Genomic DNA, 57,671 nt, shown 5'->3' on the forward strand with positions numbered 1-57,671 from the left:
AGCTGTTTTTGGTGGAGGGGGATTCGGCAGGGGGCAGTGCCAAGCAAGCTCGCGACCGCCATTTTCAAGCGATTTTACCGCTGCGTGGCAAGATTTTAAACACTTGGGAGGTGTCGTCTGATACGGTACTGTCCAGCCAAGAAATTCATGATATTGCTATTGCCATTGGCGTTGATCCGGCGTCCGATGATTTATCTGAGCTGCGCTATGACAAAATCTGTATTTTAGCCGATGCCGACTCTGATGGGCTGCATATTGCCACCTTAATTTGCGCGCTGTTTGTAAAACATTTTCCGGCGCTGGTTGAAGCAGGTCATTTATTTGTCGCCATGCCGCCCTTATACCGCGTTGACGTTGGTCAAAGCGTTCATTATGCGCTTGATGAGGACGAGCTTTCGCAAGTACTTGCAAAAGTTCCCAAAAATAAAAAGGCGCAAATTACCCGATTCAAAGGTCTTGGGGAAATGAGCGCCGACCAACTTCGCGAAACCACGATGAACCGCGACACGCGGCGCTTAGTCCAGCTTGATATGGACGATATGGCAGCAACAAGCAGCATGATGGATATGCTGCTTGCTAAAAAACGTGCCAGTGACCGCAAATCGTGGCTTGAGCATAAAGGCAATTTGGCAGAAATCATTTAGCTTTTCAATTGATTATCATGAAATAAGCCGATTTTAGAAACTGCCTTATCAAGCCCAAAAAGCCTCAGCTTAAAAGCTATCATCGCTAATTTCAAAGCCGCCATCAACCGGCAAGCTCACACCGGTTATGGCGGCAGCATCCTCACTGGCTAAAAAGGCAATCGCCGCGGCAAGTTCTTTGGGCGTTGCTGGAATATCAAGCGGTGAGATGGTCGTCAGCGGCTGATGCTCTGAACGAAGCACGAGGGCATTGGAATACACCAAATTGACGCGAACCCCGTGGTTAGCAAACGCCAGCGCCAGCTTTTGGGTTAAGGTTTGGATGCTGATTTTGGCATCTTGATACGCGGCAGATTGATTATTAAAGCTTGATAACACGTTAACAATTGAGCCACGGCTGCGAGCCAGTTCAGGCAGTAGCTCCTGACAAAGTACCTCAAAGCTTTGCCGATCGGTTTGGATCGCGTGATGCCAATCGGTATCGGTAGGTCTTGCTGGCGCTGCTGTTTCTAGCTGATCTTCTATGGCAAAACCGACTTTATTGATTAAGATGTCAATCTTGCCAAAACGCTGTTTAACTTCATGAATCATGGCTTGAATTTGGTCAGAATTTTTAATGTCGCAGGTGATGGTCAAATAGTTGTCGCCATGAATCCAAGTATTATCTTGCGGTAAGGTTTTCGCAGTCTGTGAGAGCACTTTAGATAAGTGACCGACAAGCACCACCTGAGCGCCTTCTAAGGCAAAGCGAACGGCGGTAGCTTGACCAATGGCAGATTCAGCACCGATGATAACCACGGTGGATTGTTTAAAGCGTTTCATGGTTTCTTCCTTAGAATTATTATTATTTAAAAAAATTTAACCGTACCTAGAAAGTTCTAGCAAAAAGATCAATGGTGATAACTTTGGCTTTCTTAAAATCATACCAAGGTCACTGGCAGAAAGCGATAATAATAAGGACGTATTGTTGCGATCAGTTTTAGGTCATCTGTAAAATTTTGTTAGTAATTCATGCTATAGTGAGGCAAATTTTTTATACTTTTAGCTTGTTATGATTGATCAGAAATTAGTTTTAGACCCATTTCTTTGTTATCAGCAGCAACGATATGAAATTACAGATGCTGCGATGTCATTGCCGGTTAGCCTTTGGCAATCTGAATACCAGATATTGTCCCAACGCTTGATTCAGTGGCGGCTTGAGTTGACGCTCTCAAGGTTGGCATCTCAAGATAAGCTTAAGGAAATGATTGAAAAAGAGTGTTGCTCGGCGTTAAAAGTGATGCAAGGGCACTTTAAACGTGAGCTGCGAAAACGCGGGGTAAATGATGCTAATTATTTTGTTTTGATTGTCAAAATAAAGTTGCAGTCAGGCGACGCAGTTAAGACTCCTGATTTTGGGGCGGATTATTTTTTAGAGTCTTTGATCGTTGATACCGATGATGACGCGCAACTCTTACAAGTCTTTTCAGCCGCATCTTGGCAGACGATTGCAGAAACGCTAATTTCGCCTACGGACATTTTAAATTTTTTAGCGTATCACCATCAGCAGCTGAGTGATGATATTGACCGAGGCGCGGCAAGCTTTACGACGGAGGTTGAGCTGTTACAGCAGTTTTTAAACCATGAAACGCTGTTGGCGCCTGCCATTGCCATTGATAATGCGCTGATTCAAGCGGGTGCTCAAGAGGTGCCAACCGCCACTTTGGTTGCCATGCGCTTGGCTCAGCGAGAAAATGTCCAACGTTGGTCAGAGTATTGGCAAAAGCTTTGGCAATCAGCACGGCTTTGGTCACAGTTGGTTACTCAGCTGATGAGCAGTGCTAAGTTTACAAGTGAAGCTATCAAAAAATGGCAAGGCGTCCTGCTGAGTGAGTCTTTGTTTTCGCGACATGAATTGATAACCGCCTTGCTTGCCCATCAAAGCCGATCGGTTGAGCTTAAAGCCAGTGGTTATGTGATTCATCAACACTCATTTTCAAACTTGGGTCGGCATTATGTGCTTATTTTTTATGGTACAAATCCTCAAAGCTTAAATTCAAAAGCCGTGATTAGCAATAATTTATCATCGATTGCTTTAGATGTGGCGTCACGGTTGCCGCTCAGTGAGCTGCAAGAAGTGGTGGTGGTTGGCTTTGAGTTTCTCAAAAAGCACGAGGACACTTGGATTGATATGGATGTGTTTATCCAACCGGTTCAAGGTATGACGCCAAAAGAGCGTCAGCTGACACGGCAGTTGCAAAAATTGCAGCAGAACGCCTCAACCAAACCTGCGCCTAAATTTGACATAAAACAAGCAAGCTTAAAAGTAAATATGACCATGAGCAATCGAAATCGAAAGTTTTAACTTAAACCCAATAAAAAAGACAGCGCTTGCTGTCTTTTTTTGATAATTGCTAGTAATCTGTGATAACGCTGAACCCTTTATATTCATTGGCTTTACTGATAATATGGAACGTGTGATAACGACAGATAATTGCTGAAAATGGCTACCAAATGGCTACCAAAGTGGCTACCAAAGTGGCTACCACGAAAAGGGCTTAAAAATGGCGAAAAAAGACATAAGCACCGATACCCAAATCAAAAAAGCCATTAAGGACGTTATTAAAAATAATCAGGCGCTCAGTTACCCGATAGCAGGTTATAGAGGCTTAGAGTTACGCGTAAGACCTCATAAAGATGCCGCCGCCGCTACCGCCGACTTTAGACACCGTTACACCCACCCCATCACAGGCAAACGCCCTTACATGACGCTAGGACAATATCCAGCGCTCAGCCTTGCCGATGCGCGCCAATGCCACAACGACAATATGCAGCTATTGGCTAAGGGCGTTGACCCGCTAGAGCATAGAGAAAAAGAGCGGCAAAAAGAGATTGCAGAGCGCCAAAACACCCTAAACCACTTCATCAATGAATGGCGCGATATTCAAGCCAGCAAAAATATCGCTAGCGCAAGCCTCAACAACAACGAAAAGGCGCTAAGACCGATTATCAAAAAATTAGGTCATATGAAAGTGACCGAAATCACTCCCAGCATCATCATTAAGTTTATTAACGACATTCAAAAAAAGAACACTTATACAGGGCTAAGGGTAAAGACCGTATTAAAAAGCGTCTTACAGGTCGCCAAAGCCCATATGGTGATTGAATATAATCCAGCAAGTGACTTACAAGGCACACTTAAAAATCACAAGGTAGAACACCGCCCAGCGCTCAGCAATGACATAGCCGCCTTTGCCAAACTGCTAAATGACATTGACCAACTAGACGATGCAAGCCAGCTTTATAACAAAAGCATCTTACAGCTACTGGCGCTTACCTTTGTCCGCATTGGTGATGCTTGCGCGATGAAGTGGGCTGATATTGACCTGACCGCTTGCCAGTGGCATTTAGAGCCGCAAAAGAGCAAAGGACGTGGCGACATGATGGCAAGCATCATCATACCGCTTGCGCCGCAATCCATAGCGATATTGAAGCGCTTGCAGCCGCTAACAGGTCATACCGATTATGTGTTTTTCAATAGCAGACGCCGCGCCGCGCCCTACCATCACCAACAACAAGTTAACAAGGTGCTAAACAGTAGCCTGATGAATGGCGGGCAGGGCTATAAAGACATTCACACGCCGCACGGTTTCCGCGCCAGTGCAAAAACGATGCTGATGGAACGATTAGGCTATGATGAACTTATCACCGAACTGGCACTAGGTCACGCGATGCTCAATAAGTACGGCAAAGCCTATAATCGCATGACGGCAATAGATGATAGAACCCGCATGATGACTGACTGGGCAAACTATCTTGATGATATTAAGACGGGCAAGTTTGATAACGTCATTCATGCCAGCTTTAAACCCGTGAAAAAACAAAAACAAGGCTAAAGCGTACTGACAAAACCGACAAAACCTATTTTTACCAGTTTTGATAGCGTCAAGCGCTGTCAATCCAAATGCGATATTAAATAGCTGTTTTTAGTATCAATAAATGATACTATAATAAAGCATAAGCTAAGGATAAGATATGCAGCGTAAGCATTTGAAAACACTTGATAGTATATTTAAGAAGCCCATTTCAGCGAATATAAAATGGGCAGATATTGAAGCCCTATTTATCGCATTAGGAGCAGAAGTTAGCGAAAGGGCAGGCTCAAGAGTGGCGGTAGTGTTAGATGGTGAAGTTCAGGTTTATCACCGACCCCACCCCCAGCCGACAACGGATAAGGGCGCGGTTGCCAGTGTTCGCAAATGGTTAGATAGCTTAGGGTATAGTCCCTTTGATAACGCCCGCGCTACTGCCCCTACAACGGATAATAAGGAGTAATCATGCAAAATATGATGATGATTAATGACCATAAAGCCATCATTCAATACGACCCTGAAATAGACCTATTCCGTGGTGAGTTTGTTGGCTTAAATGGCGGCGCTGATTTTTATGGTGACAGCATCACCGCTTTAGAGTATGAGGGCAAGCAGTCACTACAAGCCTTTTTGGACGTTTGCCAAGAGCAAGGCATTACGCCTTATAAGTCCTTTTCAGGTAAGTTTGTCACCCGTATGCCAAGTGAGTTGCATGAGCAAGTCAGCACGATTGCCACCAGCCACGGCATGAGCCTTAACCAGTGGATAACCAACACGCTTGCTAATGCTGTCAAAAGCGAAGGTATGGCGTAACAACTTTGCGAGGCTAGGACTAATTACCCGAACGGCGGTCATTCACACCCTTAAACCGTCAGCGCCTCGCACCTATTTTATTAAGGGCGGAGGGTGTGAACGTGGGATTTTTTGACGACTGGCAAGAGCAAGACAATAGCGATTATATTTTAGCTACAGACTATGTAGAGCAATTAGCCATACAGCATGACAGCAGTATTAAAGCCACAGCTAATTATTTATTAAAAGAAGTAGGGTTTAATACGCCGTTATATTTCAAGCACCCCAAAGGCTACTTTGAAAAAGATAAGACAGGTTATGATGAGGAGTATGATTTTGATGAATCACCATACACTTTTATCGCTCATATTCTTGAGAATATTAGTGATTACAAACACTCAAGCTTTAAAACTGACGCGAGCCATATAGCGTTAAGATATGCTGATAGATATTTTCTTAAAAAAGATTTGCCTACCATTCAAATAAGTGATACTGGTACAAATAAGACTGACCCGCTTATAGAGGCAAACGCTAAATTACGCCAAGAATTAGAGGAGGAAAGAGCCAAGACAGCAGCGTTAAAGGAAGCTCAAGCCAATGGCAGCTTTTTTATGGGCACGCCAACTGTTAGCCAAACCGAACCTAGAAGCGATAAAGAAGTTATTGAGCTGCTAAGGCAAGAAATAGCAGACCTTGAAAGCCAACTTGCACAAGCCAAAGCTGAATTGGCAGACACGCCAATAAATTCAGCTATAAATGAGGGGCAAGGCGATACACTGTTAATATTAGGGGCTGTTATGGACTGCATAAAAGATGTGGCAAAACCAAACTACACCCAACAATCCTTAATAACAGCAATCACAGACAAATATAAAAACACACCAAGCTTAAGTGCTAGCACTTTATCAAAGAAATTTCCTATAGCTAAAAAGCATCTAAATCAAAGATTTACATCTTGAATCCTTTCTATAGAAATTTTGCTTTTTTCTATAGAAACGACTTAATCCTCATATAAATATAGCATTCACTTACCCCTTAACAGACGTTATCAAGGAGTAAGTGAAAATGTCTAACATTCTTAGCAGTAATCAACCCGCCGCGATTGAGCCGCCCGCGCCACTTAATCCGCAAGGCTATTCCCGAATCAAGCCTACCGCCGAACTTATCGGACTGCATCACCAAACCTTGCGCCGTTGGTGGCAAGCTGACAAATTCCCAAAGCCAATAAACGTAAACGGCATTCCCATGTTTCGGAACGCCGATATTTTGGCTTTTCTTGAAAATCAGCAAGTAAGTGAGGTGTGACATGACGGTTAACGCCAACGCCCCAGTTATCAATGAACCCTCATCAAAAACCCAAGTTGATACCGTAAGAGCGCATCTAATGACAGGCGCAACCATCACCACATGGGACGCTTACCGCTTGTATCAAATCACGTGCCTAGCCCAACGCATTCATGACTTGCGAACCGCAGGACTTGTTATCCAAAGCGAAATGGTCACCCATGACGGCAAGCGCTTTGCCGTCTATTGGCTTGATGAAGCGACCTTGCTAGAAGCTCAACTATCTAATGACGAGGTGACCCCATGAGCCAATCAAACGACACACTAGCGCCAAGCTTTGTAGCAGCAGACCGCTATCAACTTTTGGAAGCGGATAGTTTTATTCAAGACTTTTCAAACGATTGTGAAAGCCTAGCTTTTGCACTGGGAACGATTGACGCCAACGACCCCGCAACCAAAGGCATTATTGTAGCGGTAAGGGCGGCATTATTTTCTTACAGCGAACAGGCAAGCGAATTAAGCGCGGGCTTGATGGCTGACCTTATTTTATTGCCTGAATTGGAGGTAGCAGACCATGACTAATATCAGCGTATCAAAAGACCATTTAGAAGCGATTAACGAGCAGCTTATCGTCTTAGGACTTGATGCAGGTCATTTAGCACTGGCATTGCAATCAGCGCATTTAGATTGCGCCGTATCAGCGGGCGTGATTCATGCAGTAAGAATGGCACTGGGCGGGCAAGCGGCATTGCTTGAGGACTTAACCGACCAATTAGACGGCATACTGTCAGCACCGCAAGGAGTCGCAAGCCATGACTGATAACCATAACAAGGCGGCAGGGTGTGAACTTTTTAACACCCTTGCAAACCCGCCAAAAGCGATTGCAACCAATAGCGCAAGCGGTTATGATGACCCCACTACTAAATATTCAGCGGCAAAGCCAAGCCGTCACCCTTTGGCTATTTTTATGCCTAAAATCTGCCTGACCACTAATCAGCAGCTTTATAACGGTATAAATAAAAACACGTCTGTCAAACAGGCAAGCCTTATCTATAGCGCTGATAATAGCGCTGTACGTTATGGCGGGTTGATAGAGCCTAATACAATACCCCTTGCGGGAAATAAGCTCAGCCGTCTGAATACGGTAGTTGAAGCCCGCTTACCCTTATCGGTAAGCGAAATTAAACTAACTAAATATTCAGGAGGGCATAACCATGCCTAAGTCAATCAACACCCCATCAAACGCCCAAAACGCTGCTACCAACGCGCCTACCCCATTCAAAGCGGGTATTTCTGTGCTTGCGCCGTCATTAAGCCCAAAGCCTTTTATGCTGCTAAATGACCCTCACGGCTTGCGCGACCTTTTAGCAATCAGCTTTGAGGGCAGTTACTTTTACTTTGATAAAGACGGCTATTTTGTGCGTTCCGATTCCACAGAAACAGACGACTTTCAGCCCGCGCTATTCCACGACACGCCCGCCAACCGTCAAGCGATTGCAACGCTATTGGCTGTCGATGTTACGACACCCGCCCCTTTGGTGATTGATACCACAGATGATAATGATGATGAAGTGATTATTCTATCGTCACATCAGCTATCGAATATGGCTTGCGACACTCAAGGCGCTATCAATGTTATAGCCGATTTAGGGCGGTTATTAGCGCTTATTTACTATAAAAAAATAGACAGCGCTACCGCTATATCAATGGCGCGACTAGCGTATGAAGCAGCTAATACATGGGAGGACATACTACGCACTCAATTAGAAATGATTAACGAACCCCTAGCAATGACGGGTTACGGCAAGGAGGGCGAATAATGAAAACTTATTCAAAGCCAAGCCGTAAGTATGCCAAGCGCCGCCGTCACTTTAAGCAGTACCGTGAGCAGCGCTTGCCACAGCATAACCCGCCGCAATCAGGCAGCCAAAGCAATCAGCACTTATCAGCTAAGGGGGAATAGATGACCACGACACAAACCACAGCCAAGAAAAAAGCCCATGATGGCGGCATGAGCTTTTCGGAATTAATTAATGATTTAAGACCACCTACACCGCAAGAGCTGGCAAGTGAACCAACATTAGCAGCGCTTTATGATTTTGCTAAGGGCAGCAATCAATCACAAAATCAGTTATTTATGATTGATACAAACCTTACCACAGTTCACGGCAATGTCATAGAAAAAGATATAGAGCTTCAAGGCTTAATAGCCGCGCTGATGCAGAACAACAGAGGCGAAGCGGTCAACCTTGCTTACCCCAACCCCAACAGTAGAGGCAGCTTTTCACTATTGAATAGTAATGTAGGCGCTTATGTTTTTGGCTCATTAACAGACGGTTGCGAGCCAATAGCCGCTAATGGTTTTCTTGATGGTGAGGTGTTAGCGCGTCATCTGCCACCTGACAAGCCGATTATTATTAGCCCTAATGAAGCAGCTTATTATTCAATGGTGAAGCACTTTAGCAAAAAGTTTGCCGTAATTGCGCTTGCTGATAGCGCCAATACCGATGAAGTTTGTAGTACGCTTGACGGCTTTAACGTCAAAGTTATCACTACTGCAATGGGCGTTATCAATGATTTAGAGCTGGGCGACTTGAGTTATAACCACATCGTCAACGACCCTAAAACTAGCGTAAAGCGACTGACAAAAGCCGCAACGACGGATTGGAAACCGCTAGGAGATATTAGCGACCCTGAAAGCAAAGCGACCCGTTATCCTATCGAAGCTTGGGGCGCAAAAGGCAGCGTATTAAGAGAAGCTGTAGAAGCCATTGCATACCATGCTCAAGCGCCTGATGCGATTGCGGGGCAATGTATGCTTGGCAACCTTGCAACCATACTACAGCAATACATAAACGCGCCCTATGCGCTAAATCGGCGGTTTATGCCAGTGTCGTTATTCTTACTGACAGAAGCAGACAGTGGCGGCGGCAAAAGCCGAACCGTTGGTTTAAGCCATAAGATGCTGACTGAGTTTCAAAAGCAAAAACGCAAAGAGGATAAGCAGCTAGAAAGTGAGTGGAAAGCACAAAAAGCAATCACCCCTAGAAAGGAATTAGAAAGATGGCTGCTTGATAATCCGCCGCCTAAGAAAACGATTATCTTTGCAAAGAACGGAACAATTCAAGGCTTCTTGGACAATATGCTGCTTGGCAATACTGCCAATGTCGCTTGGGCAACGGCTGAGGCGGCTATGTTTTTGGGCGGTCACAGCTTAACCAGTGAAACCGCAAGCAGTAACATTGCTCAAATTTGCGATATTTGGAGTGGCGGGGAATTTGATAGGCTGCTATCACCGCGATATGACACGATTAACGAAACAGGAATTAGCGGCATTCGCTTTAGCTTAGATTTGCAAGGTCAGCCCGCGATTATTGAACCTGCTTTAAATAACGAGCTGATGAACGGTCAAGGACTATTGCCGCGCTTCTTGTTTGCTTTCCCTGACAATATGAACGGTAAAATCGTTTATAACACCCCTGAACGCATGGACGCTGACCCCGATAGCGACCCGCGATTGATTGACTACTGGCGACGCTGTCAGGCACTACTAGAACCATGTCAGCCAAGATTGAATGATGATGGCAGCGTCAAACGCTTTGATATGCCTTTTGCAAATAGAGCGGCAAGGCAAGCACTTGCAGACTATCAAACGAGATGCGAAGCGCAATTAATCAAAGGTGGCAGGCTTGAAAAATATGCAAGCTATGCAAAAAGGCTGCATGAGAACGCAAGCCGAATAGCGGCAATCATGGCTTATTTTGATGGTAGAACCTCAATATCTGCTGATGATATTCACCGCGCCACCACGCTTACGGACTACTCAATGACTGAGCGCATACGCTACACAGATAAGCCGCAATCAGGCGATAACAACACGCAAAAGCTGCTTAACTGGCTTATCAAGCATTGCCGCAAAGAGTCCGTAACTCACATTGCTTACGCAACGGCTCAAAGCAAAGCTACCCCTAAGACACTACGAGCCAAGCATACTTTTGATTTGCTCATTGAAGTTTTAGAAAATGAGCATTACATCAAAGTCATTCAAGATGGCAGAGCAAGGCATATTGAATTAAGACCTGAACTTTTAGGGGGCTAGGTAGGGGAAAACGGGGAAAATGGGAAAACGTAGGCTACAGCCCTTGATATATAAGGCTTTAGCCTATTTCCCCTTTTTTATAGTGAGGGGAAAACGGGGAAAGTTAAGGGGAAAATTAGAGGTTTTCTATTAACCTGTTGATTTAGCTGTATTTTATTTATAGCTGCATTTTATAACTCTAGGAAAATCGAGGGAAAAAGACCAGTTTCAGCGGTTACTTTCCCTTTTTGGCTTCTTACTTTCCCTTTCACTTTCACTTTCCCCACTTTCCCGAAGCCTTTTAAAATAGGAAAACAGTTAAAGCTTTAATTAACAAGGCTTACAGCGGTTACTTTCCCGTTTTCCCCACTTTCCCGTAGTAGCGCTGTGAAAAACTCATTTTTTAGTCAACTTTTCCATTAACACTACAGTATATAACCGTATTGTTATATGATTGCCCAATATCAGCAGCTTATTATTTGTAGGAGCGTCAACCATGACCACGTTTACAAGCTTAGATGACTACATGGCAACCTTGCCCGCCGATAGCCAACAGCGCATTAACGATAAAGCCAAAGCGTTGAGCCAATCTATTGAACTTGCCAAATTGCGCCGCGCTCAATCATTAAAACAGACCGAACTTGCCGCCTTGATGGGCGTATCACAAGCCAATATCTCAAAGGTGGAAAGCGGTAAAGACATTCAGCTATCAACCTTGCAACAATACGTTCACGCTTTAGGCGGCGAAATTAGCATCACGGCTAAAATGCCAAGCGGTGAAGTTGTTTTGATATAACAAGCAATGAATTAAGAAATTAAGGCGTTCTAAATGAGCGCCTTTTTTTGTGGTTGAGGTTTAGAAAAGTTTAGTTTGAAAAAAGAATAACAGGATAAGCGTAACTTAGGATTGTTATTTATTATCCGAAAGTTTACATTGGTTGCTATCTTTCATTAACTAACATTGGATAACGCGCCATGACTAAAATCACTATCAGCCGTTTTGATGTGGCGGAATATCTAACCGATGACGCCTTGATTAACGCTTATTTGAATGAGCTACTTAGCGAGGGCACGCCGCAGGAATTTATTCACGCCCTAAACGATGTAGCGCGGGCGCGTGGCATGAATGACTTGGCACAAAAAACAGGAATCCGTCGCGAAAGTCTTTATAAGACCTTGCAGTCCGAAAAGCCGCGCTTTGATACCATGCTCAAGATTATTGACGCTATGGGGCTGCAAGTGACCTTGACCCCAAAGCCAAACCACGCCTAGTAGCGTTATCAATAAAGCTGCATTGATTGCGGCTTTTTATTTGCTCAAACACAAACCAACGGCTAGAAAACGGCTAGGGCGGGCGTGACCAATGCGCTTTTATGTTCTGCAATCTAATGCCCAACTTTGGGGAGTGAACAAGTTAACGCCCATAGACTTACAATCCCCATTGGGGGGAGTTGAAACCCCCGCCCAATTTTGAGCAAGCCACACCATGCAAACTTAATGCACAGTTTTTGCAAAGGCTTTGCGTCTGCTATGTTGTCGATGGAAGCAAAACGGCATAAACGCGATAAATTGGAATCAAAACAACCCTCTTTTGAATTTTGCTTCCTTGCTGCTATTTATAACTGACAAGGCTTACAGCGGAATCGTGATGGAATCATGGAATCAACAGCTATTAAAAATGCTTAATCCTTGATTCCTAATTTTATGGAAGCAAAACGGCATAAACACAGGAAACAAGGAAGCAAAAACGGCGCATTATGAATTTTGCTTCCTTTAAGCTATCTATAGCTGGCAAGGCTTACGGCGGAAGCAAGACGGAATCATGGAAGCAAGAATATTGGAAGCAAGCCGCCTTTTTGTTCTCAGTCCTCACCCTTGTTCGCGCTGATAGCATTGGCTGGCAAGGCTTGAGCAAAAAGAACAAAAAACACCATACCGGCGTTTTTGTTCGCGTTTTTGTTTGTTCGCGCCAGTTGTTCGCGCTTGTTATGCACACTTTTGCATCAAAAACGCACGTCTTTTTAGGCGTAATCATGAGCGTGTGCAATTTAGCACTTTGCTTAAGCGTTCGTCGTGATGATGAACCCAGTGGGCTTATCCAATTTTGGATTGGTAAGAATGAATAGCAGCTTTTTATCTTGAGCCTCAATAGCTAAATTTTTGATTAAATGGCTACCAAAACGGCTACCAAATCGTAGGTATTTTAAATAAGTATCTTATAAATCAATAACTTAAACTCAATAAAAAAGACAGCGCTTGCTGTCTTTTTTATTGTAAATGCTAAGAAATTACTGATTATCATCATCCAATAAATGATTTAAATCATCGCTGACATCGCGAGGATTAGTCACGTTAGGCGTCGCTGTTGATTCCGTGATATCCACATGGCGGTTGCCAAGGCTGCGCGTATCCACATTGTCCGTATGGATACTGCTTGCGTCAACACTTGCGGCTGTTGGCGATGCTGATGGCGCCGTTGGTGTATTTTCACGAACAGAATCCGCCACTTTATCTAACGTGGTTGTTTTGGTGTAGCGTGTGGTATGAACTTTTAGACCCGTACGCTCCTCATCCATTTTATCCTGCATTTTGCGTAAAAATCTTGCGGCAGCTTCTTGACCACCAAGACCAAAGGACAAGGCAAAGGCAACTGCCACCGCGCCCAAAGTTAAGCCAAAGGCTAAGTTTACGATGGAGTCGGCAATTCCCATCGCTCGAAGTCCCATCGCAAGAACCAGTCCCATGATAAGAACGCGAACGATATTGGCTAAAAATTGTGAGCCTTTTTCTGAGCGCTCAACCACGCCGGCAATAACATTGGCAAGCCAAAAGCCAATAAATAAAATGATTGCCCCTAAAATGATGTTCGCGCCAAAGGCAATAAACATCCCAATCAAGGCAGAAATTGGTTCAAAGCCTAACAAATCCGCCGCTGCAATCGCGGCAAACAGCATGGCAAAGAACATGATGGCATGACCCACCAAATCAGCAACAGTTTGCGTTCCCATCATTTCTTGCAAGCCAACTTTAGCCGGAAGCTGATTTAATTGGGTATTGTTAATGAGACCTTTAATGATGTCAGCCACCATGCGAACCACGTAAAACGTCACAATTAAAATTGCGGCTGCCATAAAAATATTTGGCAACGCCTCCATGATTTTGTTCAGCATGTTGGTTGCAGGTCGGGCAATCACTTCGATTTTAAGGGCGTTTAATGCCGCAATAATCGTTGGGATAATGACCACCAAAAATGCCAGTGATCCTGCAATATTTGGAAGGCTGTTTTGCTCGCTAAGACCGGCTTTTGATGCCAAAGCTTGAACATCAAAGGTTGATACCAAGTTGGTCACGATACCACGAACCACTTTTGCGATGATATAACCCACCACAAAAACCACGCCGGCAATTAAGATGTTAGGAATAAAGCTGAAAATCTTATCAATCATGTTGGTAAGCGGCGCAAACAAGCCATTAAGCTGCAACTGACCTAAAACCATTGTAAGCACAACCAACAAAATAAACCAATATACCATATCAGCAATGGTGCTGCTCATGGGTTTAACGCCGGCTTGAGCACTTAGCTTTTCATCCATCGTGGTTTTAGATAACGCCGCATTAATCGCCGTTCTAACGACGGTAGCCACCACCCAACCGACGATACCAACCGCAATTGCGCCGATTAAATTAGGAATAAAGGCTAAAACTTGGTTGACCATATTGGCAAATGGCGTTGAAATGGCATTAAGATTGAGCTGATTGAGCGCCCCTGAAATGGCAATGATAAAAATAAACCAAAAAATAACTTTGGAAATAATACCTTCTAAATCATAAGCTTTTCCGGTTGAGGAGTTCATGCGCTCGTTTAAATGAACCTTGGCAAGCACATTTTTGACCAGTGCGGCAATACCAAGCGCGATCAGCCAGCCGATAATAAAAATTAAAATAGCGCCGATAACCGAGCCGATAGGACCGCCCAGATAACCATTGAACGGGACATAGATGGGATCCATGATAGCCTCCTTAATAACGGTTGCCCTTCTTCTTTGTTTTAGATAGCTGTGAAAAGCAAAAATAACCTTGGTTAAAATGTTGTTTTAATTAGAATAATTTAAAAATAGCAGTAGCGATGTGTGGATATAACGACAGCATGACAGCTAAGACGGTGATGATGCTTTAAAAGCTGTCTGAGCCCAAATCAGATTACGCTTAGTAACGCTACTATAGAAAACTAACTGAATATTACGAATCTCTACTGCTATTTAAGCTTAGCCAATGACTGTTAAGATTTAAAGATAAAAAGCTTAACTGACGACTATAATTATGTGATAACTTGTTATTTAACTCGGCATAATTAACAAAGGTCATACATAAGCCGGAGAATTTTAGCGAAAATCTAGCCCATAATTATAAGATTTGCTATGATGAAGATTCACGAACCGAAATTGGAAAAGTTCCTGATTACGGTTGGTCACCTTTCAACGAAACCAGCCTTATAACTGTGATGGCTCATCAACGGGTCAAATGATTTTGAGAAGTTTTAATTCGACCTCAAACTCAAAAAGTTCTTAGGCCACAAGCTTTGATTTTCCACTGAGAGTAATGTATGAAAAAAATCACGACGTTAACGGTAACGGCGCTGGCAAGTGCTATGATTTTAGTTTCAGGTTGCAGCACCAACAATGATGCCAAGCAATCTGCTGCCAAAAGCGTGGCGGTCACTGAGCAAAGCCCTGCCAATGAAAAAGTGGGCTATAGCTTGGGCTATATGATGGCAGAAGGCAATAAAGATACGGTACAAGACTTAAATTTGGACACCTTTGAAAAAGGCTTTCGTGACGGCTATGAAGGTAAAGAGTCCGCTTTGACCCAAGAGCAAATGCAAGAAGTGCTCATGGCGTATCAAAAAGAGCAAGAAGAAAAGATGATTAAAGAGATGCAGTCAAAAGCGGCAGAAAACACCACCAAAGGCAAAGAGTTTTTAGCGCAAAATGGCAAAAAAGAGGGCGTAAAAACCACCGCTTCAGGGCTACAATATAAAGTGCTTAAAGAAGGCACCGGAAAATCTCCAAAAGCCACCGATGTGGTTGAAGTCAATTACGAAGGCAAGCTGATTGATGGCACGGTCTTTGACAGCTCCTACGAGCGCGGCGAGCCAATTGAGTTCCCACTCAATCAAGTCATTGCTGGCTGGACGGAAGGGCTTCAGTTGATGAAAGAAGGCGGCAAATATGAGTTCTTTATCCCATCAAGCTTAGCCTATGGCGAAGCGGGAAATGCCGGAATTGAGCCAAACAGCACCTTGATTTTTACCGTTGAATTGTTAAAAGTAAACCCTGCTAAATAAGGAAAGCTTTTTATATAAAAAAACATCAAACAAAAAAGCCCTCAAATTGAAGGCTTTTTTTATGGTCAATTAACCAGTCAAAATTAAAGTAATTTTTCAAAAACTTTTGAGTTGCGACCGTTGTGGTATTGTTTTAAGCGCGCCTCGGGTAAGGCGGCGGCGTCAACTTCAACAAAGCCTTGCTCAACAAACCAATGCGCGGTTCGGGTGGTCAAAACAAACAGCTTTTGCAAACCGTGACTTCGGGCTTGCTGCTCTAAAAACGCCAGTAAATCCGCACCGCGACTGCCTTTTCGGTAGTCCGGATGAACGGCCACGCAAGCAACTTCGGCTGAGCTGTCATCTAACTGATGTAAGGCCGCGCAGCCTAAAATCATGCCGTCGCGCTCAATAACGCTATAGTTATCAATCTCTTGCTCTAAGCGCTCACGCGACCTTGGGACTAAAATGCCTTCGGCTTCAAGTGGGGCTAACAGCTCCGTTAAGCCGACCACATCGTCGATTTCGGCGTGGCGGATTTCTTCATAAGGGTCGTGGCTAATCAGCGTTCCTGAGCCGTCACGGGTGAATAATTCTTCAAGCAGCGCGCCGTCTTTGGCATACGATATGATGTGCGTTCTGTGGACGCCTTCGCGGCAAGCTTTACCGGCACAATATAAAAAGTAATTGATTTCGCAGTTTAAATCGCGGTCACGTAAAAAGCGGTCAACCTCATTGGGAATCATTTCACGAAGCAGGCGACCGTGGTCATTGATGCCAGTTTCTTCGCCCAAGAAAATAAGCTTGTCCGCGCTTAAAGCAACGGCGGCACTAAGCGCCACATCTTCGCCCAATAAGTTAAACACCTCGCCGGTCGCTGAGTATCCCATCGAGCCTAAAATCACGATTTGATTGTGAAGTAGGTTGTTTTTAATCGCATCAACATCGATGGCGCGAACTTCGCCAGTCATTTGGTAATCAACGCCATCACGAACGCCAAACGGTCTTGCGGTGACAAAGTTGCCAGAAACGGCGTCAATTCTAGAGCCAAACATCGGCGAGTTGGCAAGTCCCATCGACAACTGAGCTTCAATTTGCAATCGAATTGAACCAACCGCTTGCAAAATTGCAGGCATGGCTTCGCGCGGGGTCACGCGAATGTCGTGATGCAATGGCGAGGTAATTCCGGTACCGGTTAGGTTTTTTTCGATTTGCGGGCGCGCGCCATGAACCAAAACCAGCTTGATGCCAAGGCTATGCAGCAAGGCAAAATCGTGAATCAGGTTGCTAAAATTGGGATGATTGACCGCTTCGCCGCCAAACATAATGACAAATGTTTTGCCGCGATGGGTGTTGATATAAGGGGCTGAATTGCGAAACCAGTGGACGTAGTCAGGGTTGATTTGGGGCATGGGGTTTGTCGTCATCATAAAAACGGTTAATCACTCAAAAAGCGGTCAAAAAACTTGCCGCCGCGGCATAAAAAAATGTTGAAAGGTTTTAATTTACCATAGCAAAAAACAGCAAATTGGGCTATCTTTTATTTTAACAAGATTAAGGCAAGCGTTAATCAGCCAACTATACATAACCGCAACAAGGCGTTAGTATGATGCTAATTAGGTTTTGTTATGCTAAGGTTGATGGTAACCGCGAATGATGCTTGCTCATTTACCTCGTTGCTAAAAATGCTGTCAGTTGCACGATTGACCCGCTCGAATTAGGAATCCTCGTTATTATGAAAAACCGCAATCCGTTGTCTCAGCCGTTCACTAAAGGCGGCGCTCATCGCCTATTTTTTGTTATCGCAGGAACGCTCATTAGCGCCATGGCGGTCACCCAAGCTTCTGCGATGCTACCGACCCCTGAGCCTGCCCTTGATAATCCGGCAGCGGTGCAGGCGGCCAGCAACTCAAACGCCCAAGCCGTTGCTACCAAAGTTACCGCATCACTGCTTAGCACAGACGCCAATGGTCAAGAAACGTTGGTTCCGGTGACGGCAAATACGCGCCTGCAATCCGGAAATATCATTGAATATCAAGGTTACTTTACCAACACCAACCCTGACCGCGTCCGCAAAATGACCGTGACCATGAGCATTCCTGAGCAAGTGGAATTGGTGGGCAGCGTAGCCCCCGATTTTGCTTTTGCCAGTGCCGATAGCGCAACCTTTGCCCGAATGCCACTTCGCGGTCAAGTCAACGGTCAAGCTCAAGAAATCCCGCTGCAATATTACCAAGCGCTGCGTTGGGATTTAGAAGGGGTGGGCTTAAATGATACCGTGATGGTCAAATACCGCGCCCGCGTCAAATAAACCAAGCGCAAAAGAAAAATGTTTGGGTGAAAAAAGCGCTTATGATTAAAGCGCTTTTTTTTGATTTATGATTTTTTATCGTTGTTGAGTGGGTTGACTGGCTTTAGTTTTAGCCGTAACTATTTTTTGAATGTCAGGGAGTTTTGCAAGCGCCGCTTTTTCGCCTTCGCTAATTAAGGCGGCGCGCTCGCGGGTATCAACAAAGCTTGCATGACCAACCTCAGGGATAATCAGCACGTCCGCGCGCAAGGCTTCACGGCTATGGGCAGGTTTTGCAGTCGCGTTTTGCGAATTATTAACGGCGGCTTTATTGACCGGCAATTGGTTATAAAGCCCTGCGGCAATGCTTTGTTCAAACAAGCCCCAAAAACTGGCTAACGATTTAATATCAATCGTTTGACCGTTTTTTAATTTTGCCAATTGCGCGGTAGTTTCCGCCGGCGGTTTTGCCGCGGTCACATCCACCGCGATAACGATATCTGCGCCCAACTCGCGAGCGGTATCGACCGGAACGAGGCTTGAAACGCCGCCATCAATGTATTTTTTACCGACTTTTTCAGGAATTCTTGGCGCGATAAAAATGTTCGGGATGCTGCACGACGCTTGAACCGCAAGCCCTGCATTGCCAAAATCTAAAACCGTTTTTGCCAAGGTATCGCGCTCGGTGGCAATCGCCGCAAATTTTATTGGAAAGTCTTCTATCGGGCGGTTATTGACTTGTTTATTGATAAAGTTTTTTAATTTGACCCCCTCAACAAAGCCTTGATTGGAAAAGGTGAAGTCCATCAGCGCGCTATCAGGCGTGGCAAGGGTGACTTTTTTTAAAGTATCCGCGCTCATGCCGCTGGCGTAAAGGCTACCAACGAGGCTACCAACGCTCGTGCCAACGATGATGTCGGGCTTAATGCCGTTGTCCTCAAGCGCTTTGATGACACCCACGTGAGCAATGCCTTTTGCCGCGCCGCCACCTAACACTAAGGCGACTTTTGGCGCGGTTGGCATTGCGGTGGCAGGCGTTTGGTTGGTTGGCGCACTTTGGCAAGCACTGGTAAAAAGAACGCTAACTACCATAATAACGATAGCAATCAAGCGCGAAATCAGGGGCGAGAGCGCAAAATCAGGCGTGGTTTGGGAAGAGTACAACATAAAAAACTCACTAAATTGTGATAAAAATCAAGCAGTCAGCGCAAAAATAAGTCAAGCGCGTTATGATAGTCGCATGATTACCAAATTGTCCATCATAATCAAGGGCGTTGTCGGCTATAATAAAACGTCCTTGCTCAGATAAGCGGTTGATTCTAGGGCGTTAAATGATTATTTTTTAGAGCATTATTTTAATAAAATTAAGGTGAAGCAATGCCCGTGGCAACTTTTTCAACGTCTCGATTGCAAGCGCCTCAAGCCTTTGATTTGCCGGTGACGGCGCTGGCGGGCGTGGGCGCTAAGGTTGCTGAGCAGCTTGAGCAATTGAACATCACCCGCGTGTTTGATTTGCTGCTGCATTTACCGCGCGATTATGAAGACCGCAGCCGGCAGGTGATGATTGAGGACACCACGCATGGTCAATCGGCGCTGATTGTGGCGCGTATCGTTCACGTTGAGCAAAAAAGCGGCGGTTTGACCGTCATTGTCGATGATGGCACAGGGTCACTTGGACTGCGCTTTTTTAAGGCATATCCAAGTCTTATTCAAACCATGGTTTTGGGGGCGCGATTGCAGCTGTTTGGCGAGATTAAAATCAGCCGTTATGGCAGGCAACTGCATCACCCTGAATACCAAACGATGCGCGACAATGAGCCGCTGGTCAATTCAGGACTTCAGCCGATTTATCCAACCGTCAAAGGGCTTCATCAAAATAAACTGCGAACGCTGATTAAATTGGCGCTGCAAACGGTTCGCCAAGAAGCCGTGCCTTTAACCCTATTTACCAAAGCTGATTTTGACGTGGTTGCCGATTTGCCGTTAACCAAGCCGCAAGATGGGGCAATGATTACTGATACGCCGGTCAGCCTAATGATGCCGCAAGATTTATTTTTACGCCAACATGGCGCGGACAAACGCTCCCCAAATGAGCGCGCCCGCGACCAAGCTGCGCAAAGCCCGTTTAACTTGACCATTTTTGAAGCGCTGGTGCTACTGCATACGCCGCCGCTTTATACCAATATTAATCAGCAATTTGACTTATTAAATCAACTGCTTGAGCGCTCGCATGCCGCTTGTCAGCGCTTGATTATTGAAGAATTTACCGCCCATCAATTAAGCTTGCTGTATCGCCGCGAGCAGTTGCACCAGTTTAAAGCGCCAAAATGCAGCAAAAAAAGCGCGCTTTATAAGCAGTTATTAGACGGCTTACCGTTTGCCTTGACCGGCGCTCAGTCGCGAGTAATCGGCGATATCAGCCGCGATATGGCAACGTCAATCCCGATGTTAAGGCTGGTTCAAGGCGATGTTGGCGCCGGAAAAACGTTGGTGGCAGCGGCGGCGGCTTGTTTTGCCTTAGATAGCGGTTGGCAGGTTGCGGTCATGGCGCCAACGGAGATTTTAGCTGAGCAGCACCTGCTTAATTTTAAACAGTGGTTTGAGCCGCTGGGAATTGGCGTTGGTTGGCTTGCCGGCAAGCAAACGGCTCGCAAGCGTAAAGAAGCGCTTGCTGCCATCGTTGAAAATGACGTTCAAATCGTGATTGGCACCCATGCGCTGTTTCAAGAGCAAGTTCAATTTGCCAAATTAGGATTAGTCATTATCGATGAGCAGCACCGCTTTGGCGTTGAGCAGCGCATGGCGCTTGCCAATAAAGGCGTCGCGGGAAGCACGCCGCACCAACTGATTATGACCGCAACGCCGATTCCGCGAACGCTTGCGATGAGCGTTTATGGCGATATGGACACCTCCATCATTGACGAGCTGCCACCGGGTCGAACGCCCATTACCACGGTGATGGTCGACCGCAACCGCCGCGATGAGGTGATTGAGCGAATTGCAGTAAACTGCGCGGCAGGTCGGCAGGCGTATTGGGTTTGCCCGCTTGTTGAGGAATCAACCGCCCTTGATGCGCAAGCGGCTGAGGCGACCTTTGCTGATTTAAACGAGCGCTTGAACATCAATATCGGTCTGGTTCATGGCAAAATGAAACCGGCAGAAAAGCAAGCGGTGATGCAAGAGTTTAAATCAGGAGCGCTTGATTTGTTGGTGGCAACCACGGTGATTGAGGTTGGCGTTGACGTTCCAAATGCCTCTTTGATGGTTATTGAAAATGCCGAGCGCTTAGGATTGTCACAATTGCACCAACTTCGCGGCCGCGTGGGTCGCGGCGCGGAAAAAAGCTTTTGCGTGCTACTTTACCAGTCGCCCTTGTCGGAAACCGGAATTGAGCGCTTAAACGTACTTCGCGACAGCACCGACGGCTTTGTCATTGCCGAAAAAGACTTAGCACTTCGCGGTCCTGGTGAGCTGCTTGGCAAACGACAAACCGGAAACGTGGATTATTATCTTGCCGATTTGGCGCGTGATGACTGCTTGCTTGCCATTGCCCAAAAATTAGCCGCGCATTTAATTCAAGATAAATCGCGAAAAGCGGACGTGAGCCGATTGATTGCGCGCTGGCTGCCCAAAGCCCATCAATATACCAATGCTTAAACTTAAAACTTCGCCTTAACCTATTGCAAAAATTGAAAGTTTTAAACCAAATATTGAAATCAAATCTTAAAACCAATTTTGAAATATCGAAAAATTAAAACGAGACCATTATGAGTAATGCCAATTTGCCTGAGGATGATAGTAAGTTGCCTGAGGATAACGTCACGGCGACAGACATTCCGCCAAAACATGTTGAGCCACTGGCAGATGACCCAACTGTGCCGCCGTACCGCGCGACCACAACGCCGCCAAAGCGAAAGCTTCCGGACAATTGGCCTTGGCTTGCCGCGGCGATGATTGCCATGCTTGCGATTGGCGTTTTTTTTGGCAAATACTTAAATAAAACTGACGATAGCGCGCCCCAAACTGCCGCCAAACCCAATCCATCTGTTGCGACTAATGACAACGTAGCGGCTGATACCGAAGCTTCTGCTAACGATGCCGTACTTTCGGTGGAAGCAATCAGCCCAAGTTTGGATAGTGTTGGCAGCACTTTGAGTGCGGATGGCACGATTGAACCCAAAGAAATTGCCAATGTCAGCCCCAAAGTCAGCGGCGTTGCCATTGAGCGCATTTTGGTGGAAGAAGGTCAAAGCGTCAAAGCCGGTCAAGTTTTGGCGATTTTTGATACCGACGCCATGAAGCAGCAAGTGTTGCAAGCCGAAGCGGACGTCTCAGAAGCCGAAGCCACCCTTGCCAATGCCAAAACGGACGCGGCTCGCGTGTTGCCACTGCTTGAGATTGACGCGATCAGCCGCCAAGAAGCCGACCGCTACCGAACTCAACAAGCTCAAGCCGAAGCCATGCTGCAATCCGCGCGCGCAAGACTTAATGCTCAGCGCTTATCGGTGAATAACGCTCAAGTGGTGGCACCCGTTTCTGGCGTGATTAGTGAAAAAATCGCCGAAGTTGGCATGGTTGCTGGCGGCGAGCCGTTATTTACCATTATTAAAGATGGCAAACTTGAATGGCAGGCCGACATTGACCCCAAACAAGTGGGTGAGGTTAAAGTGGGAACGGCAGTGAAAGTCAGCTTGCCTAACAACCAATCGGTGATGGGCGAGGTTCGTAAAATTGCGCCAACCGCCGACAACAACCGCAAAATTACCATTTTTGCAAGCCTTGCTCAAAGCAATAGCGCCCGAGCTGGCATGTTCCAAAAAGGCGAGTTTTTATTGGGCAGTGACCAACTGCAAACCTTGCCAAACAGCGCCATTGTCAGCAATGACGGCTACGATTATGTGATGCTCATTACCGATATTAAGGACGTTGATGGCAAAACATTTGGTCGAATTGTTCAAGAAAAAGTCAGTGTTGGCGAGCATTTGGGCGATAAAGTCAGCTTAACCACGCCGATTGACACCAAAAGCCAAATTGTCAAACAAGGCGGCAGTTTTTTAAATGATGGTGATATCGTTCGCGTGGTTGCGCCTGATGACCAAACGGCGCCGAAAAAGGTCGCCTCATGATAAATTTTTCGGCGTATTCGATTAAAAACCCGCTTGTAGCGATTTTACTGTTTGTCTTATTGACCATGGGCGGGTTGTTTGGCTTTCATCAAATGAAAGTTCAGCAGTTCCCCGATATTGATTTGCCGGCGGTGGTGGTTACCGTTACCTTACCGGGTGCGGCGCCCGCTCAGCTTGAAAATGATGTTGCCAAAAAAATTGAAAACCGCTTAACCAGTATCACTGGCATCAAGCACATCACCACCACCTTACAAACCGGTGCGGCAACGATGGTGACCGAGTTTGTTCTTGATAAAGACATTCAAGAGGCGGTCGATGATGTTCGCTCAGCGGTCGGTGAGGTTCGCGGCGATTTGCCCGCCGCGGCCAATGACCCGATTATCACCAAAGTATCAACCTCAGGATTTCCAGTGGTCACTTATTCAGTGACCGGCGACAACATGAGCGTTGAGGACTTGTCTTGGTTTGTCGATGACACCATCACCAAGCGCTTATCCGACATTAAAGGTGTTGGCGCAATCAGCCGAATTGGCGGTCTTGAGCGGCAAATTACCGTTGCTGCTGACCCAATTGCCCTAAGTGGTCTTGAATTTCCCATCGTCCAGCTCTCACAGCAAATCAGCGGCATTCAACAAGACAGCTCAGGCGGGGAAGCGGAAGTTGGCAATACCACGCAAACCATCCGCGTGTTAGGGGCGGTTGATCGCGCTCGCGAGTTAAATGACCTACAAATCGCCACGCCAACGGGCGGAACGCAAGCGCTTGGGCGAATGGCGCAAGTGACCGATGGTGCGGCTGACCCAAGCTCCCTTGCTAAGCTTGATGGTCAAACGGTCGTGGCTTTTAACATCAGCCGGTCGCGCGGCGCCAGTGAAGTTGACGTCAATAAACTGGTTGATGCTGAGCTTGCCAAGCTTGAGCGCGAGATGCCCAAAATCAAAATCGAAAAGGTTTATGACCGCGCAACGCCTGTTGCCGAGGATTACCAAGCATCGCTACAGATGTTGATTGAAGGCGGCATTTTGGCAGTTCTTGTGGTGTTTTTATTTTTGCGAAATATCCGAGCCACCATCGTTGCTGCCGTTGCCTTGCCGTTGTCGGTTATTCCAACGTTTTTAGGCATGTATTTGTTTGACTTTAGCTTAAATATTATTTCGCTTTTAGCATTATCGTTGGTCGTTGGGGTGTTGGTTGATGATGCGATTGTCGAGGTTGAAAATATTATTCGCCATTTACGAATGGGGAAAACGCCGTATGAAGCGGCAATGGAAGCGGCGGACGAAATCGGTCTTGCGGTGATTGCCACCACGTTTACCTTGATTGCGGTATTTTTGCCAACGGCGTTTATGAGCGGCATTGTTGGTCAATTTTTTCGGCAGTTTGGTTGGACAGCGGCAATGGCAATTTTTGCTTCGCTGTTGGTGGCGCGCCTGATTACGCCAATGATGGCAGCGTATATTTTACGCCCCGAAAAGCCGCGAGCGGAGAAGCGCAGCCGCGTCATGGCTGGCTATTTAAACGTTGTGGCTTGGACGCTGCGCCATCGTTGGTTGACGATTGGCGCAACGCTTTTGCTATTTATTGCATCGTTAAGCTTGGTCAAACTGTTGCCGACCGCTTTTATTCCGGACAATGACATTGACCAAACCCGCGTTGAAATTGAATTAACTCCTGATGTGGAGCTTGCCGATACCGAGCGGGTGGCGCAATTGGCTGCCGATAAAATTATGAAATTGCCCGCCGTTCGCCATATTTTTGCCTCCGTGGGTGAAGGTCAAGCGTCAATGGGGTCAGACTCAAGCGGCGGCAAAGCCAAAAATATTGCTGGGCTGGATATTGTCCTTGCGCCAAGAAGTGAGCGCGAGTCAAAATCCGAAGTTGAGCGCCAAATCAGCGCCATTGTGGCTGACGTTCCAAGCGCGCGCTTTACTGTCGGCTTATCAAGTGGCGGCGAGACTGGTTATAATTTTTCATTAACCAGCAGTAACTCGTACGTTCTTGAGCAAACCGTTCAAAAACTGATGAGCGAAATCCGCAAATTGCCGCAAGCAGGGGATGTGACGAGCGACCGAAGTCTGCCAAGACCTGAGCTTGCGGTCAAACCTGACCGATTGGCGATGGCAGATTTTGGCGTCACCACCCAAGATGTGGCAACCACCTTACGAATTGCCACTGTTGGTGATTATGAGCAAAGCTTATCAAAGCTGAATCTTGACTCGCGGCAAATCCCGATTGTGGTGCGCTTGCCTGATGTGGCAAAGCAAAATATCAATCAATTAGAAGCGCTTTATGTGCCAAGCGCGCGCCCGCAAGGTCAAGGTGTCCGCGTCGGCGATGTGGCGGAGTTAAGCTTTGGCACAGGCCCCGCCCAAATCAAGCGTTTAGACCGTGAGCGCGCCATCAGCATCACCGTTCAGCCCTCAGGTGGCGAACTTGGTGATTTGGTCACGGCGGTAAAAGCGCTGCCGACCATGCAAAACCTGCCCGCAAGCATTAATTTGATTGAACAAGGTCAAGCCGAAAGCATGGCTGAGCTGTTTACCGGCTTTGTGGTCGCTATGTCGGTTGGGGTTATTTGTATTTTGGGCGTTCTGATTTTGCTCTTTGGGCGCTTATTGCAGCCGTTTACCATTTTGATGGCGCTACCTTTGTCCATTGGCGGTGCGTTTGCAGGGCTTGTGTTAACCGGCAGTAGCTTGTCGATGCCCTCGATGATTGGCTTTATTATGCTGATGGGGATTGCTACTAAAAACTCTATTTTGCTGGTCGATTACGCGCTCATTGCTCAGCGCCGAGGTTTGCCGCGCTTTGATGCCATTGTGGATGCTTGTAAAAAGCGCGCCCGACCCATCATCATGACCAGTATCGCCATGGGCGCCGGCATGATGCCGTTGGTGCTTGGTTGGGGTGAAGCTGACCCAACATTTCGCAGACCGATGGCGGCGGCGGTTCTTGGCGGGCTTGTTACCTCAACGCTACTAAGTCTTATCGTTATTCCGGTGATTTATACGCTAATGGATGACTTGTCGAACTGGTTTGCCAAGTGGCTGGTGCCGCATGGGAAGCATAAAGAAACCTCATCATAGTTTTTCCATCACTGCTTAATCTGTTATCAGCGATAAAGACGCAATTGAAGTCTTTATCGCTTTTTTATGCTATTCGATTTCACAAAATCCTTGTTTAGTTAATTGTTATGTTATAACATTATTAAAAATTTTGAGGTTAAGTTATTTTTTCTAACGTTTTTTTGCAAAGAGTTTGGTCATGACGTATTTAAAAGCTTCCAAGGATTTGGATTTGGATTTGGGGTTAGTAAGTGATTTAAGCCATTTATCAGCAGGGGTAAAAGACGAGGTGATTAAGGTTCAGCCACTTGTCAGCAAAATGATGATGTCGGGGGTGATAAGTTTGGGGTTGGGCGCGTGCTGTCAGTTGGCAATGGCTCAAGAGGGGGTGGTCAATCAAAGTAATCAAAAAGACGCTGACCGCATCGCGATATTGAGCCGTCAAATATCATCGCCTGAGCCAAGCGTTACCTTGCCTAGCGTGGTGGTCACCGCAAATCCATTGTCAAAAAGTACCGATCAAATGGCAACGGCAACCAGCGTGGTCACCAAAGCGGATTTAGAGCTGCAAGTGGCAAGTACGCTTGGGGACGTTTTAAAATACCAGCCGGGATTGGCCGCCGATACCTTTGGTCAAGGGGCAAGCCGCCCCATTATCCGAAACCAGACCGCGCCTCGGGTTCAGGTCATGCAAAATGGGATTCGGGTTCAAGATGCTTCGCAAATCTCCCCCGACCATCAAGTTTCAGTGCCTATCTTGGGCGCAGAGCAAATTGAGGTGATTAAAGGCACTTCTGCACTGATGTTTGGCGGCGGCGCTGTGGGCGGCGTGGTCAATGTGGTTGACAACACCATTCCCACCGAGCGCTTGGCAACGCCGATAAGTGGAAGGGCAAGCTTGATGACGGAGCAAGCAAGCGATGGCTATCAGGGGTTTGTCAATTTAAATGGCGACATTAACGAGCATTGGCTTTGGAGCGGCCGCTATCAAAAGTCTGATAAAGGTAATATCCAAGTGCCGCATTGGGATACCAAAGAGGTTGCCAACAGTTGGTATACTCAAGATAACGGCAGCTTAGGGCTGACTTATTTGACGGATTTGGGCTATGTTGGCGCGTCTTATCAGCGCCAATCGTCAGAATATGGTTTGCCATTTCACGTTCACAACCACTGCGCGCCAAGCTTAAGCCGACCCAATCAGTTGGATTGCCAAGATGACCATCATCACGACCATGACCATGGTGCGCCACCGTTTGTGGGTTTGACCTCAGACGTTTATCAAATTCATGCTAAGCGCGACTTTCCTATGATTGGCGTTGATAATATCCAAGCAAAATTGGCGTATACCGATTATCGCCATGATGAAATTGATGAAGGGGAGGTGGGGACAACGTTTAGCAACAAAGCGCTAAGTGCCAAATCGCAAGCCACCACCGCCACTTACAGAACGGGAACTTTGGGATTTATGAAAGGGGTGGTCGGCATTGATGCTGACCAAAGCCGCTTTTCTGCTGAAGGACTTGAAGGCTATTTGCCAAAAACGGACACTCATCAAGTCGGTGTTTATGTCATTCAGCGGCTTACCCCCACGTATTTTGGTGCCAAATTTAGTGACGATAAATTTGCAGGAAATGACGCTGAACTGAGCCGCCACTTGGGTCATGACCACAGCAAAGATGGCATGAGCGCTGATCACTCATCATTGGCGTTAAGCCAAGCTGATGCTTTGGCCAAAGCAGTTGCCACTGACCAATATAAAAGCCCATGGTACGTTGAATTTGGCGCTCGTCAAGACTTTCAAAACATTAAAGACGCCGAAAATCAATTACAAAAATCGCAATCGGCAACGTCCGTAAGCCTTGAGGGCGGTAAATATGTAACAATGAATACACAATTATCGGCGCGATTAAGCCACTCCGAGCGGCTTCCTGCAGCGCAAGAACTGTTTGCCAACGGCGCGCATTTGGCAACCAACACTTGGGAGCGCGGCAACACGCAGTTAAATAAAGAGCGAACCTATGGCGCTGAGGTGAGCGCTCGCTTTGATGACGGTCAAGATTTTTCAGGGAGCGTTTCGGCGTTTTATAACGACATTCAAGATTATATTTACGCCAAAACCCAAGACATCGTTCAAAGCGGCGAGTCGGCAGGATTTCGGTTAATCGATTATACGCAATCCGATGCCAAGCATTTTGGTGGTGAGGTTGAAGGCCGCTACCGAATCAATGATTATTTAACGGTAAAAGGCTTTGCTGATTTGGCGCTGATAAAACTTAAAAACAGCGGTCAGGATCAATCGTATGCGCCAAGACTGGTTGCGCCGCGCGTTGGCGCTGAACTGCTGTCACAGTGGGGTCCTGTTGATATTTCACTGTCAGGCTATCACCGCTTTTTGCAAGACAAACTTGCCGATTTTGAGACCATCGCCCCAAGCTATAACTTAGTCGATGCCAAAATTACCTATCACAGCCAAAGCCACTTGGATTACACCGCCTTTTTACAAGTTAATAATTTGCTTAACGAGCTGGCTTATAACCATGCTTCTTATTTGGTGGATCATGTTCCCCTTGCTGAGCGCTCGGTTAATGCAGGTATCACCTATCGTTTTTAAACCTTTGCTTTATTTTTAATTTGGAAAACAGTTATGACTTTCTTTGATAATTATCATCCCAAAAAAGCTTTGGCAATGACCCTGCTGGCAAGCGCCATGATGGTCTTACTCTCTGGCTGCGGCGCCTCCGATGACCGAAAAGAAGCGGCGTTTCCACCGCACGATCATGATCATAGCCATGACCACGATCATGGCCACGGTACGGACGATAGCGTGACCGCCGAGATTAGCAATGGCCGATTACTGATTGCCGAAAAAGGCAGCAATCACGCTTATGTTTATAGCTTAGCGCAACAAAAAGTGATCCAAACCCTCACGCTTGCGGCCAATGCCGACGCGCTGCAAACCAGTCCTGAGGGCAATTACGCGCTTGTTTTAGACCGATCACAGCAGCTGGTTAATTTTTATCATAGCGGTCTTGAGATTGAAGATCACGGCGATCACAACCACCCTTATGCTCGCGATGTGAGCAAAATGCCGCTGCAATTAAGCTATCCAAGACCGGTTCATTATCAAGTATTTGGCAGCCAAGCTGGCCTATTTTTTGATGGTATTGGCGCGGCTGGAAACCCGATTGCCAATCCAAAGCAGAGCGCAGGATTTGCGCTTGTGACCGATGCCGACATTGCCAAAGGTAAGCTTGCTTATCAAGCGCTAAACACCAACATGCACGGCAGCAGCGAGCCGCGCGGCGATTATATGATCAGCACGGGGCGCTATGACACCGTTGGCAGCCCGCTTGCCGATACCGTTGCCGTATTTGAGCGCCATAACGATCACTATCATCTCACTCAGCAATTTAGCGAAAAATGCTCAGGGCTTCATGGCAGCAGCAGCACGGCCGATCATACCGTTTTTGCTTGCAGCGATGGGTTATTGAAGGTGACGCAATCCCAAAATACCTTTAGCGCTGAAAAATTGCCGTATCCGGTCAGCCTCTCTCAAACTCAGTGTAAGCGCGACGATGGCAGCTTGGGAGCAGCGCGAATTGGCTCTTTTGCCAAAAATCCAGACCGTCAATCGCTCGTTGGTACCGCTTGCGGCCAACCGTATCATATTGACCCTGCCCGCAAAGCCATTACGCCTATTATTTGGTCAACCGATGCTTCAAGACAAGTGCTGAGCTATGATTTTGATACCTCAGGAAAAACTTTAATGCTGCTTGACAGCTTAGGGGAGCTGCATTTATTAGATGTGGCGCAAAATTATAAAGAATTGGCAAAAATTGCGTTATTTGCCAAAGGTCTTGAAAATACCGGTCACGGGGGACCAAGCTTAATTCAAAGTCCCAACACCAACCACGTTTATATTATGGACAGCGACGGTAAGCAAATTTTTGATATTGATCTGACAACTAAATCGCTGGCAGAAACTTTAAAGCTTGGATTTACGCCATCACAAATGACGTGGTTTGGTTTAAAAACCAAAAAATCATGATAAAACGTTAAACTTTTAAAATAAAGCGTTTGAAATAAAAAAAGCCCTCAGTTAAAACAAGGGCTTTTTTATAAAAAATATTTTAAAATCAATGCGTTAGCTTATTCAACCGTGACCGATTTCGCGAGGTTTCTCGGCTGATCCACATCCGTTCCGCGCATGACTGCAACGTGGTAGGAGAGCAGCTGAACCGGAACGCTATAAACGATAGGCGCTAAGGTTTCGCAAACGTCAGGGACGCTGACCACGTGAGTGCGCTCATCAGCGCTCATTTGGGTGCTTTCACTGGCAAACACAAACAGCTCGCCATGACGGGCGTGAACCTCTTGCATGTTGGCTTTGAGCTTATCAAACATGCTGTCTTTTGGCGCAAGCACCACAATTGGCATGTCTTTATCAACCAACGCTAAGGGACCATGTTTCAGCTCGCCTGCCGCGTAGCCTTCGGCGTGAATGTAAGAGATTTCTTTAAGCTTGAGCGCGCCCTCTAGCGCAATCGGGAACTGGAGGCCGCGACCTAAAAATAAGCAGCTTTTTTTATCTTCAAAGCGCTCACTCATTTCTTGAATCGCGCCGTCCAAGTGCAAGCTTGCATAAAGTTGCCCTGGTAGCTCTTGAATTTGCGAAAGTAAGGTCGTTAAAGTGTCTTGGTTAATCCGCCCTTGGGTCACCCCAGTTTTAAGCACTAAAAGCATAAGCGCGGCTAATTGCGTGGTAAAGGCTTTGGTTGAGGCAACGCCAATCTCAGGGCCTGCAAGCGTTGGCAAAAAAATGTCCGTTTCGCGAACGAGGGACGAAGTCGCAACGTTACAAAGTGCCAAAGTCACCAAGCCTGTAGGCTCTTGGCTTTGAATATCGCGAAGTGCCGATAAGGTATCTGCCGTTTCCCCCGATTGTGAAATACAAATCACCAATGAGTTATCAACCACCACTGGATTGCGATAGCGGAACTCGCTTGCCACTTCCACCGAGCAAGGCAGTCGCGTTAGATTTTCAAACCAATATTTTGCCACAAGCCCTGCGTGGTAACTGGTGCCGCAAGCAATGACCTGAATATGGCGGACGCCGCTAAGCGCGGCTTCATGACGCTGCAAAAAGTCGGCGCGAAGCTGGTCAGTGTTGCCATTATCCACGCCCATCTCAAGCGTTTTGGCAACGGCATCGGGCTGCTCGTAGATTTCTTTGAGCATATAATGTTTAAATTCGCCTTTATCGGCATTGTGCTGCTTGGCGTCGATTTCGTGGATTTTGCGGCTGACTTTTTGACCATCAGCAAACACTTCAATGCCATGTCGGGTAAGTTTGGCAATATCGCCTTCTTCCAAATACATAAAACGGTTGGTGACTGGAAGTAGGGCTAACTGGTCGGAGGCAATAAAGTTCTCGCCAATACCAACACCAATCACTAAGGGCGACCCAAGACGGACGGTAATCAGCTCCTCTGGACAATCGACGTGAATAATCCCCAACGCAAACGCGCCATGAAGCCTTGGAATTACCGCGCGAACCGCTTCTAGCAAATCAGGATGTTGCTTATAAAGGTCGTGGATTAAATGGGCAACCACTTCGGTATCGGTTTGCGAGGTGAACGTATAGCCTTTAGCAATCAGCTCGTCTTTTAATTCGCTATAGTTTTCAACGATACCGTTATGAACGACAGCGATTTTTCCTGAAACGTGCGGATGGGCGTTTTTTTGAGCAGGCTCGCCGTGAGTTGCCCAGCGCGTGTGCGCAATGCCGATATGACCGTTAAAAAACTCAGGGTTTTCACTTACCGCATCAACTAAGGCTTGGACTTTGCCCACTTGGCGCTCACGGTGTAGCTCGCCATTTTGAATGACGCTGAGCCCCGCTGAGTCATAGCCGCGGTACTCCAAGCGCTTGAGACCTTCTAACAAAATATTGGCGATATTGCGCTCAGCAACCGCCCCAACGATTCCACACATGAATAATCCTTAATAGCGTTTATTAAAACTAGCTTTAATAATTAGAGTGATAATAGGGCTTTTAATAAGAATATTAAAAGTGTTTAAAATTAAAATGATTAGAATTAAACTGGCAAAAATTAAAAACTTCAAATAATTAAGCAGCCCCACAATGATTGCCGCGCTGCTTAAAGTAAACTAAGTTAAGTTAAACGGTTAAAAAATTTGGTGTTGGCTGATGATTACCCAACCCTATTTTTTTGAAGGTCGCTCCCAGTTGTCTTTTTGAGTTTGCCGAGCGCGACCAAAGGCAAGGGCATGGTCATCGACATTTCGCGTAATCGTTGAGCCAGCGGCGATAGTTGCGCCTTTGCCAAGGGTCACAGGAGCAACCAAGCTTGAATTAGAACCCACAAAAACATCATCTTCAATGGTCGTTTGCGATTTATTCACGCCATCATAATTGCAAGTGATGACGCCCGCGCCAATATTAACGTTGTCACCAACGACCGCGTCGCCAACGTAGCTTAAATGGTTGACTTTACTGCCTTCGCCGATGACTGATTTTTTTACTTCAACAAAGTTGCCAACTTTACTGCGGTCAGCCAGTTGTGACTTAGGTCGCAAATGGGCAAAAGGTCCAACGTCAACGCCTGCGCCAATTTCAGACTCATCAATCACGCAGTATGGCTTGATATGGCAAGCATTGCCGATGGTGGATTGCTTAATCACGCAGCCGGCTTCAATATAAACGTTGTCGCCAAGCTTGCAGTCGCCTTCAAAGACCACGCCAACATCGACAAAAACATCTTGACCGGCGCTAACACTGCCGCGAATATCAACGCGGGCAGGGTCGGCAAATTGAACGCCGGCAACTTGCAAGTCTTCGACCAATTTAGCTTGCCAAGAGCGCTCAAGGGTCGCTAATTGCTGACGGTTATTAACCCCTTCAATCTCAAAAGCGTTCTCAGGCTCAATCGTTGCAATCACAATATTGTCGGCGACCGCCAATTTAACGATGTCGGTTAAATAATATTCTTGTTGGGCATTGTCATTGCTCAGCTTTGGCAAATATTTATGCAGTAGCGCATTGTCCACGCAATAAATGCCGCTGTTAATCTCGCAAATGGCGCGCTCACTGTCACTGGCATCTTTTTGCTCAACGATAGCCGTTACCAAGCCATTATCATCGCGCTTGATTCGACCAAGACCAAACGGATTATCTACGGTTAAGGTCAGCATCGACAAGCCGTTGGTGTTAGCGGCTTTTAGTGCTGCCAACGTTTTTTCGCTAACGAGTGGCACATCGCCATATAAAATCAGGCTTTGACCATCTTTTGGCAGTTTTGGCAGCGCCATTTTGACCGCGTGCCCCGTTCCTAATTGTTCCGTCTGCGCAACCCAAGAAATACGGTGCTCGCTATAATCGCGGCTGATTTGCTCTTGGACTTGGTCGCCGCCAAAACCAAACACCACAATGGTATCGTCAACCGTCAACTGCTGACAGGTATCAAGAACGTGACCGAGTAACGGCTTGCCTGCAAGCGTTTGTAATACTTTAGGTTTTGCCGATTGCATTCGCGTGCCTTTTCCGGCAGCAAGAATAATGACAGAAAGTGATGCGGTCATAAAAGCCCTACAAATGTAACAAAATATCAATGATTATAGCGTAAAATTTTTTTTAAACAAATGATTTGCTGTCGCTACTTTGTAATGTTTAATCAAACGGCAGCCACTGAGCAGCAGCATAAACTATAATAATCCAAACGACTGCGGCCATCACTCCGGCAATGATGTCATCAAGCATAATGCCAAGACCGCCATCAACTTTTTTATCTGCCCAAGCAATCGGCGGCGGCTTTAAAATATCAAAAAAGCGAAACAACACAAATGCGGCAATAAGCGCAATGAGGGAAAAAGGTTGTAAGATATTTTGCCAGTAACTTCCTAGCATCGCGTTTTGAAAAGTCAGCAAATACGACAGCGGAAGCAAGGTAATCCAAATCCCCGACCACTCATCCCAAACGATGTGCGGGTCATCGTGAACGCCCATCATATCAGACGTGCGACCACAAAACCAAACCCCGATAACGCAAGACAAAATCGTTAACATTAAAAACGGAACAAAGCCAAGCGTCATCAAAAACACACCGGCAATTAAGCCGCCAACCGTTCCCCAAGTCCCCGGAGCGCGGCGCGGCAAACCACTACCAAGACCAAGCGCGAGCCAATAAACCACCGCATCTAAAGCACTTGCGTTTTTAGGCAGGGGCGGGCAATCATTAGCTTTTCTAATATCGGGCTTGGTTAGCTCATCGCTCATGATGTTCCTTTAAAAGTTATCTTAAAAAATAACCTTAAATTTAACTGTTAAAATGTTGATAACCGGACAATGGCGGCAGTTTGTCAAAGGGTGCAGGATGTAAACTTGATAACCTTGAGCCTTGATAAAAAAGCTGCGGCTGGCTGGGCGCATTAAGATTTGCCGTTTTGTCATCTTGCTTAGCAATCACTTCACCAATACAGGTCACTTGAGTATTGCCATCAGGCGGGGCGATATGCGCAGGCAAAGTAAAGGCTAATTCATAATCATCGCCGCCGGTCAATTGACAAAGCAAGCGCTGGGTTTGCTCAGCTTTTGCAAGCTCAGTGCTTGTTGGCAGGTTTTCCAAATTAATCACCATATCCACGCCGCTTTGCTGACAAATATGACTTAAATCTTGATAAAGCCCGTCTGAGATGTCAATCATTGCGCCTGTTTGAGTTTTGCCAAGACTTTGACCTAAAGCAGCTCGCGGCGTTGGCATATCAAGGCGATGGCGTAAGCTTTTGCCAATCTCACTATCAGGATTTCTCAGCGCAAAGCTAGCATCACCAAGCGTTCCTGAAACGTAAACCTTATCGCCAACTTTTGCGCCCGAGCGATAAACTGGCGTCGCATCTTTGGTCAAAATTCCCTGAGCGCTGACGCTAATCACCAACTGCTCGCTGCGCGTGGTATCGCCGCCGATCAGCGCAATATCAAACGCATTGCAGGCGTGAAAAATGCCTTGAGCAAACTCGTTTAGCCAAGATTTTTTTGCCAAGCGCTCAGGCAGAGCAAGCGCCAACAGTAAGCTGTGCGGCGCTGCCCCCATCGCGGCAATATCAGAAACATTAACTGCAACGGCTTTATAACCAATGGCAAAGGCTAAGCGCTCAACCGCGTCCCAATCCCCGCTAAAATGCCGACCTTGAACCAAAGTATCAATGCAACTGACCAAGCGCGCACCAATGGGCAGGCTCGTTACCGCTGCATCATCACCGATGCCTTTTTGAATATCGCTGTGGTTTGGCAAAGTTTGCTTTTGGTTAAAAATCTGCTCAATAAGGTCAAATTCGGTCATGGCTTAGCCGTTGTTATTATCGTTGTTGGATTTGTCATCATTACGGCGTGGTCTATCAGAACGTGAATTATCAAATCGAGGTTTGTCCGATTTTGATTGGTCAAAGCGCGGCTTACCACCATTTGATGGCGATTTTTTAAACGGTTTTTTATCGCGATTTGGCGCGTATTTATCGCGGCGTTTATCGTCGCGGTTCGCGCTGCCGCGTTTAGAATCATCGCGATTAAACTTGCCACTTTTTGGCTTATCACTTCTGTTTCTGCCGTCTTTACCTTTTCCGTCTTTGCTTTTATCGCCTCGGTTGAAACTGCCTTTTGACTGGTCTTTTTTTACAAAGTCGCGATTGCTACGGTCGTCTTTGTTATCGCGAGCGCTTGCCGAATCACTTGTTGAGTTTACGGTTTCATTGTCACGATTGGGTCTTTCGCGTTTAACGTCGGTTTTATTGGCGCTGATTCGCGGTTTGTCGGAGGGCACGTCTTCCCGCGGCTGATTTTGCTCAGCAAGCAAGGTTTTTTTGTTGATGATGGTGACGTTTTTGGCGTTGGGCTGCGCTTTTGTAGTTTGCGATTTTTGAGCGCGGGGATTGACATCGTTTTCAGCGGCAACTTCAACGGCGCGAAGGTTTGCGGCAAGTTTATCGAGAACGGCGTTGATGAGTTTATGAGCGTCGGTGGCGCCAAAATGGTTGTTCAGCTTCATCGCTTCATCAAGAACGATTTTATAAGGAATCTCAAGGTGCGATTGCAGCTCGTAAGCGCCAATCAATAAAATCGCGTGTTCAACGGCGTCAATTTGGCTCAAGTCGCGGTCAAGCTGCTCGCCAATTAGGGCATCAAGCGCGTCGATTTGCTCAGGAATGTCGCGCATCATCTCGTGATAATAGCCCAAATGCACGGTATGCATGGCATTGTTGGCGCGCGTTCTTGCGGCAATGTCATGCGGCGCATTGCTTTTCCAGTCGCGCAGACCTTCAACATCGAACCGATGGTCGGTCATCAGCCATTCATAAATGCCTTGAAGCGCAAAACGGCGCGCCTTTCGCATTGCCGCGTGACCAGTTTTGTACGTCGATTCGCTCATATCAAAGCTTTGGTCGGATTCACTTGCCGGAGTCATAGGGGCAGGTTGAGGGCGATTGAATTGGTCAGTCATAACTAAAAATTACCTAATGGGATTTGATTTTTAAAAATCAGAAAAATTAAAATCGCAAAATCAAAAGCTTATCGCCATGATAAAGCAAATCGTGCCGCAAGATGTTAAATAATGGTAAGGGGTGGCCAATTTTGGTAAATAAAACCAATTTGGCAAATCCTTGTCACAACGTCGCCAAAACGTGATGACTTAAAAGTAAAAAAGCAAAAATAACAGCGCCGTTATTTTAATAAAAAATGAAAAAATTTACCGCTTATTTTTTACAAAAGCGGTAAATTGATGATAAATACAATAAAAAAGCCGGTCAAAATAACGGGCAAGCTACTAATATAACGAGCAAGCTACCAATTATTCATCGTCAACGCCATTATCAAGCTGCGACAACACGGCGATCATTTCAAGGGCAACCATGGCGGCTTCTGCGCCTTTGTTTCCGGCTTTGGTTCCTGAGCGCTCAATGGCTTGCTCGATGCTGTCGGTGGTGAGCACGCCGTTGGTGACCGGAATATTGTAATCGGTTGCCACGCGTGATAAGCCTTTTGCTGACTCACTTGCCACAACATCAAAATGCGGCGTGCTGCCACGGATAATGGCGCCAAGTGCCACAATCGCGTCAAAGCGGTCGGATTCTGCCGCTTGCTGAGCGACCAATGGTAACTCAAACGCGCCTGGAACGCGAATCACAGTGATGTTGCTGCCAGAAACGCCGTGACGAAGTAGCGCGTCAATGGCGCCATCAACTAAAGATTCCACCACAAAGCCGTTAAAGCGGGCAACAACGATGCCAATACGGGCATCGGTATTTTGGTGCAGCGCGCCATCAATATGGGTGACCGCCGAGCGCTCATCTTGTAAATTGGTCATAACTTGTCCTTTTGCAATCAGATTTGGAAATTGGCAATTTTTAATGGTAATTAGGGTTTTTTGAATAAAACAAACATGTTAGCGCTATCATAACATTTTTTTTAAAATCGCATGGGAATTCCTTTGGCTGCCATAAATTCTTTGGCTTCTAAAATGGTGTGCTCGCCGAAATGAAAAATGCTGGCAGCAAGCACCGCATCCGCGCCGCCCTCTAACACGCCGTCCGCCAAATGCTGCAAATTGCCAACGCCGCCTGAAGCAATGACCGGAACGCTCACGCGATTAGTAATTGCGCGCATCAATGCCAAATCGTAGCCTTTTTTAGTACCATCGCCATCCATTGAGGTGACCAGCAGCTCGCCTGCGCCCAAATCCGCCATTTTTTGTGACCACTCGACCGCGTCAATGCCGGTGGGCTTTCTGCCGCCGTGGGTAAAAATCTCCCATTTTGGCGTTAATACGCCATCGACCATCACGTCATCAACGCGTTTGGCGTCAATGGCAGCAACGATGCATTGGTTGCCAAATTTTTGCGCCGCCTCGCCGACAAATTCAGGAGTGAAAACCGCCGCCGAGTTAATCGCCACTTTGTCCGCGCCCGCATTTAACAAATTGCGAATGTCCTCAATTTTACGAACGCCGCCGCCAACGGTTAGCGGCACAAATACCGTTTCGGCAATGCGCTCGACCATGTGATAAGTGGTATCACGACCGTGATGGGTGGCGGTAATGTCCAAAAAAGTAATTTCGTCCGCGCCTTGCTCATTGTAGCGTCGGGCAATTTCAACAGGGTCGCCGGCGTCCTTGATGTCCACAAACTGAACGCCTTTCACCACTCGACCATTATCGACATCCAAACACGGAATGATTCGCTTTGCTAACATAGGGGGTTTCGCCTTATAATTCATGAATTAATAATCGCTAGTCTATCAAAATCAGCACCGTATCAGGCATTTTTGCAAAACTTTATTTAACAGCGCGGTGACCTTGCCAGCAAATCAACCGTAGCTGCGCCGCTTTGCTATTTTTCAATTCTTAACGCCACAAGTGAGAAGCCATGTCCGTCTATACCCAACTAACCAATGACCAGTTTTCAGAATTTTGCGCCCAATTTGGCGTTGATTTTGCCCGCGCCATTCCCATCACCCAAGGCATCAAAAATTCCAACTGGTTTATTGAAACCACGGCAAATACTGACGGCAATCCCGACTTTGTGTTTACCTTATTTGAAGAGCGCCCGCCAAGCGACATCGAAAAAATGGCGGTTATTTTAAATCAATTGTCAGGAAAATTGCCCGTTGCTGCCCCAAAAGCATTGATTAATAGCAAAAAAAATGACGTTAATAATGCTAACAATGATAAAAGTGACGGCAGCCAATTTGTCATCCATTACGACGATAAAGCCATCACTTTAGTGCCGTGCTTGGCAGGCGAGCACCCTAAGCAGACTACCGAAGCCATGTGCTTTGACATGGGGGCGGCTTTGGCGGTGCTTCATGAAACCTTGCAAAGTTTGCACCCAATGGAAGATTTTGGCGTCGCGCTGTATCCTTGGGACAGCGTTCGTGACCGCGAAATGCAATTTATGCCAAGTGATGAAGCCAAACTTATGGGTGATATTTGGCGCGCTTATGATGCCTTGCCGCTAAGTGAGTTGCCAAAAGGGCTTTGTCATCTCGACATGTTTGCCGACAACACCCTTTGGGATTTGACAGGCGACAGTGCTACCTTAACCGGACTGCTTGATTTTACCGAGGTCAGCGTTGAGCATTACGTCATGGACATTGCCATCACCATCAACGATTTTTGCACCACTTGGGGCTTTGCAGAAACAGGCGAATCGGTTGATTTTGATCGCAAAAAAATGACCGCGTTTTTACAAGGTTATGAGTCTAAACGCACCCTTGATAACCATGAAAAACGCGCGCTGCCAGTGATGCTTGCCAAAGCGGCAGTGATATTTTGGCTGCTTCGCTTAAACGTCATTCACTACAACCGAACCGAGGGGCGAACTGGCGACAACATTATGGTGAAAAATCCGGACTTGATGAAACGCCTTGCCGCGTATCATTGGTCGCAGGTGGAAAAAGCCCATTAAAAATTAGCGGCTAAAAATAAGCCAACAACGAAAAGGACATTCAAATGACGAATAAAGTCGACAACTGGCAAAAGCTGGCGCGCTACGACACCAACATTCAAGGCGAATTGCACGCCAATTTGTTAAAAAATAATGGCATTGAGGTGTCCTTGCAAGCACTAAGCGCCTTGCCGGGGCTAAATTCTGGCATCGTGCTTTGGGTTCAGCAGGACGATTTAGCAAAAGCTCAGCGCATTTTAAACGACATTGCCGTTGAAACTGATATCGATAGTGATGCTAATATGGAAGGCGGCGACGATGACTTAGGCGCGATTGATGAGCGCGGCAATGGGAAATAGAGATAATCAAAGCGGTAGCGAAACTATGTGTCAACTGTTAGGAATGAACTGTAACACCCCAACCGATATTGGCTTTAGCTTTTCAGGGTTTCGGCAGCGCGGCGGCAATACCGACCGCCATGAGGACGGCTTTGGCATTGCCTTTTTTGAAAAAAGCAGCTGTGAATCCCAAAACGGCGGCAATTCGGCAACTGGACTTCGCGTGTTTCATGACAACCGGCCTAGCCATTTGTCGCCGGTGGCGGACTTGGTCAATCATTATCCGATTAAAGCGATGAACGTAATTGCCCATATCCGCAAGGCAACCCAAGGTCAAAACTGCTTGGCAAATACCCATCCGTTTGTGCGCGAAGTTTGGGGCGAGCAGTGGGTGTTTGCCCATAACGGTCAGATGAATAAAGCCTTTGTTGAGCGCTGCCGCCGCTTGCAAGACAATGGCAACGCCGTTCATTGTCAGCCGGTTGGCACGACCGATTCGGAAGTGGCGTTTTGCTACTTGATTAACCGGCTAAAAAGCACCTTTAAATCACGACCGGACGACAAGGTATTGTTTAACTTTTTGACCACGCAATGCCGATATTTATCCGCCAATGGCTTGTTTAACTGCTTATTGTCAAATGGCACTTGGCAATTGGCTTATGCCGGAAGTTTGCTGTTTTATCTCACACGGCAAGCGCCGTTTGGCGAGGCAAAATTGTCTGATGAGGACTTGTCGATTAACTTTAGTGATGTGACCACGGACAATGATCGCGTGACCATTTTGGTGACTGTGCCGTTAACCCAAAATGAGAAATGGCAACAGCTTGCGGTCAATGAGTGCTTAATTTTTCAAGATGGCGCGGTCATTCATCAGGACAGCCCAAGCCTTCGCAAGTTTTTAACCATTGATGAGGGTATAGCGATTGCAAGAGCGGTTGGGGCGAGTGTTTAGGGTAAAAACCGACCACAACACCGCTTAAACTTCTCCCCTGATCCGCAACTACAAGGCTGTTTTTGGCTCATTTTAAAGTCAACGGTTGGGTCTAAAAAATACCACCGCGCACTTTGGTTGCTGTTTTTAACCAAAACAAAGCTTGATAACTCATGATGCGCTTGCAAGCCGTTGTTATCGTTAAAATAAGCTTTAAACTCAACTTGAGCGTGGCGTTTGCCGATGGGTTTATGATTGATAATTTCAAGTCCTGACCACGCCGTATCTTTTGCCCAAGCTGCAATCGCACTTTTATCAAGGAGCAGCTGCTGAGCGGGCAAGGTTGTGTTAATAATATACTCGGGATTGACCATCACAAACGCGCTATAGCGGCTGCGCATCAGCTGTTCGGCAGTTTTCGGCAATCTGCCTTCGTGGAATGGCTTGCAGCAGTCACGATAACTTTTGCCATTTTCTAAATTTTTCGCGTTTGAATTTGACAATAAATCAGGCGTAATTTGACAGGGGCAGCGCATTAAATAACCTCCGAGCCTTGTAAAAAGTCTTCAATAATATCAGGCAACACGCCAACTTTGAGCTGTGACCACGGTTTTGGATTGGCAACCGTCTGCCAAAACGGCGCAAAGGGCGGTGCGGCAAACAGCAATAAAATAAGCAGCGCGTAAATGATGCCATAGCGCCAGTTGTCCTTGTGCTGATAAAATTTCATTGCTGTTCCCGCCGAGCGCTTGAGCGTCATTCCGGACAAATTGACGCTGTACATCTCATCAAGGGTTAAATGAACAATCGCGCCCATGAACAAAAACAAGCCGTAAAACCAGCTTATCACCACGTCATTTTTAAAGCCGTAATAGCTCAAGCAGGTCAAAAGCAGCCCCAAAATCGCCATATACGGCACGGAGTGAATCACCCCGCGATGAACGGTCACTTTTTTAAACCATTTCAGCACCAAATAGCGCATCACCCCATAGCCGATAAACCAAAGCACGATGAGTGACACCAAGCTTAACTGACTGCGCCAATGCATCACAAGGGCAAAAGCGACGATAAGCGAGGCGATATTAAAGCCAAATTTTACCGGCGTTGAGTGGTCGGAATCCAAATCCGGCAGCAGTCCGCCGACCGTTCCAAGCGCGGTACAGATTAAAAATCCTGAATCATTGACCAGTCCTGCCTTATAAACTGTGAGGCTGAGCACCGCGCTGACCGCAAACGCGCCGGTTAAATGGGTATTAAAATTTGCCATAACTTCCAAATCATCTGCTGATCATCCCGATAAAAGGTGCGCTATGATACCATGATGCCCATTTTTCGGCGAAAGGCGTGTTGATAATGACCTCAAAAAAATTAGAAATGGCGGCAAATTCTGAAAAAGCTGTTTTTATAAACCAAGCTAATTTTGCAAAAATTGACTGGCAAGCACCGTGGCTTTGGCATCTCAACCATCGTGAGATATTAGAAAGCGGCGTTAAGGCAATGATTAGCGATAATTTAAAAAATCCCTCTGCCCAGCCGACAAATTATGACAGTACCAAAATTGCTGAGTTACTCAATCAAGCGTTAGCAACAATAAACGCGGACAAAGGCAAAACCGCAACCACTTTTCCAATCAAAGATTTGAAGGCAAAACCGCTAAAATTTGTGTCACAAAATGCGTTGCCTGAAGGCGAGAGCTACGAAGCCTTTATCGGCAACTCAGGGCAAATCCCCACCCGCGATAACTTGCATGATTTGTTTAACGGCAGCATTTGGCTCACCTTTCCTAAAACCAAAGCTCGGCTTAATTTTCACCATATGCAGCAAATCCGTCAGTTTGGTGAGGCGCAAGGTCGCGGCAGGGTTCGCGATACCATCACTGTTTTTGATGAAAATGGCGCGATTTTGGTAACCGCAAATCCTGATATTGGTGATGCGCTTAAAGCCTTTAATTGGCAAGACTGTTTGGTCAATCCGCGAGCTGATTGGGACGATCCGACCGCGCCAAAGTTGGACGCCAAAGCTTGCGTTTATATTTTTGGTCATGCGCTTCTTGAGCAGCTGATTGCCCCGCGAAAGCCACTTTGCGCGCATAGTTTAATTATTCACGTTGACCCCAGTTTTTTTGCCAAATCGATGATTGACAAAATGGCGTATTTGGATGAGGTGTTAGCCACCGCCGTTGATGAGTTGCTAACGGGCGATAACGTCACGCCTAAGCAGTTATCGCCGCTACCGATTTTGGGCGTGCCAAATTTTTGGGAAGAAAACGAGGATAAAGAATTTTATCACGACCACTTTGTATTTCGCAGTGGTCGCCGAAAATCATAAATCCTTTATAGTTAATACAAAATAAAAGAGATACATTTTTTAGAAACGCTCAACTGGTATAAATTTTTTTTGCTTGCTGTTCGCAAGCTCACAGAGGCTACAAAAAATTCATTCCAGTATCGCTGTATTACTTTTATATGATGTTGACTATATTACAAGATAAAATAATAACCGTTCTTAGTAAGCGCTTGTTTTGGTTACCATTGTGCCACGATTTGCTTAACAGTTGGCGTTAACAAAGGTTTGGCGATTTGATATGGTAGAAAGATGAATGATGCCAATTTGGGTCATTTTAAGCCACCTTATAATGATAACAATCAATAACCAAAACAAAAGGAAGCGACCATGAGCGATATTTTTAAGGTCAAAGCCAAGCTGACGGCAGCAGGCAAGGATTATACTTATTTTAGCCTTCCCAAGCTTGCCGAGCGCTTTGATAACATCAACAGCTTGCCATATTGCATGAAAATTGTATTGGAAAACCTGCTGCGCCACGAAGATGGCGGTCAGTCGGTCGGTCAAAAGCACATCGAAGCGGTTGCCAAATGGGACTGCGGCGCTGAGCCTTGCCAAGAAATTGCTTTTATGCCGGCGCGGGTGGTGCTGCAAGACTTTACCGGCGTGCCCTCGGTCGTTGATTTAGCCGCAATGCGCGATGCGGTGGTTAAGCTTGGCGGAAAGGCTGAGCAAATTAACCCGTTTATCCCAAGCGAGCTGGTCGTTGACCACTCGGTTCAGGTCGATGTTTATGGTCGCGAAGATGCCCTCGATTTAAACAAAAAGATTGAATTTGAGCGCAACAATGAGCGCTATGAGTTTTTGCATTGGGGCAAGCAAGCGTTTAAAAACTTTGCGGTGGTGCCACCTGCTACCGGAATTGTGCACCAAGTCAACCTTGAATATTTGGCGCGCGTGGTCATGGAAGCTGAAACTGATACGGGCGACGGCAAGGAATTAACGGCGTATCCGGATACGGTTTTTGGCACAGACAGCCACACGACGATGATTAATGGCATTGGCGTGTTGGGTTGGGGCGTGGGCGGCATTGAAGCTGAAGCGGCAATGCTCGGTCAACCGTCCTCAATGCTCATTCCGCAAGTGGTGGGCTTTGAGCTGACCGGAAAATTAAGCGAAGGCGTCACCGCTACGGACTTGGTACTTCGCGTGGTTGAAATGCTGCGCGCTCATGGCGTGGTGGGCAAATTTGTGGAATTTTTTGGCGAAGGTTTGGCACAAATGCCGCTTGCCGACCGCGCCACCATTGCCAATATGTCGCCTGAATACGGTGCCACTTGCGGGATTTTTCCAATTGATAAAGTTGCTATTGACTACCTGCGGCTGTCTGGTCGTGATGAAGCGCATATTGAATTGGTCGAAGCTTACGCCCGAGCTCAAGGGCTTTGGCATGATGAAACTAGCAAAAGGGCGTGCTATTCAAGTATGCTGCATCTCGATATGGCAACGGTTGTGCCGTCGCTTGCAGGACCTAAACTGCCACATCAGCGCATTGCTTTAGCCGATATGCACCAAAGCTTTGGCGAAACGCTGCATACGATGAAAAAAGACCGTAAAGCTGAAGTTAAAGGTAAAGTCCGCTTTGATCAAGAAGGCGGCAAACAAGAACAAGCTAAAGAACTTGCCGCCCATCCAAAACTAGAGGTTGCTACCGAAGTCCCCCACGACAAAAACGCCCCAAGAGGCGTGTTTTCAACGGTAACGATTAACGACAAAGAGCATAAGCTTTGTGACGGCTCAGTAGTTATCGCTGCGATTACCTCATGTACCAACACCTCAAACCCTGCCGTGATGATTGGCGCAGGATTGGTTGCTAAAAACGCTGCGGCAAAAGGTCTTAAAGCCAAACCTTGGGTAAAAACGTCTTTAGCCCCCGGTTCCAAAGTGGTCACTGATTATTTGCATAAAACTAACCTTATGGATGAGCTTGAAAAAGTGGGCTTTTACCTTGTGGGTTATGGCTGCACCACTTGTATCGGTAACTCAGGACCCTTGCCGGATGTCATCGAAAAAGGCATTAAAGATAATGAATTAATCGTGTCCTCAGTCTTGTCCGGCAACCGAAACTTTGAAGGTCGAATTCACCCTTCGGTGAAAACCAACTACCTTGCCTCACCGCCTTTGGTCGTGGTTTATGCTTTGGCAGGAACGGTTGATATTGACTTAACCCATCAGCCGCTTGGTTGCGATACTGATGGCAACGACGTTTATTTAAAAGACATTTGGCCAACGTCAAAACAAATTGACGAGCTGATTGCCAACAACATTGACGCCGACATGTTCCATAAAAACTACGGCAAAGTCTTTGAAGGCAGTGAAGAGTGGAACGCCATTCACTCGTCCTCAAGTGAGCTTTATCCGTGGAATGAAGCCTCAACCTACATCAAAAACCCACCGTTTTTTGACGGTATGCAAATGGAGCCTGAAGGCATGAGCGATATTAAAGACGCTCGGATTTTGGGCGTTTTTGGCGACAACATCACCACCGACCACATCTCGCCTGCCGGCAGTATTGCGCCGGACTCTCCTGCCGGAAAATACCTACAAGAGCGCGGCGTCATGCCTGCTGACTTTAACAGCTACGGCTCGCGGCGCGGTAACGATGCGGTCATGACGCGCGGCACCTTTGCCAATATTCGCATTAAAAACCTGATGATGGGCGGAATGGAAGGCGGCTATACCTATTATTTTAAAGGCGATAATGCCAGTCTTAGCGATGGCGAAAAAATGTCCATTTACGATGCCGCCATGAAATATAAAGAAGATAAAAGACCGCTCATTGTCATTGGCGGTGAGGAATATGGCACCGGCTCAAGCCGCGATTGGGCGGCAAAAGGCACCAATTTGCTTGGCGTAAAAGCCGTTCTTGCCGCCTCGTTTGAAAGAATCCACCGCTCAAACCTCATTGGCATGGGGGTGTTGCCGCTCACCTTTAAAGATGGTGAAAACGCCGAAACCCATAATCTTGACGGCTCAGAAGTCATTAGCATCTCAGGGCTTGATGACCCAAACAAGCATACGGCAACCGTTACCGCCACCCGAGCCGACGGCAGCACGACTACCTTTGATGTTCATATCATGCTGCAAACGCCAAAAGAGCGCGAGTATGTTTGTCACGGCGGCGTCTTGCATTACGTGCTTCGGCAGTTGGCTTGTGAAAACAAACAAGCCTCTTAACTTTAATAAGCTATAAAAAGAAAACCTGACTATATGGTCAGGTTTTAGCTTAAAATTAAGCATAAAAAAAGCCCAATCAAAACGATTGGGCTTTTTGCGGTGTCAGCTTTTCAGTCTTACCGTTTGCTGATGTGACGCCTAAATAGTGGCGTCCCCACGGGGATTCGAACCCCGGTTACCGCCGTGAAAGGGCGATGTCCTAGGCCTCTAGACGATGGGGACGCAAAGAGCGATATATCACTATATCAATCAATATCAGTTGCTTTTTCAAGCTTGCCTAGGTGCTGATATTGAATCTTAGCAAGAAAGTTAATAAATTAACTAGCGTGGTGGAGCTAAACGGAGTCGAACCGTTGACCCCTTGCATGCCATGCAAGTGCTCTACCAACTGAGCTATAGCCCCTCGCTAAGAGTGATGCGTATTTTAGGGAATGATGATTAGGTTGTCAACCCTTTATTTTAAAAAAAGTGAAAAAAAAGCGCTAATTTAATAAAAAGAGGGATAAAAACCAATTCTTATTAACTTAGCGCTAAATTAAGCTATTGATTTTAATACTTTTAATCTGCTAAAAAATTTGGCAACTCGCTGGCTTGTTTTTCCAATTTTTTCAGTTTTTTCTTGCCCAGACCGCCCAAAATTTCAATGGCATGACGCAAGCGGTTCAAGGTCATGTCCGCGCCAATGATTGCCATGGAGTTCATCACCGGCGTTGAGGCGGTGCTACCGGCAATCGCCACAAAAAACGGCGCCATAAAATCGCGAAGTTTAATATCAAGGGCGCCAGATAAGCCTTTCATCACCGCAAAAATATTGTCCTCACGCCAAACAGGCAACACCTCAAGCTGCCAAAGCGCCAATTGCAAAATCTCGATGATTTGCTCGGGGCTTAATGATTTGTGCGCAAAGTCATCAGCGCTGATGGCAGGCAGATTTTGAAAATAAAAGCCGCCCCAATTGACGGCGTCGGATAATAGCTCAATTCGTGGTTGAATGGCGGCAGCAATGGCGGTTAATTTGTCGCTGTCATTGGCCCAAGCTAAGATTTTTTCTTTAAGTTCGCTTGGCGTTAATGCGCGAAGCCATTCGGCGTTGAGCCAATACAGTTTTTCAATGTCAAAAATAGGACCGCCAAGGGAGACGCGCTGAATGTCAAAGCTGGCAATCATCTCATCCAAGGTGAATTTTTCGGCATCATTAGGCAACGAGTAGCCCATTCTGCCCAAATAGTTTAACAGCGCTTCAGGCATCACGCCGGCATCGCGGTAGTAAGTGATGGAAGTTGGGTTTTTGCGTTTCGACAGTTTGGATTTGTCAGGGTTTCGCAGTAGCGGCATGTGACAAAGGGTTGGCATTTCCCAACCAAAATAGTCATAAAGCAGCTGATGCTTGGGGGCAGAGTTGAGCCATTCTTCACCGCGAAGCACGTGGCTGATTTCCATCAAATGGTCGTCAACAACGTTGGCTAAATGGTAGGTCGGCATGCCGTCGGCTTTGAGCAGTACTTGCATATCGACTTGCGACCACGGAATTTCAACGACGCCGCGAAGCATGTCGTGAATTTGGCAAACACCTTCGGTGGGAACGCGCATTCGGATAACAAACGGCGTGCCTTCAGCCACTTTTTTGTCCGACTCTTCACGGGTTAAATTGGCGTAACGACCGTCATAACGCGGGGTTTCGCCGTTTGCCATTTGCGCGGCGCGCATGGCGTCCAATTCCTCGGGGCTACAAAAGCAGCGAAAGGCGTGACCGGCGTCCAATAATTGCTCGGCGTACTTTTTATAAATCTCACTGCGCTCACTTTGACGATACGGCGCATGCTCACCGCCAACGTCAGGACCTTCGTCCCAATCCAAACCCACCCAGCGCAGGGCGTCCAAAATCATCTTTTCGGACTGCTCGGTGGAGCGGGTTTGGTCGGTGTCCTCAATTCGTAAAATAAACTTACCACCGTGGGCTTTGGCAAAGGCCAAGTTAAATAGCGCAATATAAGCGGTTCCGACGTGCGGAAATCCGGTGGGGGAGGGGGCAATTCGGGTGCGAACAGGGCGCTTGGTAGCAGCAGCTTGGGTCATAATATTCTCATCAGTGAAAAGGGTAAAATCAACTCGAAAAATGCGCTAAAATAGCCTTATTATAACAAAGTTGGCGAATATTTTTGCCAAAAACCGCCGTTGTGGCTTGACTCGCTGTGTAGGCTTGCGATAATAACGCCTAAAAAATCCTAACTCGTTTATTTTCTTCTGATTATTAACCGTTTTTGGGGTAAGTTTTGAAGCAAATTTAACAAATTTTTTATCCAAAGGGTGCGTGATAGATGCAAAAAGAAAACAGTTTGGCGGCATTAACCAGTCCTGATGCCAAGCAAGCTTTGGATATTAAAGACTTTTCTCATGATGCGGTGCTGCTAACTGAAACGGTGGCGGCGGTTTTGGGCGTCAAAAAATTAGCGCAAGAGAACGCGGCAACGCCCGAAGCAAAAAAGCACGAGGGCATTTTTGTGGATGCCACGTTTGGTCGCGGCGGTCACAGCCGATTATTGCTATCGCAATTAAGTGAAAACTCCAAGCTTATCGTTTTTGACAAAGACCCCACGGCAATTTTCGTGGCAAACGACTTGGCGGCAACTGATGACCGCGTTAGGGTTGTTCATGACAGCTTTGCAACTTTAGGTCAAAGTTTGGCAGCGCTGAACATTGATAAGGTCGATGGCATCATGGCGGATTTGGGCGTGTCCTCGCCGCAGCTTGATGATGGCAGCCGCGGTTTTAGTTTTATGCGCGACGGCGCGGTCGATATGCGAATGGACATAAGCCGTGGTCAATCGGTGGGCGAGTGGCTAAAAACCGTTGATGAGGACACCCTTGCCAACGTGTTGTTTGAATTTGGTGAGGAGCGGCATAGCCGCCGAATTGCCCGCGCCATTAAGCAAATGGACAGTTATGATTCCACATTAAAACTGGCGGAGGTGATTAAGCAGGCGCACCCCAACTGGCAAAAAGGCAAGCATCCGGCAACCCAAAGCTTTCAAGCAATGCGCATTTTTATTAATAATGAATTGGGCGATGTCGATGACTTTTTGGCGCAAACGATTGAGGTATTAAAACCAAATGCCAATCTTGCGGTGATTAGCTTTCACTCTTTAGAAGACCGCCGAATTAAGCAGTTTTTTGCCCGTCACAGTAAGGGTCAGTACCCTGAAGATGAGGCTTTGCCGATGCCACCAAAACGACCGCGCTATTTTAGTAAGCCTAAACGGGTCGGCGCAAGCAGCACTGAGCTTGCTAATAATCCGCGCTCAAGAAGCGCTTGGCTGCGATTTGCGGCGCGAACTGCTGAGGCTTATCAAGAAAAGGCTTAAAGTGGCAAAGTTAATGAAAAACAGGTGAAAAATTGGCGATTAAAAAGGCTAAGGTTTCGCGCAATATGACTAAGCTGTTAAACTCCTGTAAGCATTGTCTGCTAGTCTTAGTCGCAATTTTGCCGCTTTAGGTCAGTGCTGAGTAATTTTTATTTTATATTTTTGAGAGCGTCATGGCACGATTGGACAAACCGGCAAGCCGTCAAAAAACAATGATTTTGGGTAACGATATTAACGGCTTGATTGGCTTTGATTTTAACGCAGTTCGGCTTTATGTCGGTATATTGCTCGTGCTTGCCGTGCTTATCGTTTGGAGTGGCATTCGAACTGCCGAACAAGTTCAGCAGTATCATCAGGATTATAAGACCTTGCAAGACATGAAAAAACAAGAACGCTTGTTGCAAGTTGAGCATCAGCGGCTACTTATTGAACAACAAACCTTTAGTGCCACCCCACAAATTGCCAGTCGCGCCGTCACTGAGCTTGGCATGTTTTCGCCAACGCTCAACGATAAAATGGTCATTCAGCCCCAAGCGCCTAATCAAGGAGGCGCTCAATGACGGATAACAGCAAAAGCGGCAAAACGCCCAAAAGCCGGTCTGGACTCAACCGAAGCGCAATAAAGCCAAGCCCGAAAAGCTCAAGCAAAACTGCCCAAACGACTCAAGGCACGAAATCGGTCACCGGCGGCAAATCGAAACCTGCGGCAAAAACTGCTAAAACGGCAAAATCAGCAGCGGCTAGCAAAGGCGCGCGCCGCAAAACCAGTGCGCGCTCAAGCAAAGTAGCCACTCGCTTTACCAAACAAGACAAGAAAAAACTGCAAGGCGCTTACGTCAGCGTTAAAAATCGTGACCGCAATAAACCAGTATTTAGTAAGCCCTCAGGAGCATCAAAACGCGGCAGCCTTGACAGCGACAAAAATCGCTTTTTCACCATTTGGTTTTTAGCTGCTTGCGTGTTGTTTGGGTTGACCGGTCGCGCCTATTATTTACAAGTTGCCAACGCTAAATTTTATCAAGAAAAAGGCGATCAGCTGATCACCAGCGTTCGCTCGCAGCCCTCGTATCGCGGCATGATTACCGACCGCAACCACCTGCCGCTTGCGGTAAGCGCGCCTTTAGCCACCGTGTCTTTTAGTCCGTTTGATTATGCTCGTGAATATTATGAGCTCAAGCGCATCATTGCGGACAACCCTGATAAGCCAAAAATGCAAGAACGAATGCAAAAGCGCTTGGATAAAATGGATTTAAATCGCCTAGCGGCGGTGGCCGGCGTTCCGGTGGAAAACTTACAAAAAGCCGTTGGCATTGACCCAAATGTTGATGTGAGCGACCCTGAAGCGGTGAAAGCGGCCTTGCCATCGGGCGCAGGATCGCACTATTTGCCATTATTAAATAAAGTTACCCCTGAGATTGCCCAAAGCGTCAGTGCCCTTGACTTTGTCGGGGTGAATGAAAAAGTCTTTTTTCAGCGTTATTATCCGCAGCCGCAGCCCAACGCTCAGCTGCTTGGGTTTATGGGGCAAAATGCCAACGATCCAGATGGCGGTTATGAAGGTCGCGCCGGCATTGAGCGCCAATTTGAACAAGCCCTTGCCGGTGAGGCGGGTAAAGTTTTGGTGTTAAAAGACGCCAAACAAAACAGCTTAAAAGAATTAAAACAGTTGGCCCCTGAGATTGCAGGTCAAGACGTTACCCTGACCATTGACTCGCGATTGCAATATTTGCTGTATAAAGAGCTTGAAAAAGCAGGAAGGCTTCAAGAGGCGCGTTGGTCAACCGGAATGATCGTTGATGTTCAAAATGGCGAGGTGTTGGCGCTCTCCACCTGGCCGTCCTTTAATTCCAACAATTTAAATGAAATGACCGGCGAAAATCAGCGCAACCGCGCCCTGCTGGATGTGTTCGAACCTGGCTCGGTGATGAAGCCATTTACCGTTGCTGCTGCCTTAGACTCAGGAAAATATACCGCAAGCTCCTTGATTGACACCAATCCAGGCTCCATTCGCGTTCCAGGCTACACCATCCGCGACCATAATAATTTGGGAATGATTAACCTTGCGACGCTCCTGCAAAAATCAAGTAACGTTGCCTCCACCAAAATTGCCCTATCTTTGCCGCCCGATGGCATCACCAACATGCAAAAGCAATTTGGTTTTGGGGCAAAAACGCCGCTGAATTTCCCCGGCGAGGGTAGCGGAATTGTGGCAACTCCCAAAGAAAAGGAAATCGCTCGGCGGGCAACGGTCAGCTACGGCTATGGTCTGCAAGTGACGCTTGCCCAAATTGCGCAAGCTTATGCCGCGCTTGGGGCAGGTGGGGTAATGCACCCGTTAAGCATCGTCAAAACTGACCATCCGGCACCGGCAAAACGCATCATGGCGCACGATCAAGCCATGGCAATTGTGCAAATGCTTGAGTCCGTTACCGTTCCGGGCGGGACAGCAACGGCGGCGGCCATTGACGGTTACCGCGTTGCCGGTAAAACCGGAACCTCAAGACGGATCAATCCTGAGGGCGGCTATTATACCGACCAATACCGCAACGTGTTTGCTGGCATCGTTCCGGCGTCAAACCCAAGGCTTGTCGGCGTCGTTTTGGTGGAAGATCCGCGCAAGCAGTATTACGCCGGATTGACCTCGGCGCCGGTGTTTCATAACGTCATGAAAGAGGCGCTGCGCCTTTATAACGTGCCGCTTGATAAGCCGCTGACCACCAAAACTGCAACCCAACCATAATCCGTTAGTTTAACTGACCTTAGGAAGCTTTTATGTCGCCAATCCAGTGTTCTGTTACGTTGCAGCAGCTATTGCCAAAGCTTGCCTCAAAGCAAGCGGCGTGCCTAATGGAGCAGATAAATAATAAGGATTGGTCAGAGGTTAAAGACCTTGCTTTTGTCAATGTCGAACTTGACAGCCGCAAGGTTGGCAAAAATGATGTGTTTGTCTTATTAACAAGTCAATCAAACGACATGGCGAAAAGTGCGGCATATTTGCAAAATGCTGCCAAAAACGCGGTCTTTATTATATCTGAAATTGCGCCTAACGCATTTAGTTTAGAAAACTTAGCTTGTCCTGTGGTGTTTGTTCCCAAAATTCGCCAAATTTTAGGCAGTTTAATTCAAGCGGTCTTGCAGTCTTCGCAGCCGCAAACCTTGCCAACGATCGTTGCCGTTACCGGAACCAATGGTAAAACGACGATTAGCCAACTGGTCGCTCAGCTTTGTGACTTGGCAGGAAAAAGCAGCGCGGTCATGGGAACCGCCGGAAACGGTCGGCTGAATCATTTGGTTCAAGCAAGTCACACCACAGGGGATGCAGGACTGGTTCAGCAGTTTTTGCATCAAATGGGCGCGGAGGGCGTTGACGTGTTGGCGCTTGAGGCAAGCTCGCACGGTCTTGACCAATGGCGCTTGCAAGGCGCGCCGATTAGCACCGCCATTTTTACCAATTTAAGCCGCGACCATTTGGATTATCACGCCTCGATGACCGAATACGCCGCTGCTAAAGCGCGCCTGTTTGATAAAAACTATTTTCCAAGCTTAACCCACGCCATTATCAACCTTGATGATGACTTTGCCGAATTAATGATAACGACCGCGCAGAGCAGCGGTCTTAAAGTTTGGTCGTACAGCTTAAACCCCAAGGCAACAGCCACCTTTGTTGCCACCAGCATCGCCCCAAGCTTGGATGGCGTAACCATTGACATTCAAAGCCCGTTTGGCAATTTGCAAGTAAAAAGCCCACTTTTAGGGCGCTTTAACGTGGCGAATTTAATCGCGGCAATGGCAGCGGTGGCAACCTTAGGCGTTGATTTTGAACAATTACAAGCGCTTGTGCCAAAACTTCACGGCGCCATGGGTCGGATGCAGCGCGTGCCATCAACTGACGGCTGCTTTATTGTCGATTACGCGCACACCCCCGATGCGCTGACCCAAGTGTTAACCAGTTTAAAAGCGCACTGCAACGGTAAGCTTTGGGCGGTGTTTGGCTGCGGCGGTGACCGTGACCGTGGTAAACGCCCTTTAATGGCAAAAGCAGGACTTGCCGTTGCCGACCGCGTGGTGCTCACTTCAGACAATCCGCGCTCAGAAGACCCGATACAAATTTTAGCCGATATGCAAACCGGATTAAGTTCCGAGCAGTTGGCAAAAGCGCAAATTGAACCCAGCCGCAAAGCGGCGATTGATTGGGTCGTGGGTCAAGCAGGCGCGAATGACATCGTGGTCATCGCCGGCAAAGGTCACGAAACTTATCAAGAAATCAACGGCATCCGTCACGATTTTGACGACAGTCAAGTGCTAAAAGCTGCCCTAAATCAGCGCCCCTAGCTAAGCGCTCCCATCAGCCCAAAAGGTTACTCAAGGATTTCTTATGACAGCAACACCCAAGCCCAAAAATCCGCCAAAACGGTCTGATTGGGACGCCGCGTCATTGCTTTTTGCCACCCAAGCGCTTCATGGTCATTGGCATCATGACCAAGCACTAGACGATAATGAGGCTCAAAACGACTTACAAAACCTTCCCCGAAATATCGTTACCGACAGCCGCAAAGTAACTCGCGGGGATATTTTTTTGGCGATAAAGGGCGATAACTTTGACGGTCATAATTATATCCAAACGGCAATGGATTTGGACGCAGCAGCAGCGATTGTCAGCACTCCGGTTCAAGTGGACATCCCGCAGCTTGTGGTTGATGACACCAAGCTTGCCTTAGGCGCGCTTGGGGCGTATCACCGCAATCAATTTGACGAGTTAACGGTGATTGCCCTGACCGGTTCAAGCGGCAAAACCACGGTAAAAGAAATGCTTGGCAGTATTTTAAATCGTGTTGCGCCAACGCTTATTACCCGTGGCAACCTCAATAACGACTTGGGCGCGCCGATGATGCTGCTTGAGTTGACCGATGAGCACCGCTTTGCCGTGATGGAACTTGGCGCCAATCATATCGGCGAGATTGCTTATACCACTAAGCTGGTTCGACCCGATGTGGCTTGCGTGTTAAATATTGGCAGCGCGCATTTGGGCGAATTTGGCAGCCGTGAGGGTATTTGCCAAACCAAAGCCGAAATTTTTGAAACGCTGGATAACAGCAAAACCGCTATCGTTCCTGATGACGATGATTTTGCAGAACAATTACGCGAACTTGCCGGCAATTTCACTCAAAAGGTCATGGGTTTTGGTAAATCGGATGTGACCGCAAAAGATGTGGTTTTAAATGCCGATGGCGGTCAGTTTGTCTTAACTATCGATGGTAAATCAGTTGCGGTTAGCTTGACCATGGCAGGCGCTCACAATATTAGCAATGCCTTAGCGGCGGCGGCTTGCGCTTATGCCGTTGGTATTGGTCTTGAGGACATTGCTCAAGGCTTAGCCCTTGCCAAACCTGCCAAAGGTCGCTTGGTCAGCAAAGCTTTTGCTCAGCATCATTTAATTGATGACACTTACAATGCCAATCCGCATTCCGTTCGCGCTGCAGCTCAGGTGCTTTCGCAAAAATCAGGTCATAAAATCATGGTTCTTGGCGACATTGCCGAGCTTGGGGACGCCGCTTCTGAGGAGCATTTTAAGCTTGGTCAAGCCATTGCCACGAGCGGCATTGACCAACTTTTTGCGGTCGGTGAGTTTGCCAACGACAGCGTTTCAGGCGCCACTCTTGGAGGATTAGCGGCGCAAGCTTTTGCCAATAAAGCGTTGCTACTTAGCGCATTAAAAGCTGATATCGCCAATCAAGTTAAGCCTTGTACCATTTTATTTAAAGGGTCGCGCGCCATGCAAATGGAAACCCTAATCGATGCGCTAGTTGAGGAGTAAGCGGTGTTAGTTTGGTTGTTTAGCTGGCTTGGTCAGTATTATTTGCCGTTTTCTGCGGTGTCATCATTAACGCTAAGGGCGCTGTTATCCGTGATTACCGCGCTTGGCTTTAGCTTGATTTTTGGCAAGCGCGTTATCAACCGCTTGCGAGCGCTCAAGTACGGTCAAGCCATCCGCAACGACGGTCCGCAGTCGCATTTGGCAAAAACCGGAACGCCGACCATGGGCGGGATTTTGATATTAAGCGCCATTGGCGTATCAACCTTGCTTTGGGCGCGGCTAACCAACCCTTACGTTTGGATTTTGCTCGTCGTTATGGTCATTTTTGGCGCGGTCGGCTGGGCAGATGATTGGCTAAAAATAAAGTATAAAGACCCCAAAGGCTTAATTGCCCGCAAAAAATACTTTTGGCTGTCGATGGGGGCGCTGTTTGTTGGCGTGTCCTTATATTATATCGCCAGTAAGCAGCCAAACCCGTTTACCACCCGCGAAATGCAAGACTTATTGATTCCGATGTTTAAAGATTGGATGATTCCGTTTTCCGCCGTTCCCTTTGGCATTGGCTTTATTATTTTCACCTATTTTGTCATTAATGGCGCCTCAAACGCGGTGAATTTAACTGATGGTTTGGATGGTTTGGCAATTTTACCGGTCGTTTTGGTTGCCGCAGGACTTGGCGCGATGGCGTATGTGTCCGGCGACGTTCGCTTTGCTGATTATTTGCACGTGCCCTATATTGCTTACAACTCTGAGGTCATCATCGTTTGCGGCTCCATGATTGGTGCAGGGCTGGGCTTTTTATGGTTTAACGCCCATCCGGCGCAGGTCTTTATGGGGGATGTCGGCGCCCTTGCTTTAGGCGCGATGCTTGGCACGATTGCCGTCATGACCCGTCAAGAAATTGCCTTTGCCATTATGGGCGGCTTATTTGTTGCCGAAGCGTTGTCCGTGATGCTGCAAGTTGGCTCGTATAAACTGCGTAAAAAACGCGTGTTTCGAATGGCGCCACTGCATCACCATTTTGAAGAAATCGGCTGGAAAGAAACGCAAGTGGTGGCGCGGTTTTGGATTATTGCCATTGTCCTTGTGGTTTTAGGTTTAATGACCTTAAAGCTACGCTAAAAAAACAGCGCTAAAACTGTACTAAAAAAATGAGTAAAATAAAAAAGCCATTGTCAAAAATGGCTTTTTTTTTGGCAAGCGGTTACCATTATCCTATCTTTTTAGCCCATATTGAGACGATTTTGAGCTTATTTTTATGCCCGCTTTGTGGTTCTAATTTAACGCCTGATAAAAAAACGTGGCGCTGTGATGGCAGTCAAAACCCTAAAACTACGGTTCACAGCTTTGATGTCGCTCGTCAAGGTTACGTCAATTTATTGCCCGTTCAACAAAAAAAGTCCAAAGCGCCAGGGGACAGTGAAGACTCCATTCAAGCGCGAAAGCGGTTTTTGGCGGCAGGATATTACGCGCCGCTGCAACAAGCGCTTATTGATATGGTTTCAAGTTTAGTGGATAAAGATGATGCCAACCGCCCAATAAACTGGCTTGATATCGGCTGCGGTGAGGGTTATTACAGCCAAGCCTTAGCAAGTTTAAACATCGATACGTTGATAGCTGCCGATATCAGCAAACCTGCATTAATTGAGCTGGCAAAAAAAAGCAAATCGGTCAATCAGCTTTGGTATCAAACCACCGACAATCAACTGGACGATAACACGAACCATAAAGCTGCCATCGTTCCCATGGTTGCAAGCGCTGCAAATTTACCTATTAAGCCAAACAGTTTATTTGGT

The 57,671-nt window shown here is 46.9% G+C and carries 50 protein-coding genes and 2 tRNA genes (2 of these 52 only partly in view); 36 read left to right on the forward strand and 16 right to left on the reverse strand.

The annotated features are described in order from the left end of the window. Positions 1–644, forward strand: the 3' end of a protein-coding gene (gene parE, locus ACZ5XY_RS06200) for a DNA topoisomerase IV subunit B (RefSeq protein WP_464739941.1). 1,243 nt of this gene lie to the left of the window's left edge; the window shows 644 of its 1,887 coding nt (coding positions 1,244–1,887); its start codon lies off the left edge, out of view; it ends in the stop codon at positions 642–644. Between the two features lie 69 nt (positions 645–713). On the opposite strand, the gene ACZ5XY_RS06205 is transcribed toward parE, so the two are convergent. Continuing rightward, positions 714–1,466, reverse strand: a complete 753-nt coding sequence (locus ACZ5XY_RS06205) for an SDR family NAD(P)-dependent oxidoreductase (RefSeq protein ID WP_464739943.1) — start codon at positions 1,464–1,466, stop codon at positions 714–716. Between the two features lie 304 nt (positions 1,467–1,770). Here ACZ5XY_RS06205 and ACZ5XY_RS06210 point away from each other — a divergent pair, with 304 nt between their 5' ends. From ACZ5XY_RS06210 to ACZ5XY_RS06285, 16 genes are all read left to right on the forward strand, one after another. Next, on the forward strand, positions 1,771–2,988 hold the full coding sequence (locus ACZ5XY_RS06210; RefSeq protein WP_464739945.1) for a hypothetical protein: 1,218 nt from the start codon (positions 1,771–1,773) through the stop codon (positions 2,986–2,988). Between the two features lie 199 nt (positions 2,989–3,187). Further along, the gene (locus ACZ5XY_RS06215) at positions 3,188–4,519 is read left to right on the forward strand and encodes a tyrosine-type recombinase/integrase (RefSeq protein ID WP_464739947.1); all 1,332 of its coding nucleotides are present in this window, start codon (positions 3,188–3,190) and stop codon (positions 4,517–4,519) included. Between the two features lie 139 nt (positions 4,520–4,658). Continuing rightward, a complete protein-coding gene (locus ACZ5XY_RS06220) occupies positions 4,659–4,958 on the forward strand; it encodes a type II toxin-antitoxin system HicA family toxin (protein ID WP_464739949.1) in 300 nt (99 codons plus the stop codon). 2 nt (positions 4,959–4,960) lie between these two features. Next, on the forward strand, positions 4,961–5,308 hold the full coding sequence (locus ACZ5XY_RS06225) for a type II toxin-antitoxin system HicB family antitoxin (protein ID WP_464739951.1): 348 nt from the start codon (positions 4,961–4,963) through the stop codon (positions 5,306–5,308). Between the two features lie 101 nt (positions 5,309–5,409). After that, positions 5,410–6,246 carry a hypothetical protein gene (locus ACZ5XY_RS06230; protein WP_464739953.1) on the forward strand — a complete coding sequence of 279 codons (837 nt, stop codon included), beginning with the start codon at positions 5,410–5,412 and terminating at the stop codon, positions 6,244–6,246. 106 nt (positions 6,247–6,352) lie between these two features. Beyond that, positions 6,353–6,592 carry a helix-turn-helix transcriptional regulator gene (locus ACZ5XY_RS06235; RefSeq protein WP_464739954.1) on the forward strand — a complete coding sequence of 80 codons (240 nt, stop codon included), beginning with the start codon at positions 6,353–6,355 and terminating at the stop codon, positions 6,590–6,592. A gap of 1 nt (position 6,593) precedes the next feature. Then, complete coding sequence (locus tag ACZ5XY_RS06240; RefSeq protein ID WP_464739956.1) at positions 6,594–6,878, forward strand: helix-turn-helix domain-containing protein; 285 nt, start codon at positions 6,594–6,596, stop codon at positions 6,876–6,878. Continuing rightward, positions 6,875–7,153: a hypothetical protein gene (locus tag ACZ5XY_RS06245; protein ID WP_464739958.1), complete on the forward strand. Its 279-nt coding sequence runs from the start codon at positions 6,875–6,877 to the stop codon at positions 7,151–7,153. The genes ACZ5XY_RS06240 and ACZ5XY_RS06245 overlap by 4 nt, the downstream gene beginning before the upstream one ends. Then, entirely contained in the window at positions 7,146–7,391 is a 246-nt protein-coding gene (locus ACZ5XY_RS06250) for a hypothetical protein (RefSeq protein ID WP_464739960.1), read from the forward strand. Before ACZ5XY_RS06245 ends, ACZ5XY_RS06250 begins: the two co-directional genes overlap by 8 nt. Continuing rightward, positions 7,384–7,794 carry a hypothetical protein gene (locus ACZ5XY_RS06255; RefSeq protein WP_464739962.1) on the forward strand — a complete coding sequence of 137 codons (411 nt, stop codon included), beginning with the start codon at positions 7,384–7,386 and terminating at the stop codon, positions 7,792–7,794. The genes ACZ5XY_RS06250 and ACZ5XY_RS06255 overlap by 8 nt, the downstream gene beginning before the upstream one ends. After that, positions 7,787–8,392 carry a hypothetical protein gene (locus ACZ5XY_RS06260; protein WP_464739964.1) on the forward strand — a complete coding sequence of 202 codons (606 nt, stop codon included), beginning with the start codon at positions 7,787–7,789 and terminating at the stop codon, positions 8,390–8,392. The genes ACZ5XY_RS06255 and ACZ5XY_RS06260 overlap by 8 nt, the downstream gene beginning before the upstream one ends. Then, positions 8,392–8,535, forward strand: coding sequence for a hypothetical protein (locus ACZ5XY_RS06265; RefSeq protein ID WP_464739966.1), 144 nt, complete (start codon positions 8,392–8,394; stop codon positions 8,533–8,535). The genes ACZ5XY_RS06260 and ACZ5XY_RS06265 overlap by 1 nt, the downstream gene beginning before the upstream one ends. After that, the gene (locus ACZ5XY_RS06270) at positions 8,536–10,671 is read left to right on the forward strand and encodes a DUF3987 domain-containing protein (RefSeq protein ID WP_464739968.1); all 2,136 of its coding nucleotides are present in this window, start codon (positions 8,536–8,538) and stop codon (positions 10,669–10,671) included. Positions 10,672–11,146: 475 nt separating this feature from the next. Further along, entirely contained in the window at positions 11,147–11,446 is a 300-nt protein-coding gene (locus tag ACZ5XY_RS06275) for a helix-turn-helix domain-containing protein (protein ID WP_464739970.1), read from the forward strand. Between the two features lie 179 nt (positions 11,447–11,625). Beyond that, entirely contained in the window at positions 11,626–11,922 is a 297-nt protein-coding gene (locus ACZ5XY_RS06280; protein WP_464739972.1) for an addiction module antidote protein, read from the forward strand. Between the two features lie 485 nt (positions 11,923–12,407). Next, positions 12,408–12,776, forward strand: a complete 369-nt coding sequence (locus tag ACZ5XY_RS06285; protein ID WP_464739974.1) for a hypothetical protein — start codon at positions 12,408–12,410, stop codon at positions 12,774–12,776. A gap of 162 nt (positions 12,777–12,938) precedes the next feature. Here ACZ5XY_RS06285 and ACZ5XY_RS06290 read toward each other — a convergent pair whose 3' ends face one another. Beyond that, entirely contained in the window at positions 12,939–14,660 is a 1,722-nt protein-coding gene (locus tag ACZ5XY_RS06290) for a mechanosensitive ion channel (protein WP_464739976.1), read from the reverse strand. Between the two features lie 593 nt (positions 14,661–15,253). Between ACZ5XY_RS06290 and ACZ5XY_RS06295 the strand changes: the two genes are divergently transcribed. Then, positions 15,254–15,994, forward strand: a complete 741-nt coding sequence (locus ACZ5XY_RS06295) for an FKBP-type peptidyl-prolyl cis-trans isomerase (protein WP_464739978.1) — start codon at positions 15,254–15,256, stop codon at positions 15,992–15,994. An 83-nt stretch (positions 15,995–16,077) separates the two neighbouring features. Here ACZ5XY_RS06295 and argA read toward each other — a convergent pair whose 3' ends face one another. Beyond that, positions 16,078–17,400: an amino-acid N-acetyltransferase gene (gene argA, locus ACZ5XY_RS06300; RefSeq protein ID WP_464743797.1), complete on the reverse strand. Its 1,323-nt coding sequence runs from the start codon at positions 17,398–17,400 to the stop codon at positions 16,078–16,080. Between the two features lie 308 nt (positions 17,401–17,708). Between argA and ACZ5XY_RS06305 the strand changes: the two genes are divergently transcribed. Further along, positions 17,709–18,284: a hypothetical protein gene (locus tag ACZ5XY_RS06305; protein ID WP_464739980.1), complete on the forward strand. Its 576-nt coding sequence runs from the start codon at positions 17,709–17,711 to the stop codon at positions 18,282–18,284. Positions 18,285–18,359: 75 nt separating this feature from the next. Here the strand turns inward: ACZ5XY_RS06305 and ACZ5XY_RS06310 are convergent, their stop codons facing one another. Beyond that, positions 18,360–19,430: a patatin-like phospholipase family protein gene (locus tag ACZ5XY_RS06310; RefSeq protein WP_464739981.1), complete on the reverse strand. Its 1,071-nt coding sequence runs from the start codon at positions 19,428–19,430 to the stop codon at positions 18,360–18,362. 210 nt (positions 19,431–19,640) lie between these two features. Between ACZ5XY_RS06310 and recG the strand changes: the two genes are divergently transcribed. The 5 genes from recG (at position 19,641) to ACZ5XY_RS06335 (ending at position 30,502) form a co-directional block, all read left to right on the forward strand. Continuing rightward, entirely contained in the window at positions 19,641–21,920 is a 2,280-nt protein-coding gene (recG, locus tag ACZ5XY_RS06315; RefSeq protein ID WP_464739983.1) for an ATP-dependent DNA helicase RecG, read from the forward strand. Between the two features lie 110 nt (positions 21,921–22,030). After that, positions 22,031–23,389, forward strand: coding sequence for an efflux RND transporter periplasmic adaptor subunit (locus ACZ5XY_RS06320; protein ID WP_464739985.1), 1,359 nt, complete (start codon positions 22,031–22,033; stop codon positions 23,387–23,389). Further along, entirely contained in the window at positions 23,386–26,475 is a 3,090-nt protein-coding gene (locus ACZ5XY_RS06325) for an efflux RND transporter permease subunit (RefSeq protein WP_464739987.1), read from the forward strand. The genes ACZ5XY_RS06320 and ACZ5XY_RS06325 overlap by 4 nt, the downstream gene beginning before the upstream one ends. 178 nt (positions 26,476–26,653) lie before the next feature. Further along, positions 26,654–29,065, forward strand: a complete 2,412-nt coding sequence (locus tag ACZ5XY_RS06330) for a TonB-dependent receptor (RefSeq protein WP_464739989.1) — start codon at positions 26,654–26,656, stop codon at positions 29,063–29,065. A 33-nt stretch (positions 29,066–29,098) separates the two neighbouring features. Continuing rightward, positions 29,099–30,502, forward strand: coding sequence for a hypothetical protein (locus tag ACZ5XY_RS06335; RefSeq protein ID WP_464739991.1), 1,404 nt, complete (start codon positions 29,099–29,101; stop codon positions 30,500–30,502). A 101-nt stretch (positions 30,503–30,603) separates the two neighbouring features. On the opposite strand, the gene glmS is transcribed toward ACZ5XY_RS06335, so the two are convergent. The 7 genes from glmS to hisF form a co-directional block, all read right to left on the reverse strand. Then, entirely contained in the window at positions 30,604–32,448 is a 1,845-nt protein-coding gene (glmS, locus tag ACZ5XY_RS06340; RefSeq protein WP_464739993.1) for a glutamine--fructose-6-phosphate transaminase (isomerizing), read from the reverse strand. A 231-nt stretch (positions 32,449–32,679) separates the two neighbouring features. After that, positions 32,680–34,056 (reverse strand): bifunctional UDP-N-acetylglucosamine diphosphorylase/glucosamine-1-phosphate N-acetyltransferase GlmU, encoded by a 1,377-nt coding sequence (gene glmU / locus ACZ5XY_RS06345; protein ID WP_464739995.1) that lies wholly within the window; start codon positions 34,054–34,056, stop codon positions 32,680–32,682. Between the two features lie 88 nt (positions 34,057–34,144). Continuing rightward, positions 34,145–34,750: a phosphatidylglycerophosphatase A family protein gene (locus tag ACZ5XY_RS06350; RefSeq protein WP_464739997.1), complete on the reverse strand. Its 606-nt coding sequence runs from the start codon at positions 34,748–34,750 to the stop codon at positions 34,145–34,147. A 40-nt stretch (positions 34,751–34,790) separates the two neighbouring features. Beyond that, the gene (gene thiL / locus ACZ5XY_RS06355; RefSeq protein ID WP_464739999.1) at positions 34,791–35,813 is read right to left on the reverse strand and encodes a thiamine-phosphate kinase; all 1,023 of its coding nucleotides are present in this window, start codon (positions 35,811–35,813) and stop codon (positions 34,791–34,793) included. A gap of 3 nt (positions 35,814–35,816) precedes the next feature. Beyond that, entirely contained in the window at positions 35,817–36,968 is a 1,152-nt protein-coding gene (gene nusB, locus ACZ5XY_RS06360; RefSeq protein ID WP_464740001.1) for a transcription antitermination factor NusB, read from the reverse strand. 348 nt (positions 36,969–37,316) lie between these two features. Beyond that, on the reverse strand, positions 37,317–37,832 hold the full coding sequence (gene ribH, locus ACZ5XY_RS06365) for a 6,7-dimethyl-8-ribityllumazine synthase (RefSeq protein WP_464740003.1): 516 nt from the start codon (positions 37,830–37,832) through the stop codon (positions 37,317–37,319). A gap of 101 nt (positions 37,833–37,933) precedes the next feature. Beyond that, positions 37,934–38,716, reverse strand: coding sequence for an imidazole glycerol phosphate synthase subunit HisF (gene hisF / locus ACZ5XY_RS06370; RefSeq protein ID WP_464740005.1), 783 nt, complete (start codon positions 38,714–38,716; stop codon positions 37,934–37,936). Positions 38,717–38,889: 173 nt separating this feature from the next. Here hisF and ACZ5XY_RS06375 point away from each other — a divergent pair, with 173 nt between their 5' ends. From ACZ5XY_RS06375 to ACZ5XY_RS06385, 3 genes are read left to right on the forward strand one after another with little or no spacing between them, the layout of a single operon-like run. Next, positions 38,890–39,930, forward strand: coding sequence for a homoserine kinase (locus ACZ5XY_RS06375; RefSeq protein WP_464740006.1), 1,041 nt, complete (start codon positions 38,890–38,892; stop codon positions 39,928–39,930). Positions 39,931–39,974: 44 nt separating this feature from the next. Beyond that, on the forward strand, positions 39,975–40,268 hold the full coding sequence (locus tag ACZ5XY_RS06380; RefSeq protein ID WP_464740008.1) for a putative signal transducing protein: 294 nt from the start codon (positions 39,975–39,977) through the stop codon (positions 40,266–40,268). Between the two features lie 25 nt (positions 40,269–40,293). Further along, complete coding sequence (locus ACZ5XY_RS06385; RefSeq protein ID WP_464743799.1) at positions 40,294–41,199, forward strand: class II glutamine amidotransferase; 906 nt, start codon at positions 40,294–40,296, stop codon at positions 41,197–41,199. Here the strand turns inward: ACZ5XY_RS06385 and ACZ5XY_RS06390 are convergent. Together ACZ5XY_RS06390 and ACZ5XY_RS06395 are read right to left on the reverse strand one after the other, a co-directional pair. Next, on the reverse strand, positions 41,196–41,714 hold the full coding sequence (locus ACZ5XY_RS06390) for a YchJ family protein (RefSeq protein WP_464740010.1): 519 nt from the start codon (positions 41,712–41,714) through the stop codon (positions 41,196–41,198). The two genes, ACZ5XY_RS06385 and ACZ5XY_RS06390, sit on opposite strands and share 4 nt — an antisense overlap. Continuing rightward, positions 41,714–42,445 (reverse strand): metal-dependent hydrolase, encoded by a 732-nt coding sequence (locus ACZ5XY_RS06395; protein WP_464740012.1) that lies wholly within the window; start codon positions 42,443–42,445, stop codon positions 41,714–41,716. The genes ACZ5XY_RS06390 and ACZ5XY_RS06395 overlap by 1 nt, the downstream gene beginning before the upstream one ends. An 86-nt stretch (positions 42,446–42,531) precedes the next feature. Between ACZ5XY_RS06395 and ACZ5XY_RS06400 the strand changes: the two genes are divergently transcribed. Next, the gene (locus ACZ5XY_RS06400; protein WP_464740014.1) at positions 42,532–43,506 is read left to right on the forward strand and encodes a DUF3025 domain-containing protein; all 975 of its coding nucleotides are present in this window, start codon (positions 42,532–42,534) and stop codon (positions 43,504–43,506) included. 345 nt (positions 43,507–43,851) lie between these two features. Continuing rightward, positions 43,852–46,698 carry an aconitate hydratase AcnA gene (gene acnA / locus ACZ5XY_RS06405; RefSeq protein WP_464740016.1) on the forward strand — a complete coding sequence of 949 codons (2,847 nt, stop codon included), beginning with the start codon at positions 43,852–43,854 and terminating at the stop codon, positions 46,696–46,698. A gap of 146 nt (positions 46,699–46,844) precedes the next feature. Here acnA and ACZ5XY_RS06410 read toward each other — a convergent pair. From ACZ5XY_RS06410 to gltX, 3 genes are all read right to left on the reverse strand, one after another. Further along, positions 46,845–46,920, reverse strand: a tRNA-Glu gene (locus ACZ5XY_RS06410). 105 nt (positions 46,921–47,025) lie between these two features. Continuing rightward, positions 47,026–47,101 (reverse strand) — tRNA-Ala (locus ACZ5XY_RS06415). 155 nt (positions 47,102–47,256) lie between these two features. Beyond that, positions 47,257–48,774, reverse strand: a complete 1,518-nt coding sequence (gene gltX / locus ACZ5XY_RS06420) for a glutamate--tRNA ligase (RefSeq protein WP_464740018.1) — start codon at positions 48,772–48,774, stop codon at positions 47,257–47,259. 242 nt (positions 48,775–49,016) lie between these two features. Between gltX and rsmH the strand changes: the two genes are divergently transcribed. The 7 genes from rsmH to ACZ5XY_RS06455 all read left to right on the forward strand — a co-directional run. Beyond that, positions 49,017–50,060, forward strand: coding sequence for a 16S rRNA (cytosine(1402)-N(4))-methyltransferase RsmH (rsmH, locus tag ACZ5XY_RS06425; protein WP_464740020.1), 1,044 nt, complete (start codon positions 49,017–49,019; stop codon positions 50,058–50,060). Positions 50,061–50,233: 173 nt separating this feature from the next. Then, entirely contained in the window at positions 50,234–50,620 is a 387-nt protein-coding gene (gene ftsL / locus ACZ5XY_RS06430) for a cell division protein FtsL (RefSeq protein ID WP_464740022.1), read from the forward strand. Next, complete coding sequence (locus ACZ5XY_RS06435) at positions 50,617–52,800, forward strand: peptidoglycan D,D-transpeptidase FtsI family protein (RefSeq protein ID WP_464740024.1); 2,184 nt, start codon at positions 50,617–50,619, stop codon at positions 52,798–52,800. The genes ftsL and ACZ5XY_RS06435 overlap by 4 nt, the downstream gene beginning before the upstream one ends. A 32-nt stretch (positions 52,801–52,832) precedes the next feature. Next, positions 52,833–54,392 carry a UDP-N-acetylmuramoyl-L-alanyl-D-glutamate--2,6-diaminopimelate ligase gene (locus ACZ5XY_RS06440; protein WP_464740026.1) on the forward strand — a complete coding sequence of 520 codons (1,560 nt, stop codon included), beginning with the start codon at positions 52,833–52,835 and terminating at the stop codon, positions 54,390–54,392. A 43-nt stretch (positions 54,393–54,435) separates the two neighbouring features. Further along, positions 54,436–55,875: a UDP-N-acetylmuramoyl-tripeptide--D-alanyl-D-alanine ligase gene (locus ACZ5XY_RS06445; RefSeq protein WP_464740028.1), complete on the forward strand. Its 1,440-nt coding sequence runs from the start codon at positions 54,436–54,438 to the stop codon at positions 55,873–55,875. A gap of 3 nt (positions 55,876–55,878) precedes the next feature. Then, on the forward strand, positions 55,879–56,997 hold the full coding sequence (mraY, locus tag ACZ5XY_RS06450) for a phospho-N-acetylmuramoyl-pentapeptide-transferase (RefSeq protein ID WP_464740030.1): 1,119 nt from the start codon (positions 55,879–55,881) through the stop codon (positions 56,995–56,997). 71 nt (positions 56,998–57,068) lie between these two features. Further along, on the forward strand, positions 57,069–57,671 hold the 5' portion of the coding sequence (locus ACZ5XY_RS06455) for a putative RNA methyltransferase (protein WP_464740032.1). The gene runs 381 nt beyond the window's last position; 603 of the gene's 984 nt are visible here — the first part of the coding sequence; it begins with the start codon at positions 57,069–57,071; the stop codon falls past the right edge of the window.

The organism is Psychrobacter sp. GTC18467 (assembly GCF_055397455.1).

Excerpts from the sequence above, each read along its gene's own strand:
- ACZ5XY_RS06380 (WP_464740008.1), top strand. The coding sequence starts at position 39,975 with ATGACGAATAAAGTCGACAACTGGCAAAAGCTGGCGCGCTACGACACC.
- ftsL (WP_464740022.1), top strand. The coding sequence starts at position 50,234 with ATGGCACGATTGGACAAACCGGCAAGCCGTCAAAAAACAATGATTTTG.
- rsmH (WP_464740020.1), top strand. The coding sequence starts at position 49,017 with ATGCAAAAAGAAAACAGTTTGGCGGCATTAACCAGTCCTGATGCCAAG.
- ACZ5XY_RS06395 (WP_464740012.1), bottom strand. The coding sequence starts at position 42,445 with ATGGCAAATTTTAATACCCATTTAACCGGCGCGTTTGCGGTCAGCGCG.
- ACZ5XY_RS06335 (WP_464739991.1), top strand. The coding sequence starts at position 29,099 with ATGACTTTCTTTGATAATTATCATCCCAAAAAAGCTTTGGCAATGACC.
- ACZ5XY_RS06270 (WP_464739968.1), top strand. The coding sequence starts at position 8,536 with ATGACCACGACACAAACCACAGCCAAGAAAAAAGCCCATGATGGCGGC.
- ACZ5XY_RS06250 (WP_464739960.1), top strand. The coding sequence starts at position 7,146 with ATGACTAATATCAGCGTATCAAAAGACCATTTAGAAGCGATTAACGAG.
- gltX (WP_464740018.1), bottom strand. The coding sequence starts at position 48,774 with ATGACCCAAGCTGCTGCTACCAAGCGCCCTGTTCGCACCCGAATTGCC.
- ACZ5XY_RS06285 (WP_464739974.1), top strand. The coding sequence starts at position 12,408 with ATGAATTTTGCTTCCTTTAAGCTATCTATAGCTGGCAAGGCTTACGGC.
- ACZ5XY_RS06350 (WP_464739997.1), bottom strand. The coding sequence starts at position 34,750 with ATGAGCGATGAGCTAACCAAGCCCGATATTAGAAAAGCTAATGATTGC.
- ACZ5XY_RS06310 (WP_464739981.1), bottom strand. The coding sequence starts at position 19,430 with ATGTTGTACTCTTCCCAAACCACGCCTGATTTTGCGCTCTCGCCCCTG.
- ACZ5XY_RS06275 (WP_464739970.1), top strand. The coding sequence starts at position 11,147 with ATGACCACGTTTACAAGCTTAGATGACTACATGGCAACCTTGCCCGCC.
- acnA (WP_464740016.1), top strand. The coding sequence starts at position 43,852 with ATGAGCGATATTTTTAAGGTCAAAGCCAAGCTGACGGCAGCAGGCAAG.
- ACZ5XY_RS06400 (WP_464740014.1), top strand. The coding sequence starts at position 42,532 with ATGACCTCAAAAAAATTAGAAATGGCGGCAAATTCTGAAAAAGCTGTT.
- ribH (WP_464740003.1), bottom strand. The coding sequence starts at position 37,832 with ATGACCAATTTACAAGATGAGCGCTCGGCGGTCACCCATATTGATGGC.
- ACZ5XY_RS06205 (WP_464739943.1), bottom strand. The coding sequence starts at position 1,466 with ATGAAACGCTTTAAACAATCCACCGTGGTTATCATCGGTGCTGAATCT.
- nusB (WP_464740001.1), bottom strand. The coding sequence starts at position 36,968 with ATGACTGACCAATTCAATCGCCCTCAACCTGCCCCTATGACTCCGGCA.
- ACZ5XY_RS06320 (WP_464739985.1), top strand. The coding sequence starts at position 22,031 with ATGAGTAATGCCAATTTGCCTGAGGATGATAGTAAGTTGCCTGAGGAT.
- ACZ5XY_RS06210 (WP_464739945.1), top strand. The coding sequence starts at position 1,771 with ATGTCATTGCCGGTTAGCCTTTGGCAATCTGAATACCAGATATTGTCC.
- ACZ5XY_RS06435 (WP_464740024.1), top strand. The coding sequence starts at position 50,617 with ATGACGGATAACAGCAAAAGCGGCAAAACGCCCAAAAGCCGGTCTGGA.
- thiL (WP_464739999.1), bottom strand. The coding sequence starts at position 35,813 with ATGACCGAATTTGACCTTATTGAGCAGATTTTTAACCAAAAGCAAACT.
- ACZ5XY_RS06330 (WP_464739989.1), top strand. The coding sequence starts at position 26,654 with ATGACGTATTTAAAAGCTTCCAAGGATTTGGATTTGGATTTGGGGTTA.
- recG (WP_464739983.1), top strand. The coding sequence starts at position 19,641 with ATGCCCGTGGCAACTTTTTCAACGTCTCGATTGCAAGCGCCTCAAGCC.
- ACZ5XY_RS06255 (WP_464739962.1), top strand. The coding sequence starts at position 7,384 with ATGACTGATAACCATAACAAGGCGGCAGGGTGTGAACTTTTTAACACC.
- ACZ5XY_RS06375 (WP_464740006.1), top strand. The coding sequence starts at position 38,890 with ATGTCCGTCTATACCCAACTAACCAATGACCAGTTTTCAGAATTTTGC.
- ACZ5XY_RS06240 (WP_464739956.1), top strand. The coding sequence starts at position 6,594 with ATGACGGTTAACGCCAACGCCCCAGTTATCAATGAACCCTCATCAAAA.
- hisF (WP_464740005.1), bottom strand. The coding sequence starts at position 38,716 with ATGTTAGCAAAGCGAATCATTCCGTGTTTGGATGTCGATAATGGTCGA.
- ACZ5XY_RS06445 (WP_464740028.1), top strand. The coding sequence starts at position 54,436 with ATGACAGCAACACCCAAGCCCAAAAATCCGCCAAAACGGTCTGATTGG.
- ACZ5XY_RS06440 (WP_464740026.1), top strand. The coding sequence starts at position 52,833 with ATGTCGCCAATCCAGTGTTCTGTTACGTTGCAGCAGCTATTGCCAAAG.
- ACZ5XY_RS06225 (WP_464739951.1), top strand. The coding sequence starts at position 4,961 with ATGCAAAATATGATGATGATTAATGACCATAAAGCCATCATTCAATAC.
- ACZ5XY_RS06295 (WP_464739978.1), top strand. The coding sequence starts at position 15,254 with ATGAAAAAAATCACGACGTTAACGGTAACGGCGCTGGCAAGTGCTATG.
- ACZ5XY_RS06280 (WP_464739972.1), top strand. The coding sequence starts at position 11,626 with ATGACTAAAATCACTATCAGCCGTTTTGATGTGGCGGAATATCTAACC.
- ACZ5XY_RS06245 (WP_464739958.1), top strand. The coding sequence starts at position 6,875 with ATGAGCCAATCAAACGACACACTAGCGCCAAGCTTTGTAGCAGCAGAC.
- ACZ5XY_RS06265 (WP_464739966.1), top strand. The coding sequence starts at position 8,392 with ATGAAAACTTATTCAAAGCCAAGCCGTAAGTATGCCAAGCGCCGCCGT.
- ACZ5XY_RS06385 (WP_464743799.1), top strand. The coding sequence starts at position 40,294 with ATGTGTCAACTGTTAGGAATGAACTGTAACACCCCAACCGATATTGGC.
- glmS (WP_464739993.1), bottom strand. The coding sequence starts at position 32,448 with ATGTGTGGAATCGTTGGGGCGGTTGCTGAGCGCAATATCGCCAATATT.
- ACZ5XY_RS06305 (WP_464739980.1), top strand. The coding sequence starts at position 17,709 with ATGAAAAACCGCAATCCGTTGTCTCAGCCGTTCACTAAAGGCGGCGCT.
- argA (WP_464743797.1), bottom strand. The coding sequence starts at position 17,400 with ATGACGACAAACCCCATGCCCCAAATCAACCCTGACTACGTCCACTGG.
- glmU (WP_464739995.1), bottom strand. The coding sequence starts at position 34,056 with ATGACCGCATCACTTTCTGTCATTATTCTTGCTGCCGGAAAAGGCACG.
- ACZ5XY_RS06215 (WP_464739947.1), top strand. The coding sequence starts at position 3,188 with ATGGCGAAAAAAGACATAAGCACCGATACCCAAATCAAAAAAGCCATT.
- ACZ5XY_RS06220 (WP_464739949.1), top strand. The coding sequence starts at position 4,659 with ATGCAGCGTAAGCATTTGAAAACACTTGATAGTATATTTAAGAAGCCC.
- ACZ5XY_RS06325 (WP_464739987.1), top strand. The coding sequence starts at position 23,386 with ATGATAAATTTTTCGGCGTATTCGATTAAAAACCCGCTTGTAGCGATT.
- ACZ5XY_RS06235 (WP_464739954.1), top strand. The coding sequence starts at position 6,353 with ATGTCTAACATTCTTAGCAGTAATCAACCCGCCGCGATTGAGCCGCCC.
- ACZ5XY_RS06290 (WP_464739976.1), bottom strand. The coding sequence starts at position 14,660 with ATGGATCCCATCTATGTCCCGTTCAATGGTTATCTGGGCGGTCCTATC.
- ACZ5XY_RS06390 (WP_464740010.1), bottom strand. The coding sequence starts at position 41,714 with ATGCGCTGCCCCTGTCAAATTACGCCTGATTTATTGTCAAATTCAAAC.
- ACZ5XY_RS06260 (WP_464739964.1), top strand. The coding sequence starts at position 7,787 with ATGCCTAAGTCAATCAACACCCCATCAAACGCCCAAAACGCTGCTACC.